The 57,671-nt window shown below is 28.9% G+C and carries 58 protein-coding genes and 1 tRNA gene (2 of these 59 cut by a window edge); 54 read left to right on the top strand and 5 right to left on the bottom strand.

What is annotated here, in order from left to right; genetic code table 11:
• The 18 genes from IC175_RS12635 to IC175_RS12720 form a co-directional block, all read left to right on the top strand.
• Positions 1 to 680: the 3' portion of a hypothetical protein gene (locus tag IC175_RS12635; protein WP_227834681.1), read on the top strand. 508 nt of this gene lie to the left of the window's left edge; only the last 680 of its 1,188 coding nucleotides appear in the window; its start codon lies off the left edge, out of view; its stop codon occupies positions 678 to 680.
• 63 nt (positions 681 to 743) lie between these two features.
• Positions 744 to 1,907: a M20 family metallopeptidase gene (locus IC175_RS12640; protein WP_227834680.1), complete on the top strand. Its 1,164-nt coding sequence runs from the start codon at positions 744 to 746 to the stop codon at positions 1,905 to 1,907.
• Between the two features lie 162 nt (positions 1,908 to 2,069).
• Positions 2,070 to 2,861, top strand: a complete 792-nt coding sequence (gene zupT, locus IC175_RS12645) for a zinc transporter ZupT (protein ID WP_413926946.1) — start codon at positions 2,070 to 2,072, stop codon at positions 2,859 to 2,861.
• A gap of 113 nt (positions 2,862 to 2,974) precedes the next feature.
• The gene (locus tag IC175_RS12650) at positions 2,975 to 3,517 is read left to right on the top strand and encodes a DUF2812 domain-containing protein (protein WP_227845688.1); all 543 of its coding nucleotides are present in this window, start codon (positions 2,975 to 2,977) and stop codon (positions 3,515 to 3,517) included.
• Between the two features lie 416 nt (positions 3,518 to 3,933).
• Positions 3,934 to 4,515, top strand: coding sequence for an RNA-guided endonuclease InsQ/TnpB family protein (locus tag IC175_RS12655; RefSeq protein ID WP_413927251.1), 582 nt, complete (start codon positions 3,934 to 3,936; stop codon positions 4,513 to 4,515).
• 183 nt (positions 4,516 to 4,698) lie between these two features.
• Complete coding sequence (locus tag IC175_RS12660) at positions 4,699 to 5,412, top strand: LytR/AlgR family response regulator transcription factor (RefSeq protein WP_227434048.1); 714 nt, start codon at positions 4,699 to 4,701, stop codon at positions 5,410 to 5,412.
• Positions 5,406 to 6,788, top strand: coding sequence for a sensor histidine kinase (locus tag IC175_RS12665; protein WP_227851591.1), 1,383 nt, complete (start codon positions 5,406 to 5,408; stop codon positions 6,786 to 6,788). Before IC175_RS12660 ends, IC175_RS12665 begins: the two co-directional genes overlap by 7 nt.
• A 254-nt stretch (positions 6,789 to 7,042) precedes the next feature.
• The gene (locus tag IC175_RS12670; protein WP_227851592.1) at positions 7,043 to 7,726 is read left to right on the top strand and encodes a hypothetical protein; all 684 of its coding nucleotides are present in this window, start codon (positions 7,043 to 7,045) and stop codon (positions 7,724 to 7,726) included.
• 189 nt (positions 7,727 to 7,915) lie between these two features.
• Complete coding sequence (locus IC175_RS12675; RefSeq protein ID WP_227434051.1) at positions 7,916 to 10,288, top strand: glycyl radical protein; 2,373 nt, start codon at positions 7,916 to 7,918, stop codon at positions 10,286 to 10,288.
• Positions 10,289 to 10,302: 14 nt separating this feature from the next.
• Positions 10,303 to 11,205, top strand: a complete 903-nt coding sequence (locus IC175_RS12680) for a glycyl-radical enzyme activating protein (RefSeq protein WP_227834677.1) — start codon at positions 10,303 to 10,305, stop codon at positions 11,203 to 11,205.
• Positions 11,206 to 11,225: 20 nt separating this feature from the next.
• Entirely contained in the window at positions 11,226 to 11,777 is a 552-nt protein-coding gene (locus tag IC175_RS12685) for a helix-turn-helix domain-containing protein (RefSeq protein ID WP_227434053.1), read from the top strand.
• 163 nt (positions 11,778 to 11,940) lie between these two features.
• On the top strand, positions 11,941 to 12,813 hold the full coding sequence (locus IC175_RS12690) for a metallophosphoesterase (protein WP_227434054.1): 873 nt from the start codon (positions 11,941 to 11,943) through the stop codon (positions 12,811 to 12,813).
• A 163-nt stretch (positions 12,814 to 12,976) separates the two neighbouring features.
• The gene (locus IC175_RS12695) at positions 12,977 to 13,957 is read left to right on the top strand and encodes an SPASM domain-containing protein (protein ID WP_227482177.1); all 981 of its coding nucleotides are present in this window, start codon (positions 12,977 to 12,979) and stop codon (positions 13,955 to 13,957) included.
• 505 nt (positions 13,958 to 14,462) lie between these two features.
• Entirely contained in the window at positions 14,463 to 14,684 is a 222-nt protein-coding gene (locus IC175_RS12700; RefSeq protein ID WP_227482178.1) for a hypothetical protein, read from the top strand.
• Between the two features lie 508 nt (positions 14,685 to 15,192).
• Positions 15,193 to 16,062: a nitroreductase family protein gene (locus IC175_RS12705; protein WP_227851593.1), complete on the top strand. Its 870-nt coding sequence runs from the start codon at positions 15,193 to 15,195 to the stop codon at positions 16,060 to 16,062.
• A gap of 340 nt (positions 16,063 to 16,402) precedes the next feature.
• On the top strand, positions 16,403 to 17,275 hold the full coding sequence (locus IC175_RS12710; protein ID WP_227836226.1) for an AraC family transcriptional regulator: 873 nt from the start codon (positions 16,403 to 16,405) through the stop codon (positions 17,273 to 17,275).
• Positions 17,276 to 17,422: 147 nt separating this feature from the next.
• Positions 17,423 to 17,620, top strand: coding sequence for a helix-turn-helix transcriptional regulator (locus IC175_RS12715; RefSeq protein WP_021383879.1), 198 nt, complete (start codon positions 17,423 to 17,425; stop codon positions 17,618 to 17,620).
• Between the two features lie 2 nt (positions 17,621 to 17,622).
• Positions 17,623 to 18,066 carry a hypothetical protein gene (locus IC175_RS12720; RefSeq protein ID WP_227831252.1) on the top strand — a complete coding sequence of 148 codons (444 nt, stop codon included), beginning with the start codon at positions 17,623 to 17,625 and terminating at the stop codon, positions 18,064 to 18,066.
• Between the two features lie 204 nt (positions 18,067 to 18,270).
• Here IC175_RS12720 and IC175_RS12725 read toward each other — a convergent pair whose 3' ends face one another.
• Positions 18,271 to 18,435 (bottom strand): cupin, encoded by a 165-nt coding sequence (locus IC175_RS12725; RefSeq protein ID WP_255630962.1) that lies wholly within the window; start codon positions 18,433 to 18,435, stop codon positions 18,271 to 18,273.
• Between the two features lie 315 nt (positions 18,436 to 18,750).
• Between IC175_RS12725 and IC175_RS12730 the strand changes: the two genes are divergently transcribed.
• Positions 18,751 to 18,897: a helix-turn-helix domain-containing protein gene (locus IC175_RS12730; protein WP_227851595.1), complete on the top strand. Its 147-nt coding sequence runs from the start codon at positions 18,751 to 18,753 to the stop codon at positions 18,895 to 18,897.
• Positions 18,881 to 19,639, top strand: coding sequence for a LysR family transcriptional regulator substrate-binding protein (locus IC175_RS12735; RefSeq protein ID WP_227851596.1), 759 nt, complete (start codon positions 18,881 to 18,883; stop codon positions 19,637 to 19,639). The genes IC175_RS12730 and IC175_RS12735 overlap by 17 nt, the downstream gene beginning before the upstream one ends.
• 205 nt (positions 19,640 to 19,844) lie before the next feature.
• Here the strand turns inward: IC175_RS12735 and IC175_RS12740 are convergent, their stop codons facing one another.
• The 3 genes from IC175_RS12740 to IC175_RS12750 form a co-directional block, all read right to left on the bottom strand.
• Positions 19,845 to 21,038, bottom strand: coding sequence for an alginate O-acetyltransferase AlgX-related protein (locus tag IC175_RS12740; protein ID WP_227851597.1), 1,194 nt, complete (start codon positions 21,036 to 21,038; stop codon positions 19,845 to 19,847).
• Positions 21,039 to 21,054: 16 nt separating this feature from the next.
• The gene (locus IC175_RS12745; protein ID WP_227834671.1) at positions 21,055 to 22,464 is read right to left on the bottom strand and encodes an MBOAT family O-acyltransferase; all 1,410 of its coding nucleotides are present in this window, start codon (positions 22,462 to 22,464) and stop codon (positions 21,055 to 21,057) included.
• A 941-nt stretch (positions 22,465 to 23,405) separates the two neighbouring features.
• Positions 23,406 to 23,485: transfer RNA gene (locus IC175_RS12750), tRNA-Leu, on the bottom strand.
• Positions 23,486 to 23,824: 339 nt separating this feature from the next.
• On the opposite strand from IC175_RS12750, the gene polA reads away from it, so the two are divergent.
• The 26 genes from polA (at position 23,825) to IC175_RS12880 (ending at position 49,426) form a co-directional block, all read left to right on the top strand.
• Positions 23,825 to 26,473, top strand: coding sequence for a DNA polymerase I (gene polA, locus IC175_RS12755; protein ID WP_227482181.1), 2,649 nt, complete (start codon positions 23,825 to 23,827; stop codon positions 26,471 to 26,473).
• An 8-nt stretch (positions 26,474 to 26,481) separates the two neighbouring features.
• Positions 26,482 to 27,084 carry a dephospho-CoA kinase gene (gene coaE, locus IC175_RS12760; RefSeq protein ID WP_227851598.1) on the top strand — a complete coding sequence of 201 codons (603 nt, stop codon included), beginning with the start codon at positions 26,482 to 26,484 and terminating at the stop codon, positions 27,082 to 27,084.
• Positions 27,077 to 27,631, top strand: a complete 555-nt coding sequence (locus IC175_RS12765) for a lytic transglycosylase domain-containing protein (RefSeq protein ID WP_227434063.1) — start codon at positions 27,077 to 27,079, stop codon at positions 27,629 to 27,631. Before coaE ends, IC175_RS12765 begins: the two co-directional genes overlap by 8 nt.
• Complete coding sequence (locus IC175_RS12770; RefSeq protein WP_227851599.1) at positions 27,631 to 29,349, top strand: ABC transporter substrate-binding protein; 1,719 nt, start codon at positions 27,631 to 27,633, stop codon at positions 29,347 to 29,349. Before IC175_RS12765 ends, IC175_RS12770 begins: the two co-directional genes overlap by 1 nt.
• A 78-nt stretch (positions 29,350 to 29,427) precedes the next feature.
• Positions 29,428 to 29,640, top strand: a complete 213-nt coding sequence (locus IC175_RS12775) for a heavy-metal-associated domain-containing protein (RefSeq protein WP_227434065.1) — start codon at positions 29,428 to 29,430, stop codon at positions 29,638 to 29,640.
• A 200-nt stretch (positions 29,641 to 29,840) separates the two neighbouring features.
• Positions 29,841 to 30,440, top strand: a complete 600-nt coding sequence (locus tag IC175_RS12780) for a hypothetical protein (RefSeq protein WP_227851600.1) — start codon at positions 29,841 to 29,843, stop codon at positions 30,438 to 30,440.
• Positions 30,441 to 30,672: 232 nt separating this feature from the next.
• Positions 30,673 to 31,044 (top strand): VOC family protein, encoded by a 372-nt coding sequence (locus tag IC175_RS12785; protein WP_227434067.1) that lies wholly within the window; start codon positions 30,673 to 30,675, stop codon positions 31,042 to 31,044.
• A 131-nt stretch (positions 31,045 to 31,175) separates the two neighbouring features.
• On the top strand, positions 31,176 to 32,459 hold the full coding sequence (locus IC175_RS12790) for a C40 family peptidase (RefSeq protein ID WP_227434068.1): 1,284 nt from the start codon (positions 31,176 to 31,178) through the stop codon (positions 32,457 to 32,459).
• Between the two features lie 106 nt (positions 32,460 to 32,565).
• Positions 32,566 to 33,510, top strand: a complete 945-nt coding sequence (locus IC175_RS12795) for a hypothetical protein (protein ID WP_227434069.1) — start codon at positions 32,566 to 32,568, stop codon at positions 33,508 to 33,510.
• Positions 33,511 to 33,725: 215 nt separating this feature from the next.
• On the top strand, positions 33,726 to 35,063 hold the full coding sequence (gene rsxC / locus IC175_RS12800) for an electron transport complex subunit RsxC (RefSeq protein ID WP_227434070.1): 1,338 nt from the start codon (positions 33,726 to 33,728) through the stop codon (positions 35,061 to 35,063).
• 22 nt (positions 35,064 to 35,085) lie between these two features.
• On the top strand, positions 35,086 to 36,063 hold the full coding sequence (locus IC175_RS12805; RefSeq protein WP_227434071.1) for an RnfABCDGE type electron transport complex subunit D: 978 nt from the start codon (positions 35,086 to 35,088) through the stop codon (positions 36,061 to 36,063).
• Entirely contained in the window at positions 36,063 to 36,632 is a 570-nt protein-coding gene (locus tag IC175_RS12810; RefSeq protein ID WP_227434072.1) for an RnfABCDGE type electron transport complex subunit G, read from the top strand. Before IC175_RS12805 ends, IC175_RS12810 begins: the two co-directional genes overlap by 1 nt.
• Before the next feature lie 12 nt (positions 36,633 to 36,644).
• A complete protein-coding gene (gene rsxE, locus IC175_RS12815) occupies positions 36,645 to 37,238 on the top strand; it encodes an electron transport complex subunit RsxE (protein ID WP_227434073.1) in 594 nt (197 codons plus the stop codon).
• Positions 37,239 to 37,252: 14 nt separating this feature from the next.
• Positions 37,253 to 37,828, top strand: coding sequence for an electron transport complex subunit RsxA (gene rsxA, locus IC175_RS12820; RefSeq protein ID WP_054269663.1), 576 nt, complete (start codon positions 37,253 to 37,255; stop codon positions 37,826 to 37,828).
• 15 nt (positions 37,829 to 37,843) lie between these two features.
• Positions 37,844 to 38,815: an RnfABCDGE type electron transport complex subunit B gene (locus IC175_RS12825; RefSeq protein WP_227434326.1), complete on the top strand. Its 972-nt coding sequence runs from the start codon at positions 37,844 to 37,846 to the stop codon at positions 38,813 to 38,815.
• A 219-nt stretch (positions 38,816 to 39,034) separates the two neighbouring features.
• Complete coding sequence (locus tag IC175_RS12830) at positions 39,035 to 39,619, top strand: Maf family protein (RefSeq protein WP_227851601.1); 585 nt, start codon at positions 39,035 to 39,037, stop codon at positions 39,617 to 39,619.
• 44 nt (positions 39,620 to 39,663) lie between these two features.
• Complete coding sequence (gene radC, locus IC175_RS12835; RefSeq protein ID WP_227434327.1) at positions 39,664 to 40,323, top strand: RadC family protein; 660 nt, start codon at positions 39,664 to 39,666, stop codon at positions 40,321 to 40,323.
• Positions 40,324 to 40,393: 70 nt separating this feature from the next.
• Positions 40,394 to 41,455 (top strand): rod shape-determining protein, encoded by a 1,062-nt coding sequence (locus tag IC175_RS12840; RefSeq protein WP_269469188.1) that lies wholly within the window; start codon positions 40,394 to 40,396, stop codon positions 41,453 to 41,455.
• 9 nt (positions 41,456 to 41,464) lie between these two features.
• Positions 41,465 to 42,358: a rod shape-determining protein MreC gene (mreC, locus tag IC175_RS12845; RefSeq protein WP_227434075.1), complete on the top strand. Its 894-nt coding sequence runs from the start codon at positions 41,465 to 41,467 to the stop codon at positions 42,356 to 42,358.
• A gap of 15 nt (positions 42,359 to 42,373) precedes the next feature.
• Positions 42,374 to 42,862 carry a rod shape-determining protein MreD gene (gene mreD, locus IC175_RS12850; protein ID WP_227434076.1) on the top strand — a complete coding sequence of 163 codons (489 nt, stop codon included), beginning with the start codon at positions 42,374 to 42,376 and terminating at the stop codon, positions 42,860 to 42,862.
• 11 nt (positions 42,863 to 42,873) lie between these two features.
• Positions 42,874 to 45,852, top strand: coding sequence for a penicillin-binding transpeptidase domain-containing protein (locus IC175_RS12855; protein WP_227434077.1), 2,979 nt, complete (start codon positions 42,874 to 42,876; stop codon positions 45,850 to 45,852).
• Between the two features lie 98 nt (positions 45,853 to 45,950).
• Positions 45,951 to 46,634, top strand: a complete 684-nt coding sequence (gene minC / locus IC175_RS12860) for a septum site-determining protein MinC (protein WP_227434078.1) — start codon at positions 45,951 to 45,953, stop codon at positions 46,632 to 46,634.
• A gap of 23 nt (positions 46,635 to 46,657) precedes the next feature.
• Positions 46,658 to 47,455, top strand: a complete 798-nt coding sequence (gene minD, locus IC175_RS12865) for a septum site-determining protein MinD (protein ID WP_227434079.1) — start codon at positions 46,658 to 46,660, stop codon at positions 47,453 to 47,455.
• A gap of 17 nt (positions 47,456 to 47,472) precedes the next feature.
• On the top strand, positions 47,473 to 47,757 hold the full coding sequence (gene minE, locus IC175_RS12870; RefSeq protein WP_054273171.1) for a cell division topological specificity factor MinE: 285 nt from the start codon (positions 47,473 to 47,475) through the stop codon (positions 47,755 to 47,757).
• A gap of 84 nt (positions 47,758 to 47,841) precedes the next feature.
• A complete protein-coding gene (gene rodA / locus IC175_RS12875; RefSeq protein ID WP_227434080.1) occupies positions 47,842 to 48,972 on the top strand; it encodes a rod shape-determining protein RodA in 1,131 nt (376 codons plus the stop codon).
• 40 nt (positions 48,973 to 49,012) lie between these two features.
• The gene (locus IC175_RS12880; protein WP_227434081.1) at positions 49,013 to 49,426 is read left to right on the top strand and encodes a methylglyoxal synthase; all 414 of its coding nucleotides are present in this window, start codon (positions 49,013 to 49,015) and stop codon (positions 49,424 to 49,426) included.
• Positions 49,427 to 49,571: 145 nt separating this feature from the next.
• On the opposite strand, the gene IC175_RS12885 is transcribed toward IC175_RS12880, so the two are convergent.
• On the bottom strand, positions 49,572 to 50,765 hold the full coding sequence (locus IC175_RS12885; protein WP_227434082.1) for an FprA family A-type flavoprotein: 1,194 nt from the start codon (positions 50,763 to 50,765) through the stop codon (positions 49,572 to 49,574).
• A gap of 307 nt (positions 50,766 to 51,072) precedes the next feature.
• Between IC175_RS12885 and IC175_RS12890 the strand changes: the two genes are divergently transcribed.
• From IC175_RS12890 to IC175_RS12925, 8 genes are all read left to right on the top strand, one after another.
• Positions 51,073 to 52,917 (top strand): TIGR03960 family B12-binding radical SAM protein, encoded by a 1,845-nt coding sequence (locus tag IC175_RS12890; RefSeq protein WP_227482186.1) that lies wholly within the window; start codon positions 51,073 to 51,075, stop codon positions 52,915 to 52,917.
• A 1-nt stretch (position 52,918) separates the two neighbouring features.
• Positions 52,919 to 53,617 (top strand): TIGR03936 family radical SAM-associated protein, encoded by a 699-nt coding sequence (locus IC175_RS12895; protein WP_227482187.1) that lies wholly within the window; start codon positions 52,919 to 52,921, stop codon positions 53,615 to 53,617.
• A 19-nt stretch (positions 53,618 to 53,636) separates the two neighbouring features.
• Positions 53,637 to 55,058: an Rne/Rng family ribonuclease gene (locus IC175_RS12900; protein ID WP_227482188.1), complete on the top strand. Its 1,422-nt coding sequence runs from the start codon at positions 53,637 to 53,639 to the stop codon at positions 55,056 to 55,058.
• 100 nt (positions 55,059 to 55,158) lie between these two features.
• Positions 55,159 to 55,470, top strand: coding sequence for a 50S ribosomal protein L21 (rplU, locus tag IC175_RS12905; RefSeq protein ID WP_003419082.1), 312 nt, complete (start codon positions 55,159 to 55,161; stop codon positions 55,468 to 55,470).
• 14 nt (positions 55,471 to 55,484) lie between these two features.
• On the top strand, positions 55,485 to 55,802 hold the full coding sequence (locus tag IC175_RS12910; RefSeq protein ID WP_227434086.1) for a ribosomal-processing cysteine protease Prp: 318 nt from the start codon (positions 55,485 to 55,487) through the stop codon (positions 55,800 to 55,802).
• A gap of 13 nt (positions 55,803 to 55,815) precedes the next feature.
• Positions 55,816 to 56,106 (top strand): 50S ribosomal protein L27, encoded by a 291-nt coding sequence (rpmA, locus tag IC175_RS12915; RefSeq protein ID WP_003419086.1) that lies wholly within the window; start codon positions 55,816 to 55,818, stop codon positions 56,104 to 56,106.
• A 110-nt stretch (positions 56,107 to 56,216) separates the two neighbouring features.
• On the top strand, positions 56,217 to 57,494 hold the full coding sequence (gene obgE, locus IC175_RS12920) for a GTPase ObgE (RefSeq protein WP_227434087.1): 1,278 nt from the start codon (positions 56,217 to 56,219) through the stop codon (positions 57,492 to 57,494).
• Between the two features lie 29 nt (positions 57,495 to 57,523).
• Positions 57,524 to 57,671 carry the 5' end (the start) of a YhbY family RNA-binding protein gene (locus IC175_RS12925; RefSeq protein ID WP_227434088.1) on the top strand. 221 nt of this gene lie beyond the right edge of the window, so the window shows 148 of its 369 coding nt (coding positions 1–148); its start codon is at positions 57,524 to 57,526; its stop codon lies beyond the right edge, outside the window.

Consider the following 57,671-nt stretch of genomic DNA (forward strand, 5'->3'; position numbering starts at 1 on the left):
AAGGAAAAAGACTTTTATCAGATTTTAGAAGTGGAAAAGTAACTGTAACTAAAGTTGAAGAAGAAACTGAAAAAGTACCTGAACAAAAGAGTAAGTTTAAGATAATTCCAGATTTACCTGAAAAGTACGACACAACATATATGATAATACTTAGATTAGGACTTGTAGCATGGTTAGCAGTACAATTTACAAATCTTACAAATGAAGTTGTATCAAGATATGTTATCTGTTTAATATTTGGTGTAATAGCATCAGAACTTGGAATAGTTGACAGAAAGCCACTTAATAAATCTGGTTCATTTGGATGGTTAATGACATCATTGATGGCTTTTATATTTGCAGGATTAGCAAAAGCTACACCAGCAATGCTTGCTGAAATGGCTGTTCCTCTTGTAGGAATTATAATATTTGGTGTAATAGGTATGGGAATATTCTCTATTATAGTAGGTAAATTTTTGGGTGAAAGTAAGGAAATGGCGTTTTCAGTTTCACTTACAGCACTTTATGGTTTCCCACCAAATTATATATTAACTGAAGAAGCAGTAAAGGCTCTAGCTGAAACTCCAGAAGAAAAAGAATTTCTGATGGATAAAATGCTTCCAAAGATGCTTGTTGGTGGATTTACTACAGTAACAATAGCTTCTGTAGTAATAGCAGGTATTTTTGTAAATCTTATATAAACTTTAATTAATAAATAAGGCATTTAAAAAATAAGAAGAATATGTTACACTTGGAGGTCTGGAATGAATATTAAAGAAATAACAAATGGATATAAAGATTATGTAATCAAACTTAGAAGGGAATTTCATGAAAATCCTGAAAAAAGTATGGAAGAATTTAGAACATCAAAGAGAATTAAAGAAGAGCTTGATAAAATAGGAGTACCATATGTATCATCTGGAGGGACAGGTGTAGTCGCAACTATAAAAGGAAATAATCCAGGAAAAACTGTAGCACTTAGAGGAGATATGGATGCACTTCAAGTTGTTGAGTGTACAGAAGTAGAATACAAATCAAAAAATGAGGGGCTTATGCATGCTTGTGCACATGATGGTCACACATCAATGCTTTTAGGAGCAGCTAAGGTTTTGAATGATATTAAAAATGATATTAATGGAACTGTGAAATTATTTTTTCAACCAGGAGAAGAAGTAGGTAAAGGTGCAAGAGCTATGATTAAAGATGGTGCTATGGAAGGTGTAGATGGTGTATTTGGAATTCATCTTTGGAGTGATGTAGAGTGTGGGACTGTGTCAGTTGAAGAAGGTCCAAGAATGGCTTCTGCTGATTTCTTCAAAATTACTGTAAAAGGTAAGGGTGGTCATGGTTCACTTCCTCATCAAGGTGTTGATGCGGTACTTGCAAGTTCTGCATTAGTTATGAACTTACAATCCATGGTTAGTAGAGAAGTCAGTCCTTTAGAGCCGCTAGTTGTAAGTGTTGGAATTTTAAATTCTGGAACAAGATTTAATGTAATAGCAAGTGAAGCTGTTCTAGAAGGTACAATAAGATTATTTAATCCAGAACTTAGAAAACAAATTCCTACGATTTTAGAACGTATAGCAAAATCTACAGCAGAAGCATATAGAGCAGAGGCTGAGTTAGAGTATGGATATTTAACACCAGCTGTTATAAATGACAGGGAATGTTCAAAGATAGCTACAGAAGCAGTAATTAAGCTATTTGGAAAAGAAAGTATAGCACTATTTGAAAAAGTAACAGGAGCAGAGGATTTTGCTGAGTTTATGAATATTGCACCTGGTGCATTGGCATTTGTAGGGGCTAGAAATGAAGCTAAAGGAGCTTGTTATCCTCATCATCATGGGTGTTTTAATATAGATGAGGATGCTTTAGAGATTGGAACTGCCTTATATGTTCAATATGCAGTAGACTTTTTAAATAAATAAATTTAATATACTATAAAGAAAAAGCAGAGATTAAGTTTATACTCTGCTTTTTTATTGTCTATAATTACTATAAATATTGACTATAAAAAAAAGATATGATACTATAAAAGAAAATGATAATCAATATCAATTAATAAGAAGGTGATTTAATTGAGTAATATAATGTTTGCGTTTTTAATAACTTTGTTTGCAGGTTTGTCTACTGGAATAGGAAGTTGTATAGCGTTTTTTGCTAAAAAGACCAATACTAAATTTCTTTCTGTAAGTTTAGGATTTTCTGCTGGTGTTATGATTTATGTATCTATGATAGAAATATTTCCTAAGGCACAAGAAGCTCTAACAAAGTCTATGGGAGAAAAATTAGGAAACTGGTCAACTGTAATAGCTTTTTTTGCAGGAATGGCTATCATTGCAATTATTGATAAGTTAATTCCTCAAGAAGAAAATCCTCATGAGATAAAGAAAATGGAAAATTTGGATGAAAAAAATATACAAAAAAATAAATCTCTCTTAAGAACTGGGATATTTACAGCAATGGCTATAGCAATTCATAATTTTCCAGAAGGGTTAGCTACATTTATATCGGCGCTTGATGATGCTACAATAGCGATACCAATAGCAATAGCAATAGCTATACACAATATACCAGAAGGAATATCTGTATCTGTACCAGTGTATTACGCTACAGGAGATAAAAAGAAAGCTTTCTATTATTCTTTTTTATCTGGAATGTCAGAACCTTTAGGGGCCATTATTGGGTATGTACTTCTTAGAAATTTTCTAAATGACACTACACTTGGAATTGTGTTTGCTCTTGTGGGAGGTATTATGGTATTTATATCACTTGATGAACTATTACCATCAGCTAGAGAATATGGTGAGCATCATCTATCAATTTACGGATTAATTGCAGGAATGGTTGTTATGGCTATTAGTTTATTGCTATTTAAATAGATTTTTAGATATCCAATTGTAACCTAAAATTAATATCAAAATGATATAATTATTAAAACAGATTATCATATGTCAAAAATATCATTTTGGAGGTGAATTTTATAGAAAAGAAAATGAAGTTTAAATTTGATTGGTATAGTTCACCTGATAGGATAGAAGAATGGTTAGAAGATATGGAAGAACAAGGATATAACTTATATAAGATAAGTAAATTTGGAGGAATATTTTATTTTTATAAAGGAACTCCAAGAAAAATAAAATATGCCATTGATTATTATTATGATGCTGAGGAAGATTATTTTAATAAACATAAGTATAGAGGGTGGAATCTTATATTTAGAAGCATTGGTAGTTTTATAGGTACATCTTCATGGTATGTATGGAGTAAAACATATGAAGATGTACCTCCTAAATTATATAGTGATTTGGATAAAAAAGATAAAGTAAAATCAATTTTATTCATGAATGTATTTTTATTTACTATTTTAGTAGTTATTTTTATATATTTATTGTTCACTGAAATAAGAAATTTATTTAATGGTTATGGAGTAGATATTTGTACTATCGCATTGCAAATTATGTTATTAATTTTGTATTTGGTACAATTATATAGAAGAATAATGTATTACTTAAGGATTAAAAAATTAACTAAATAAAGATGGAGAGTGTCTCAAAATGACTTTGAGACACTTTTTTTATCAATAAATGTTATTCTTTATATATATTTGTATCAGTTATAACCTTTTAGATTTTATTTAAATCTTGAGTATTGATAAGAATAATTTAAAAATGTTATTCTAAGGTATCGGATATTTAAAATCACATTTAAATATATCAATTAAAAAATTTCAATAGTGTGTAATAAGAAAGTGTATAAGGCGTTGTAATTAGAAAATAAAAATATATTTAAATATAATCAAATATAGTATAATACAATCACAGAAAAGTGTGATTGTATGAGTAAACACTATAAACATTTATACAAGGGTTTCAACTTCTAATCAAAAAGATGATTTAAAAATCAGGTTGAATTTCTCAGACAGTAATGCTAGTGCTAAAGGAATGATAATAGATGATTAGTTGTAGCATATATGGATTAAGAAAATACAAGAAAAAGATTAGAGAGGATGAGGAAGTTGAAAAGAAGTTAAAAAGAGAACAGATAAAACTTTCAAGGAAATATGAAAGTTTAAAAATAAGAAATAAAATAGAAGAAGGGAGAGCTACTAGTCAAAATATTCAAAAACAAGTAGTCAAAGTACAAAAACTTCATCAAAGATTAGCTAATATAAGAACTGATTATATAAATAAAACTATAAGCGAGATAGCGAAAAACAAGCCATCTTATATAGTAATTGAAGATTTAGCTGTTTCTAACTTTATGAAAAATAAGCATTTATCAAAAGCTATTGTGAGTCAAAAACTCTATGGATTTAGAACCAAACTAACATCTAAATGTAAGGATAATTGCATAGAACTTAGAGTTGCAGATAGATTTTATCCATCATCAAAGACTTGTAGTAAGTGTGGAGAGATTAAAAGAAACTTAAAACTCAAAGATAGAGTTTACAAATGTGAATGTGGATTATCTATAGATAGGGATTTAAATGCAAGTATTAATCTTAAAAATACTAAAAAATATAAGTTAGCTTAAAATCAAATTGATTCGCACACACGTGGTTCAAGAGTGCTTATATATGTACGGAGGGCTAACTTCGGAATTTAAGCCTTTGGAGAACTATACAAAATCGTAGTCGCTTAGGTAAGGCGAGGTTCAGTGAAGAAGGAAAAATCTCTATATGGATATATTTGACCATATTTTGAGTAGCAGGAACTTATGATTAGGATAGCAATTTGTGAAGATGAAAAAGAAACACAATGTTTAATAGAAGAATATCTTTATAATATATTAAAAATTATTAATGTAGAGTATGAAATACAAAAATATAGTTCTGGAGAAGATTTACTCAAAGTGAGTTTAAAAGATATAGATATACTGCTTCTTGATATACTAATGGAGCAAATGAATGGAATGGATACTGCAAGAAAGATTAGAGAAGTAGATAATAAAATGGAGATAATATTTATAACCTCTTTAATAGATTATGTGCAAGAAGGATATGAAGTAAGAGCTTATAGATATTTGTTAAAACCCATAGAATTAGAAGAATTAAAAAAACATATATTAACTTGTATTAAAGATATTGAAACAAATAAAAGTAATTACATTGTAATAAAGAACAAGTCTAATACATACAAGATTTATTTAAATGAAATAAAATATATAGAAATTCAAAAAAAAGATATGTTAATACACACAATAAATAAGGGTTTTGGAGTAAAGTATAGTCTAGGAAAAATAGAAAAAGATTTAAAACTAGATAAATTTGTAAGATGTCATAAAAGCTTTATAGTTAATCTAAGTTATGTAGAAAATATAAAGCCCAATATTGCTATTTTAGAAAGTGGAGAAGAAGTACCTATTAGTAGATATAGATATAAAGAGGTTAAGGAAAAATTTTTGAAATTTCTTGGTGATACAATATGTTAAATTTTATGTCTGATTTATTATTAATTGTATCTATATGTGTACGATTTATTATTCTGAAAAGGATATTAATTTATAAAGAAGATAATAAAAAAGACAAACAAATAGTATTTTATACTTTATTGGGATTAATTTATATTATAGTTAAAATAACTAGATTATTTAATATAGAAGAAAATTATATTAATAATATGTACTATTTGATTGATGTTGTAGTATTTATTGTATGGGCGATATATTATAATTATTTTTACAACATAGGATATATTAAATTTATAATTTTCTTTTTCCTATTTAATATTTATTATGATTGTTTTAAAGATGTTGTAGATAGAATTTTATTTTTTGTAGTTACAGGTAATTTTGTTTCATCTAAAGAGTGGCTTTTGGCATCTGATTCTGATAATATAAAGGTTTACATATACAGTAATCTACTTATTATATTTGTATATATGATACTTAGTTTTCTGTATAATCGATTTAAATTGCTTAGCCAAGATAAAAGGAATTATGTATATTTGTTATTTGCTCTAATGGCTAACACCATGAATATAATTGGAGTCTATATATCAAGAATATTAGAACGGTTTAGATGGTTACATTCAGAACCATATTATTTTGAGAATTTTGTAAATCCAAAGATAATAGGAGCTAGCACCATTGTTCTTATATTATTGTTTAGGCAAATAATAAAAGATAATAAATTAAAATCTCAGAATGAATTAATAAAAAATAAGTTAGATATGCAATATGCTCATTATTTAAGTATTCAAGAATCTCATATGAGGGTTAAGAAGCTTTATCATGACATAAACAATCATATTTGCTGTATAGATAATCTTAAAAATGATGGCAAAGAAATTAATGAATATATAAATAATTTAAAAGATGAAATTAGAGAGTTCAAATCTATTTATAATACAGGAAACATGATATTAGACATTATAATCAATGAGAAGAGTGAAATATCTGTCAAAAAGGGAATTAAATTTATTTGTGACATAAACTTTTCAAAAGTTGATTTTATAAAACCCATAGATGTGTCAAGTATATTTGCCAATATTTTAGATAATGCAATAGAAGCATGTGAGAAAATATCAGATGAAAATATTGATAGATATATTAGAATTAAAGGAACTATAACAAAATCATTTTTTGTACTTAAATGTGAGAATAGTAAAGCAAATAATATTATTTCTAATAAAAATATACTGTTAACAGATAAGATGGATAAATTTGTACATGGAATAGGAATTCAAAGTATTAAATCGTCTTTACAAGAGTATAATGGAGAATTATTATTTGAAAATCAGAAAGACAAATTTATACTAAATATATGCATACCATTGAATCAAGATGCTGACAGTTGGGTCGATTAAGTTACTAGTTGGGGCATCTATATTGATACTTAAAAATAAGGATGTTATCTTTTTAATAATAAAAGATAACATCCTTATTTTTAAGCATAAAGAAATTTATAATTTTACTAATCTTAATTATAAGAATTAGTTACAAAGAAAGGTGATATATATTGAAAAACTAACCATAAAAATAATAAAAATACAAGATATTGTAATACAGGATGTAATTAATAAAAACTTGAAAAGTAGAAATACAATGGAGGAAAATATATATGAAGGCGAAAAAATATATTTTAGCTATGATAGTAATTTTAAGTATAAGTTCAAGCTTAATGGTAGGATGCACAACAACTGTATCCAATGAAGATTTAAATAACTCAGAGCAAGCTAGTGAAAATTCATCAAACAACTCAATTGAAGCTAAAAAAAATGACTCTATTAAATTATTTGAGGATTACTCAAAAAAAGCTAGTACTGTAGAAGGATTGGAAGAAGTTAAAAAAGATTTATCTCAAAAATTTTCAAAGGCTATAACGGATAGTGGTTATAAGGTAGTTAATTCAAATTCAGATGGAAGTTTTGTAGTTTCTATAAATGGATTTGAAAAGCCACCTGAAAAAGATATTAGAAGTTTATTTTACTCTATGTCTGAAGATAACAAAAAAGGAAAATCAGTAGTAGATATTCTCTGTGCTAAAGAATATCCTGAGAATAAAAAGTTAGCTGAAAGTGATAAATATATTAAATTTATGTACAACATATTTAAGTCATTAACTAATACTGATTTAACTGAGAAAGATTTTTCAGATAAAGTTATAAAAATATTTAATGAAGGTGTAGGCTCTGTAGAACTTCCCTATATGAATGATATACATGTTGAAGTTAACAAAGTTAAAAAATCTACTAAAGTACTAAAATTGAGTTTAGAATATGAATTTGATATTTCAAGTCATTAATGTAATAAATAAATTATGACAGGTTAGAAATAAATTATAAAATAAAATTCATATTTATCTTTAGTAATGTTTTTTATTCAAAAATATATTATTTGTGGTTGCCATTTTATGTTAAAGGACAGTATAATATAATTAAAGTATGTTATAACATACAAAAGTTAATGTATATTATCCAAAGGGGGATTTTAAATGAGTCAAACTGATAGAATAGAAGCATTTAGACAAGAATACGTTAATTCTAAACCTATGATATGTTGTGAAAGGGCTAGAATTTTTACAGAATCACATAAAAAGACTGAGGGAGAAGCCATATGTATAAGAAGAGCGAAAGCCTTTTTAGATGCATGCAAAGAACTTCCTATAAAAATATTTGAGAATGAATTAATTGTAGGTACAGCTGGTAAATTTAGAAGAACAGGTATATTAACACCAGAATTTTCTTGGCAATGGGTAGATAAGGAAATGGATACTTTTGATGAAAGAACTCAAGACCCATATGTCATATCAAAAGAGCAAATAGAATTTATAAGAAAAGAGATATTTCCATATTGGAAGGGTAAATCTTTGGAAGAAGTTTTTTTAGCAAGAATTCCAGAAGATACAGCTAAGATATTGGTAGATACAGGAATAATAGATAATGATTCTAAGTGGAGACAGGCAGTAGGGGAAGTAACTCCAGATTATCAAGATATACTATTTGTAAAAGGATATAAGGGGATAAAGAAAGAAGCAGATAAGAAGATAAAAGAATTAGATATATCAATTTCAGAAAATATTGAAAAAATAGATTTCTATAAGTCTATTTCTATTGTTGCAGATGGTATCATGACATTGGCAAATAGATATTCAAAACTTGCAAAAGAAATGAGTGAATCAGAGAAAGATTCAAAAAGAAAGTTAGAACTTATAAAAATATCAGAAGTATGTGAGAATGTACCAGCAAATCCTCCAACTAGTTTTTATGAAGCGATACAATTTGTATGGTTTGTGCAATTAGGTGGTGTTTTATCTGAAAATCCATTAGCATTGAACTTAGGTAGATTTGACCAATATATGTATCCATATTATGAAAAAGATACTAAAAAAGGAAATATAACTAAATCAGAGGCTCAAGAGTTGATAGAGGCTCTATGGATTAAGCTATCAGAGTGGGTATGGACAATATCAGCAAATACAGCAAATTATTTTGCAGGATACAACCAATTTCAAAACCTTACTGTTGGTGGCAAAAAGAGAAATGGAACTGATGGAACGAATGATATTTCATATATGTGTTTAAAGGCAACAGAAAGTGTAAAAACTCATCAACCAGGTTTAAGTGTTAGAATAAGTCAGGGAGCACCAGATGATTTTGTTATGGCAGTTGCGAAATTAGTAAAACAAGGTACTGGTTTTCCTGCTATACACAGTGATAGTGCAGGGGCACAAATGTTACTTCAAGATGGATATGATGCAGAAGATGCAAGAGATTGGAGCAATTGTGGTTGTGTAGTTCCTCACTTTAGAAAGACAGGTCAATGGACTTCAGCAGTAAATATTAATTTTGCAGCAGCACTAGAATATGCTATGAATGAAGGGAAGAGTAGATTAACTGGAGAAAAAATGGGGTTAGATGTAAAAAATATCAATGAATTTGCATCTTTTGAAGAAGTTAAAGAAGAGTTTTTAAAGCAACTAGCATATCTTATCAAGAATTCTGTTATAGGAACTACTGTTGCTCAACAAATTCATAAAGAAATAGTACCAAGACCATTTTTATCTACCTGTGTAGATGGTTGTTTGGATAAAGGTATTGATTTAAGTAAAGGTGGGGCAAAATACAATATAGGACCTGTTTTAACAGGCATAGGTCTAGGTGTAGTTTCAAACTCATTGGCAGCTATAAAAAAATTAGTATTTGAAGATAAGGTGACTACATTAGAAGAGTTAACAAAAGCATTAAATAATGACTGGGAAGGCTATGAAGAATTAAGAAAACTTGCCTTAGATGTTCCTAAATATGGAAATGACAATGATTATGTAGATTCATTGGCTATTGAAGTTTCTGATTTTTATTACAGTGAAACTAGAAAATATAAGGATATTTTTGGTTCTAAATTTAATAGTGCATTTATGGGTATATCAAACTATGTTCCAACTGGAAAAATAGTAGGTGCAACTCCATGTGGAAGAAAAGCTACAAAACCTTTGACAGAAGGAGTTTCTCCATTTGTTGGAACTGATACAACAAGTCCATTGGCAGCTATGAAATCTGCATCAAAAATAAATCATGATGTTCACACTGGAGGAACACTTCTAAATTTGAGATTTAATCAAGATTTGGTTGAAACAGAAAGAGGGCTTAGAAATCTAACTTCTATGGTAAAATCATATTTTGCACTAGGTGGATTCCACGTACAATTTAATACAATATCAAATGATGTCTTATTAAAAGCTCAAGAAAATCCAGAAGAATATAAAGATTTATTAGTTAGAGTTGCTGGATATAGTACTCAATTTGTTAATTTATCAAGAGAGATGCAAGATGCTATAATAGCCAGAAACTCACACAGTAAATTTTAATTATGAGGTAGATTATGAGTAAAAAAGGTAAAGTTGTAAAGGTACAACATTTTTCAGTAAATGATGGTGATGGAATAAGGACTACTATATTTTTAGAAGGATGCAAATTAAAATGTAAGTGGTGTTCTAATCCAGATTCATGGAGCAATATATTAAAGCTAGGAGTCATGAAGGATAAGTGTATATCTTGTAATAGGTGTACAGATGTTTGTCCTCAAAATATAAGTTCATTATTTGACAGAAGTCAAATAAATGATAAGTGTGATTTGTGTGGAAAATGTGTTAAAACATGTCTTAATGATGCTATCTGTATAATGACTGAAGAAATGACTGTTGAAGAGATTGTAAAGGAAGTTGAAAAAGATTTTATATTTTTCTTTGAGTCTAACGGAGGAGTAACTTTTTCTGGAGGAGAACCCACACTTCAAATTGAATTTTTAAGAGAATTAGTTGATGCTTTTTATAATAAAGGTATAAACATAGCAATTGAGACTTGTGGATATTTTGAGTGGGATAAAGTGAAGGATGTCTTTGAAAAAATAGACCATATATTTGTAGATATAAAATCTATGGATGATAATGTTCACAGAGCATATACAGGAGTAAGTAACGAGATAATATTAGAAAATATATGTAGACTTTCAAAATTAAACAAATCTATGGTTATAAGAGTACCAATTATTTCTGGAGTGAATGATAGTGAAGAAAATATAAGAAACACTGCATTATTTGTAAAGCAAAATGTTTTAGGTGGAAAGATGGAATTACTTCCATATCATAAATTTGGACTTGATAAATATAAAGCATTAGGGCTTGAAGATTATATGTATGAATTTGATGAAATTTGCAATAGCCATATGTTAAAATTAAAAGAGATAGTAGAGCTTACAGGAGTAAAAATCATAGAATACAAATAGGCTATCAGGAGGATTTTAACATGGATAATAAATTTCCTAATGTAGGAGAAAACTTAAGGTTATTAAGACAAGATATGGGTATAAGTTTAGATAAAGCTTCAAAGATGACAGGAGTTAGTAAAGCAATGCTGGGGCAGATTGAAAGAGGTGAATCTAGCCCCACTGTATCTACCTTATGGAAAATTTCATCTGGATTCAAAATAAACTTTACGACACTGTTAAATGAAAATACAAACACTTATGAGGTTATAAAAAAAGAGGATGTAGAACCTATTATTGAACAACAAGGCAATATGAAGTTGTATCCTATATATCCTTTTAGCCCTCAAAGGAGGTTTGAACTTTTTATAATTGAGCTTGAAGCAAATTGTACTCATGTTTCATCTACACATAGTCATGTTCTGGAAGAGTATGTACTTGTAATAGAAGGTAAACTTGAACTTAATGTAGATGGAAAAACTTATATTTTAGAGTCTGGACATTCAATTAGATTTGATGGAACACTAGAACATTTATATAAAAATTTAAATAACGGAAGAACTGTATTTCATAATATAGAAGTTTATAGATAATTTTATAGTTATCTATTTTGGGAATAAATATTTATTACCAAAATGGATAACTTATTTTTATAATGTCGAAAAGATTTGTATGCATGTACTAACATTATTGTTTTAAAATAAACATAAAAGCATTATAATAATATTAATAAAATATAATAAAAAGGAAGAATATATGATTATGAAAGTTATATTGACAGTATTAGTATTAGCAATCTTATATATTCTGTATAAGTATGAGACTCAACATATAGAAACAACAGAATATACCATATTTAATGAAAAAATTCCAAAAGAATTTAATGATTTTAAAATAGTTCAAGTAAGTGATTTACATAATAAGGTATTTGATAAAAACAATAATAAAACATTGATAGATAAAATTGAATCCTTAAATCCAGATGTTATATTTATAACAGGAGACTTAGTTGATGGAGAAAATAAAAATTTTCAAATTGCATTAGATTTAATTGATAATTTAGTAAAAAAATATGAAGTGTACCATATAATTGGAAATCATGAACAAAAATCTTTAATAAAAAAATACAAACATCTATATAGGGATTATTTTAAGGAATTGTATTCAAAAAAAATAATAAATATGGAAAATGAATCTGTAAGAATATATAAAGGAGATAGTTATATTAATCTATATGGTTTAATCATACCATTGGAATGCTATCCATATTTTTTTGCTAATAATAAAAAGTTAGAATTGCGTGACAGTTTTGTACAAGATAAGTTAGGTAAAATAAACGAAAATGAGTATAATATACTTTTAGCTCATACACCATTTTTCTTTGAAAAATATGTAAAATGGGGAGCTGATTTAGTTCTGGCTGGTCATGTTCATGGTGGTATAATAAGAATACCTTTTATTGGAGGTGTACTATCTCCAAATAGAGAGTTTTTTCCTAAGTATGATTGGGGAAAATATGAAAAAGGTAGTAGCACTATGGTTTTAAATAAAGGCTTAGGAGGTTCAAAAGTTCTTATTAGACTTAATTGTAAACCAGAAGTAGTAAGAATTACATTAAAGTCTAATTAATAAGGTTTTTTGTGTATATAAACATCAATGACATATATATAAAATTGGTGTAAAACCCTATTAAATAGATACAATTATTAATTTTTAATAATTATTTAATTAATGTAAATAAATTGTTATTTTTAGCATGTAATATTTAAAATATAGGGGGTAGTTAAAAATCATGGGTGATATAATTAGATTTTATGAATCTGTAAAAAACAAATATCCGAAATTAAAAGATGGAACTAGAGTTCATATGTGGCCAAAAGAAAATATCATAATTGGACCTATTTATGATGAGGCAAATGGATATGAAAAAAGTATAGGAAGTGTGGATAGTTTAAGTTGGAAGCAAGTTGTTGTACTAGCAGAATGTGATGGGAAAAATACTACTAAAGATATATTAGATATATTATCCAACAGATATAGAAATATCCCTGACATGAGAGATAAGGTTATGGAATTTTTTATGTTTTATGATAATGAATATTTAACCTTTGAAGATGAGGAACAAACATTATCAAGTGTTTTTGAGATAACAGGAAATAAAGTATATCTTACACCTTTATACTTTACAATAGAGATAGATGGTAATGACAATAGGGTTCAATATTTTTCTGAAGTTATAAGTTTATTAAAGTGTATGTATGAAAAAGGGTGTAGGTTTATAGAAGTTATTGGTGAAGGTATTCTAAAAAACAAAGATATGAAAGAAGTATTTCAATATATGTTAGACCATTTTGATTTAATTATAGTAACTAAAGATAGTTTTACTATTGAAAGAAGTTTGATAAGAGAATTAGATGATTATCGTCATAAAGTAATATGGAATGTATATTCAGAGAATGATAACATACATGTTAAATTAAAAGAAGATATAAAAATAACTAGTTTGATAAAAAGAGGGCATACAGTAGTAAGGGGAGCTAGAGGAAGAGCAATAAAAATAGAAGATATGAGGTTTAAAGATATAAGAGAAAGATTTTCAAAATATGGTGCAGAATGGAGCCATGTATATATTTCTTCTGATGGCAGTGTAAAATCTTATTCCATTCAAAAAGAAAAAAGAGTCTATTTAGGCAATATATTTGACAATTCAGTTGAAGAAATTTTATTAGAAATGCAAAATAAGATTGATAATCAAGAGATTGTATATCAATAATTATCAAAATTAAGTTTTAGGAATAATTTATGATTGATTGTTTAGTTTTGTGTTAATAATCGTTAATGAGGTGATGTAACTTGTTAAGATTATTGAACAAATTTTTTTATGATGTTTTACTTAAATGTTGGATTTTTATGATGTTATGGATTTTTAGAGAACTTTTTACAGATACAAAATTAGTCAAAAAATTTAAACTTCATAAAATATTTATGTAAAAATCATATAAAATTCATATAACAGATGTATTATATAGAGTATAGAAAGACTAGCTTAAAAACCATAATATAATACCCTATTGTAATGATAACCCTCCCTCACATCCTCAAATAGAGTTATCATTACAAGAATTAATCCATAAATTTAAAATTTATGGTTTTTTTTTATTTAATTTGTTTTATTATCTAGGAATATGATTTATTATAGAATATATAATAAGTAATATAAAATACATTTGATTAAGTTTTTGACATGTTTTTAACTATACTAATAAGGAGGAGTATTTATGAATGTAAATAATCGCAAGTGCCCAGAGTGTGGTGAACATAGTAAAAAATTTGAAGTAATAGAAGAGTGTGAGGAGTGTGTGACATTTGAATGTTACACTTGTGGAACTATATCTATATTAAAGTATTGCGACAACTGTAAAGAATTTGTATTTGTAAATATTCCAAATAATGTAGAGACCTATGAGTATTGTTGCAGTAGATGTAATAATAAGATTTAATATAATTAAAATATATAATTTCATATGTTGTTTATACAAATATCATATAAAATTCATATATGTAATGTATTATAGAAATATAGAAAGAACTAGCTTAAAACATAATATAATTACCCTAAATTTATAATGGCAACTCTCCCTCACATCCTCAAATATAGTTGTCATTATAAAATACTTTGGCTGTTTCAAAAATGTAAAATCATTTTAGAAGCAGTCTATTTTTTTATAAAAAATAAAGAAGGCAACGGGAAGCCTTCTTTCGTGTAAAAAAAGTTTAATTTTTTGTTAAGATTTGTTTGTTTGTTTATTTTATATTATCTTTATAATATGTTTTTATTTGAAGGTTGGCAATGGATTTTGCACAACTGGTCATTATGAATGTAAAAGTGGAATATTATTAATAAATAATAATTACAAAATTGTAATTATTATTTATTAAGCAAATGCGTAAAATATCACATTAATGGGTATATAATTAATAATATACTAGTTTGGGGAGGATAAAATTATGAATTATAAAACAATCATATTAAATAGAAAGTCTGTTAGAGAATATAAAAAGACAGATATTAAAAAAGAGTATCTTAGTGAGATTAAGAAATACTCAGAATCTTGTAAGAAACTAGTTCCAGAGATAGACGTTGATATAAGAGTAATGAATAGAAGTGAAGTTTTTGACAATTTAGATAAAATAGCAGGATATAAAGGAAACATGATAGATGCTCCAAGTTATATTATAATATTATCTGAAGTAAAAGATAATTACATCGAAAATTCAGGATACATAGGAGAAAATATAATTTTTAAGGTAACAGACCTTGGAATAGGTTCTTGTTGGGTTACTTTTGAGGATAGTAAAAAGGTATTAGATAAACTTGGAATTTACTCAGACAAAGAGATAACAGGAATTATTGCCATTGGATATGGAGAAAATGCAAGCAATACTAAAGTACTAAATGCTACAAAGACTGGTGATAATTATTCAAAATCTGATATGCAAGTTGTTTCAGACAATAGTTCTTCTCGTTTAGGTGTAGAAGAAGTAGTTTATATGGATGAGTGGGGAAATAATGCAAATACAAATATATTAGAAGAGAGAGCGCTTCTTGATGCATTCCATTATGCAAGATTAGCTCCATCTACATTAAATAGACAACCATGGAGATTTATAGTTGATGGAGGAGTTGTAGTTTTAGCAGTTAGAAAAGATGGTCATACTAATTTGTATGAAGAAAAAATAGATGTTGGTATAGTTATGCTTTATTTTGCAACAATAATAAGTGCAACTATGTTTGAGTTAAAATGGAATTTAGGTACTCCAGACAAAGATTATAAAATACCAGAAGACTATAAAATAGTTGGATATTGTAATATATAAAACAGTTTAATATTTAATTTAGTTTTACTTAAATTAATTTCTATAAAGAGTTTAATGCATTATATGGAATAATGTCATTGAACTCTTTTGTTGTATAGTTGTATAATCTAATTTCAGCATTATTAGTTGATAAATTTTATGTAAAAGAGGATTATTAATGTAAATTATTGGACTTGATATAAAGCCAATATAAAATTGATAGCTAAATGAGTAAATGTTATACTTTAAACTGAATCTGTATCTATTGTTGAAATAGTATTTTAAATCTTACAATTTTGTGCATAGATTGAGAGGTATATTATTTTATTAAACTGTATAATTTGCTTGGAGGGAATGTTAAATGGAATGGATAAATAAATTAAATCAAGCTATTACTTATATTGAAGACAATCTTGAAAGTGGAGTGGATTATGCAGAAGCAGCAAAAATTGCATGTTGTTCAACCTTCCATTTTCAAAGAATGTTCTCATATATTGCAGAAGTACCTTTGTCTGAATATATTAGACGTAGACGTATGACTAAGGCAGCATTTGAACTACAAAATAGTAATATTAAAATTTTAGAGCTGTCTGAGAAATATGGTTATGATTCACCTACATCTTTTAATAGGGCTTTTCAAAACATACATAGTATTTCTCCGTCTGCTGCTAGAGCAAAAGGTGTTGTTTTAAAAGCATATCCCAAGATGACATTAACTATTTATGTAAAAGGGAACTTAGAAATGCAGTATCGTATTGTAGAAAAGAAAGGATTCCGTATTGTTGGTATAAAAGAAAGTATGAATATGATTGTAGAAGAGTGTTTTGATAAAGTTCCTAAATTGTGGGATAAATCCATAAAAAATGGAACAATTGATAAGATTTCAGAGTTAATAAATAACGAACCTCATGGGTTGCTTGGAGTTAGTGTATGTACAGATAGTAAAGGCTTAGATTATTACATTGCTGTCTCAACGGATAATCCTATAGTAGAAAATACTTATGAATACTTTATACCATCAGGTACATGGGCAGTATTTGAATGTATTTCCCCAATGCCAAATGCTTTGGCAATACAAGAATTACAAAAAAGAATTATTACTGAATGGTTACCAAGCTCTGGATATGTATATGCTAATGTACCAGATATTGAACTTTATCCTAATGGTGATATTAATGCTCCTGATTATACAACAGAAGTTTGGATTCCGATTAAGAAACAATCCCAAAATTAACGAACAATATAAACCTTTAAAATTACAGACTGGAAATGGTCTGTTATTTTTTTTGATAAATGGAAAGCATACTTTACATAAGATAGATATCGTTGTATAATTATGGAAAGTAGACTTTACATAAATGAGGTATTAAAGGAGAGCAAAGTGAAAAATAGATTAGAAGAAATAAGAAAAAAGAGAGGTATAAAACAAGAAGAACTTGCATCTGCTTTGCAAGTATCAAGGCAAACTATAGGTTCATTAGAAAATGGTAGATATAATCCTTCTATCATATTAGCTTTTAAGATAGCAAGATATTTTGATATGAATATTGAAGAAATATTTATTTATGAGGAGGAGTAAAAATGAAAAAGGACAGATTATATGTTGGAATTGGATATTTTATTTGTGGAATTTTACTTGTTTTATTGGCTACACTTACAGAGTTTTCATTTGAGGCTTTGATTTGGGGATTATCTGGAGCTACTTTGGGTCCTGGGGTATGTATGATTTTTCAATATATATATTGGAGTAAACCAGAAAGAGCTGTAGAATATAAAGAAAAGATAGAGAATCAAAGGATAGAGATGAATGATGAAAGAAGAATTATGTTACGTGACAAATCTGGACGTATTACTAATCAAATCATGTCTTATGTTTTCGTAATTCTTATACTTATTGTTTCTATATTGAGTGTGTTCTCTGTAATGCTGACAAGTAGGTGGGTTTTAATTGTTCTTGGATTACTTATTTTATTTCAATTTATTTGTGGTGCTGTTGTATATAATAAATTAGATAAAAAGTTGTAATGAATTATAACACTGAATATAAAATTATATAAAAGCAAATTAGTTTATAAATTGACAGTATAAGCTTAAACTATATGTATAAATTCTTAAAAGCCACAAGTATTATATATTGTGGCTTTTTTATATGGAATTCTATATGTTTTGAAGAGAAGTACTATAGTATTATCATTACTTATGAATGATTTTTATAGATTACAAAATAGGCTAGTCTTCATATAAATTACCACTATTTTTTTTATTAAGAGTTCCTTCTAATTCAATCATTAGAAATTTTGTAAGTTTTTTAACTACTGGTCTATGTATTGTATTTTGAGGTACAATGATAAATTCTCCTTCTTTAACTTCTGTTAATCCTTCTGGAGTTTCCAAATTAAATCCTCTCTCTATTACATAAAACAATTCATCTGATTTTTCATGAACATGAAAATCTAAGCTTCTATTTGCTACTTATACAACACTTAGTATATTATTGTTTATTTTTCCTAATTTTTTGTATACGTACAGTTGTTCAATATTATTTACTTCTTCAATTATATTAGTTTTTGATAACATTAGAATCTCCTTTAGATTTTATTTTTGTTTGACTTTTAGTATATCTGTATGTTAACATCAATCTAATTATTTGTGAAATAGATTGATTTGATTATATCAATCTGATATTTAGATGAAATGAGGTACATAGATATGGAATTAAAGCATTTAAATACATTTTTAACACTTAGTAAAATTAAAAATTTTACTAGAACTGCTGAACATTTGAACTATGCACAATCAAATATTACAGCTCATATACAACAATTAGAAAAGGAATTGGATGTACAATCTCTTTGAACGTATAGGAAAAAGTGTAGAATTGACTAGAGAAGGTGAGAAGTTGGTTCCATATGCTGAAAAAATGCTTTTATTATCATCTGATATAAAAAAGATGTATAAAGAGAAAGATAATTATGGGCGTATTGTTATTGGAGCATCAGAATCTATTTGTATTTTTAAGTTACCTGAGATTATCAAAGTATATAAAGAGAAATATCCAGATGTTGACCTTTTTATAAAAACTCTAGATTCTTCTGATTTTGTTCCTTTACTTGCTGATAATACGATTGACATAGCATTTATACTTGATTTACCTATAAATGATAAATCTACTATTTCTGTATTAAAAAATGAGGAGCCAATCTGTATCTTATCAGTTCCAGAAACTAAGTTAGCCTTAAAAGAAAAGGTGTATATTCAGGATTTTAAAAATGTTCCATTTATTTTGACAGTAAAGAGTTGTTGTTATAGAAGTTTATTTGAGAAAGAGCTATCTGAATCATCTATAGTACCCAAAATAGTTCTTGAAACTGGAAGTATTCAGGTAATTAAACAAACAGTACTTAGTGGGCTTGGATTGTGCCTTCTTCCAGAGCTTGCAGTAGAAAAGGAATTAAAAAAACATGAATTGGTTAAGATTCCTTATACTACAGACTATAATTTTTTTTCACAATTAATTTATCATAAGGATAAGTGGCTGTCTAAGAATTTTTGTGATTTTATCTCTATTGTAAAAAAGACGTATGGGATTATTTTTTAATTGTTTATGCTATGCTAATATAAGATATATATTGATATTTTTAAAAAGATAACATAGTGTAGAGAGGTTGTTTATAAGTTTATATGGTAGGTATATGCATTGTTAGATAAATAGTCTCTTTTCCGGTTTTGGTATAAAAAAGGGATGATTCAAATTTTTATTTTGAAATAATCCCTTAAAATTAATTTTAGTTAATATTTTTATATTATACTATTCCTTTATCTATCATCGCATCTATCATTGAATCAAACCCAGAGCTATTATACATAAACATTACAACATCGGCATTGCTTTCCTCAATCATATCTTTGTATGTTTTATCTATTGAATTTATATTTCTAGGGTCTACTATCTCTACTTCATTAAACATATCAGCAAATAAAAGTGTTGTAGGAGCCTGGTATGAATCTCTAAATATTAGTATTTTTTTATCTAATAATGCTTTAGGATTTTTTACAGTTAATATATTAGTTTGAGCTCCTCTAATGTATGCCCCACCATAATCCCACTTTTTATCACTTCTTTTAGTTGCATAGACCTGTCTTTCTTCTTTTTCTTTTCCATTTATATCAAAGCTATAATCTTGGTTATCTTTTGTCATATAAACTACATATTCATTTTCTTTAATTAGCATATCTATATTTTGATTATAACTTCCTACAAACTTTTTATTAGTAACTATAGACTTTTTGTAGCTATTAAAATGATTTCTTAAATCTTGCTTAGAAAGACCCAAGTCCATATTTGATGCCATCATTTTAAAGCCTTCAAATGCTCCATATCCAGTCCAATGATGGTCAGTTTTAAAATATAAATTTTCTCTTTCTTTATTTGAATAGTTGCTTAAAAAATACTCATCCATATCTATGTATTTAATTGAATCTTGATTTAATCTACTTTTAAAATTCTTTAAATTTATATCTATATTACTTATATTATCAACATACTTAGGATATAAATGTTTTAGCATATTAGATTTATGTGGCATCATTGTAAAATACACATCTTTTCCCATATCTTTACTTAGAACAGATAAGTAATTAATAGACTTTTCGTATCTATTTAATTGGTTTTGGTTTAAAACTTTTGGAAACATACCTAATATCCAGTTATCTTTTCCTAAGTAATAGTTACCTACTTTAGTTTTATTTAAACTAGCTTGAGATTTTGTATTTATTGATATCATTTCATCTCTAAATGCAAAATGGTCATTAAAGTACTCTTCAAATTTATCTATGTAGTTACCTTTTTTAAAATTTTCTATAGTTGGGAATTTTGCAAGATTTCTATTTTCAGTTATACTTAATTTTTTCTTTGGAAGTGAGAAGTTTAGTATAAAAAATCCAAATACTATAATTAAAAATGAAATGGCAACAATCTTTGGTTTATTTTTATTCATGTCAATACCTCCAAAATTAGAATCTAAAGTATAAGAATGGATTATAAGTTGAGCTACTTAACATTACCATTACAATAAACATGCAAACAACTATGAAAGCCGCATTAGTAACTTGACACATTGTGCTATTTAGTGTATTTTTTTTCTTCTTAACTACTAATGACTTTATAACTTCTACAATAGGAGTTGATAGAATGATTGCTCCAACAATTATATACCAATATTCAATTATAAATACATTGAATGCATTACTGACAAGTGGATAATTGCCAGAACCAAACATAATACCTATAAACTTAATAGCTTTTGGTAAATCTTCTGCTCTAAAAAATACCCATCCAATCATGACTATAAAAAGTAAATACATGTGTCTTATGATTCTTGGCATTTTATATAACAACCTTTCTAAAAATACTTTTTCTATTGATATTAATATTCCAAAATATAGACCCCATATAATAAAAGTCCAATTAGCTCCATGCCACATGCCAGTTAAAAACCATACTATAAATAGATTTCTATATAGTTTTAATCTAGAAACTCTATTTCCACCTAATGGGAAATATACATAGTCTTTGAACCAAGTACTTAAAGATATATGCCACCTTCTCCAAAACTCAGATACTGTTTGAGAGATATATGGATAGTTGAAATTTTCTAAAAAATTAAATCCAAATATCTTACCTAAACCAATAGCCATATCACTATAACCACTAAAGTCATAGAATATTTGAAGTGTATAGCAAACTACACCTAGCCACACATCAAGTCTTGATAAATCTCCAGATGACTTATTAAATACATCATCTGCAATTATACCTAATTGATTTGCTAAAATTACCTTTTTTCCAAGACCAATAACGAATCTGTTTACGCCTTGAGTAAATTTATACCAATTATGTTCTCTATGTTCAATGGCATCTGCCACAGTCTGATATCTAACAATAGGACCTGCTACAAGCTGAGGGAATAAACTTATGTATAATGCTAGGTTAGTTAATTTTCTTTGAACTTTAGCATCATTTCTATATACATCTATTACATAGCTCATTATCTGAAATGTGAAAAATGAGATACCTAAAGGTAATTTAATTTCAGGTATAGTTATATTTGTGTTTAATAAAAAATTAATATTATCTACAAAGAAATTGCTATACTTGAATATCCCAAGAATGGATATATTGTAAATCACAGAAAGCACAACCCATATTTTCTTATCTTTACTGTAAGAAACTTTAATACCCAATATATAGTTTACTATTATTGATAGCATCATCAAAAAAATATATTTTGGTTCTCCCCATGCATAGAAGGCAATACTTGCTAGAAGTAACACAACATTTTTATACTTAGAATTTGCCAAGTAATAGCAAATGAGTGTGACTGGAAAGAATAAAAATAAAAATATTAAACTACTGAATATCATATTAGACTCCTTATCTTTTTATTATTTAATAAATGAATAATAAATAAAACAACTAAAATTAATAATATATATATTAAGAGTGAGGTCTTGATTTATTTCTGATTTTAAGCCCATACTATTTAACTACCACTGCTTGCTGAGCACTTCTTGAGAGTACCAATACCAACAATAAGTTGATGTAGCAAGAATTATACTCAGAGCAATTGTTAAAGATCTAGCTTTATAACTTTTTATGTATTTTAGTGTTATTTTTAAATTATCTTTTATATTTACAACTTCCTTTCTTAACTAAATAAATTATATATTTATCTAAAATATATAGCAAAGTAAGTATTTTCAAGTTTTAAGTACTTAATTGTACAAATTTAGCTGTGTTTTTACAAGTTTTATTAATATATATGTAAATTTTGACTTTTTATATAATTTTTTTAAAATGATGTAATGTTATAATGGATTAATAAAGCTATTATGATAAAATAATAAAGAAAAATCACGGACACATTGTTTAACTATATGTGTTTGCCTTTGGTTGTAGCTCTATACAGTCCATTAAGATAGATGTTGTTTATATCTATAATTGTAAAAAGAACTCTTTATTAAGTATTGGAGTCAGAATACTTTCAGATATGCTTTTATTACAAGTTTGTTTTAAATGACAAATACTTTAAAATAATATCGAATCGTTATACTGAATAATGATGATTGATTATAAATATTTTTAGAGAGGGAAAAGTTTTAGAGATTGGGAAAAAATCAATATGATAAGAAGTATGGATTTATTAAGTAAATACATAAAAAATCCTGCTTTGTTTAGATATGTTTTAGGAGTTCAAGAAGTCATGCCTATGGTATTTATACTTATACAAGGCTAGAAACAAAGATGAAAAAATATTACAATAAAAAAAACTCTTTAGTATATACTAAAGAGTTTTTTTTATTAGTGCCGCTGATGGGACTCGAACCCATATGGTTTCCCGTACGATTTTGAGTCGTATGCGTCTGCCAGTTCCGCCACAGCGGCTTATATTTTAAATCCGAACTACTTGTATATCCTACCAGATTTTCCAAGAATATGCAAGAGGAATATTGAATACAAAGCACTCATCAAACTGTCAAAATATCATAGATACTAGCTTTTCCTCATGAAAACTTATGAATCAACACAGTTGATTTTGAGTTAATTGCATCTACCAATTCCACCACTCGGTCATGTCATGTTTATTATTATAGCAAAAAAATATATTGTTTGCAACATATTTAATTTTAATATACTATTATTATTATGGGAATATTAAATAATAGCATATTGGTATATAATATATATGTTACAAAAATAGAGAATCTTTAGGAGTGATATAATTTGGAAAAAAAATTAATTATAATAGATGGAAATTCAATAATAAATAGAGCATTTTACGCTTTGCCAGAAATGAATAATAAAGAAGGCTTAAAAACTAATGCTATATATGGCTTTACGACAATGTTGTTTAAAATAATAGATATATATAAACCAACACATATAAGTGTAGCTTTTGATAGAAAAGCACCTACATTTAGACACTTAGAGTATAAAGATTATAAAGCAGGAAGAAAGGGAATGCCAGATGAATTAGCAGAGCAATTACAGCCACTAAAAGACCTTTTAGATAAATTTAAAATAAATAGATTAGAAATAGATGGTTATGAAGCAGATGATATTATAGGAACTGTTTCTAAAAAAGCAGAGGATAATGGATATAAAGTATACATAGTAACTGGAGACAAAGATGCCATTCAACTTGCTTCAGATAAGACGACTACTCTTATAACAAAAAAAGGTGTAGGAGAAGTTGAAGAATATGACTTTAACTCTGTAATTGAAAAATATGAAATGACTCCAACTCAGTTTATTGACTTAAAAGGACTTATGGGAGATAAATCAGACAACATACCAGGAGTACCTGGAATAGGGGAAAAAACAGGAATAAAACTTATAAAAGAGTTTTCTAGTATAGAGAATTTAATAGAAAATACAGATAAACTTAAAGGAAGCGTAAAAAAGAAGATAGAAGAAAATAAAGAAATAGCTATTCAAAGCAAAAGACTTGCAACAATTATAAGGGATGTACCAATTGAAGTAAATTTGGATAGTATGATTTTTGGCGATTATGATAAAGATGAACTTTTAGATAAGTTTAGATATTTTGGATTTACAAGCCTTTTATCAAGATTAGTTGACTTGGTTGACTCAGATGATACCGAACAAGTAGAAGAAAAAATAGAAATATTAAAATTAAAAGATATAGATAAATTTATAGATGAAGTAAATAAAAAAGGACAAGTTATTTTAAAAACTGTTAGAGGACAAGGTAATATACTTGAAAAAAATATAATATATATCTTTATAAGTGTAGATGGAGAAAAAATATATTATATAGATTCAGATGAAGTAACAAAATTAGATGGTATACTTTCAAATAAAGAAATCAAGAAGTTTGGATATAATTTAAAGGATGATTATATATCTTTAAAGCCATATAATATAAACTTGGAAAATATAAATTTTGATATAACAATAGCGGAGTATTTAATAGATTCTACCTCATCTACATCATATGACTGTAGTGCTATAGCTATGAAATACTTATCAAAAAAAGTTAAATCAAAAGAAGAATTACTAGGTAAAGGTGTTAAATCTAAGAACTACGAAGATTTAGAATTTGAAGATTTGGCAGAGTATATGGGGCAAATAATCTGCACAGTTAAAGAAACAATTCCTATGATGGAAAGAAGTTTAATCGATATGAGTATGGATGGTCTTTTTTACCATGTAGAGATGCCCTTGGTGGAAGTTTTAGGACATATGGAGTATGAAGGTATAAAAGTAGATAAGAGTATACTAGATGACCTAAGTATTGAGTTTAAAGAAATAATTTCTACACTAGAAAAGGAAATTTATGAATTATCAGGAGAGCCATTTAATATAAATTCACCAAAACAATTAGGTGTTATATTGTTTGAAAAATTAGAACTTCCAATAATCAAAAAAACCAAGACTGGATACTCAACTAATGCAGATGTTTTAGAAAAATTAAGGGATAAACATCCAATAATAGACAAAATAACTGAGTATAGACAAATAGTAAAGCTGAATTCTACTTATGTTGAAGGTCTTCTAAACATAATAAATCCAGAAAGTAATAGAATTCATTCATCATTTAATCAAACTATAACAACTACTGGAAGGATTTCATCTACAGAACCAAATCTTCAAAATATACCTATAAAAATGGAAATGGGTAGAAAAATAAGAAAGGTGTTTATTGCAGATGAAAATTGTAAGCTAGTTGATGCCGATTACTCACAAGTAGAACTTAGAGTTCTTGCACATATGAGTCAAGATGAAAATATGATAGAAGCATTTAAACATAATGAAGATATTCATACTAAAACAGCTTCACAAGTTTTCAATGTTTCTATGGAAGATGTAACTAGTGAATTAAGAGGTGCGGCTAAGGCAGTAAACTTTGGTATTATATATGGTAAAAGTGATTTTGGATTGGCTGATGATTTAAATATACCTGTGCCAAAAGCAAAAGAGTATATAGAAAGTTATTTTGCTAAGTATCATAAGATAAAAGAGTTTATGGACACTACAGTAGAAAAGGCCAGTGAAGATGGTTATGCTGTGACTATCTTAAACAGAAGGAGATATATACCAGAAATAAAATCTAGCAATTTTATGGAGAGAAATAGAGGAAAGAGATTTGCAATGAATGCACCAATACAAGGAAGTGCAGCAGATATAATAAAGATTGCTATGATAAATGTTCACAAAAAGTTAGAAGAAAATGATTTGAAATCAAAGCTTATACTACAAGTTCATGATGAATTGATAGTTGAAGCAATTGACGATGAAATAGATATAGTTAAAAAGATTGTAAAAGATGAAATGGAAAATGCTGTAAATATGGATGTTCACTTAGATGTAGATTTAAATGTTGGTAGTTCTTGGTATGAGACAAAGTAGGTGATTTTATGTTGATATTAGGACTTACAGGAGGGATAGGCTGTGGAAAAAGCAGCCTATCGAATATATTTAGAAAATTTAACATTACTATAGTGGATGCAGATATTATATCTAGACAAATCTTTGAGGATGAGTTGTTATTAGAAAAAGTATTTGAACATTTTGGTCGAAATATAAAAAAGGATGATGGAACTTTAGATAGAAAAGCTCTTGGGAAAATAGTTTTTAATGATGAAGAAAAACTTAATGAGTTAAATAATCTGACACATCCAATAATAAGAGAAAAAATAATAAGTGATATAGAAGAAGCTAGAAAAAAAGACGAAAAGATAGTAATATTAGATGCAGCAATATTAGTAGAAAGTGGATTTTTGGAAATAGTAGATAAGCTATTAGTGGTTACTTGTAAACAAGAAGTACAAATTAGCCGAATACAAAAGAGAGATAATTGTAGTAAACAAGAAGCACTTAGCAGAATAAATTCACAAATGAGTCAGGAAGAAAAATCCAAATATGGTGATTATATAATAGATAATTCGGGAACAATAACTGAATTAGAGAATAAAGTATACAAATTTATTGAATACATGAAGGAGAATTGGCGTGAATAATAAGAAAGTATTGGTTCTATCTATTTTTATAATCTTATTTGGGGCACTATTAATGGAAAGCAAAATAATACATAAGTTTTTGTATCCTAAAAAATACTCAGAGTATGTAGAAAAATATTCTAAAGAATTTAATTTAGATGAAAATATAGTTTACAGTGTCATAAAAGCAGAAAGTAAGTTTAATAGCTCTGCTGTTTCAAAAAAAGAGGCCAAAGGGTTAATGCAAATATTAGACATAACTAGAGATTGGGGAGCGGAAGAACTGAATCTAGAAAATATTGATATTTTTGACCCAGAAACCAACATAAGAATTGGTTGTTGGTATTTAAATAAATTATATAAAGAATTTGGTTCATTGGATTTAGTAATAGCTGCATATAATGGTGGCTCAGGTAATGTAAAGAAATGGTTAGAAAATAATGAATATAGTAAAGATGGAAAGAATCTACATGATATACCCTTTGAACAAACTTCAAAGTATGTAGAAAAAGTAAAAAATAATTATAAAAATTATAATAAGATATATGGCGAGAAGGGGAAAAACTAATGAAGAAAATAAAAGTCTTAACAGTAATTTTAGCTATAACTCTTATGATAGTTGGTTGTAGTAATACTAAAACAAAAGAAAGTAGCAGTGAATCAGGTATTAAAAGTCAGAGCTCTATAGATGCCAAGTATATAAACTTAACGATGGTGACTCCTAAGACTATAAACCCTATAACAAATACTGATAAGTCTGTTAGCTACATAATGAACTTAATCTATGATGGCTTGTTTACAATAGATGAAAACTATAATGTAACTCCTCAATTAGTGAAGGAGTACAATATAGCTCAAGATGGAATGAGTATAGATATAAAATTAAACGATGCAAAATGGCATGATGGAAAAGAAGTTACTTCAAATGATGTAAATTATACAATTGGTTTAATTCAAAAAAGTGCAGAAAGTCCATATAATGAATTTACAAAAAATATAGCTTCTGTAAATATTAAATCAGATAAAGATTTTACAATAAAATTTAAAGCTAAATATGCTTTTTCTATTGATAGTTTAATATTTCCAATAGTATCTCAAAATCATTTAGATTCAAAAGATGTAAATGACAAAAATAATAATATGATAGGAAATGGGAAATATAAAATAGAATCATATACAGAAAGAGAAGGAATGATTTTATCTGTGAATAAGGATTACTATGAAGAAGTTCCTAAAGCTATGAAAAATGTAAAAGTAGGAATGGTTCCTAACGAAGATGCTAGAACATCTATGGTTATGGCTCTTGATAGTGATATAACAAATGTTACGCTGAATGATTTGAGCAAATTTCAAGAAAAAGAGTTTAATATAACAAAATATCAAGGTAGAGATTATGAATGTGTATTATTTAATTACAATAATTCTTTTTTTAAGGATGTCAATTTTAGAAAAGCAATTGCACATTCTATAAATAAAAGTAGAATTATTAGTGAAGGTTATATGGATGATGCAACTCCTGTTAATTTTCCACTTAACTCAAAATCAAAATATTATAGCAGTGATGTGAAAGATTTAGAGTACAATAAAGATAAAGCGATTGAGTATCTTAATAAAGTAGAATATGCAAATATAAATGCAGTGAATCCAAAAAATGATAAGGTAGATAAAAAACAAAAAAAATCAACTAAAAAAAATACAAAGAAACTTACTGCAGAAGAACAAAAAAAGGCTGAACAAGAAGAAGCTGAGAGAGTAAAAAAAGAAGCTGAAGATAAAAAAAATAAAGAAAAAGAGGAAGTAAAGAAAAGACTTTCTGAAATGAATTTAAAAATAATAGTAAATAAAGATAATAGTGAGAGGTTAAAAACATCACATATAATAAGTGAAAACCTAAAAGCTATAGGAATAAACAATACGATAAATCAGTTATCCGACAAAGAAATGGAAAGTGCCCTTAATTCTAAAAACTACGATTTGGCATTGGTAGGATGGAAATTATCTATTGTACCAGATGTAAGTAGTATAATAGCAAGCAGCGGATATACTGATGATAAGTTAAATGGATACATGTCTGCACTGACAAGTTCTGCATCTGAAATTGAAACAAAGAAAGCTTATAAAGATGTACAAAAATATGTTGAGGATAATGCAACATTTATAAGTTTAGCTATTAGAAACAACTATATTGTAAGCAATAGTAGACTAAAAGGAAAGATTACTCCAAATGAATTTGATGTATATGAGGGAATCTCTAACTTAGATATAAGCTCAAATGAATCGAAATAAATTAAATGACTAATTTATATTTAAAAAATTTAAACTGTGTGATAAAATACCCTTATAGGGTATAAGGAGGTAATTGATATGAAAAAGAAACTATTAGTAGAAGGTATGAGTTGTGGACACTGTGTAAATCACCTTAAAACTGCATTAACAGAAGATATAGATGGTGTTGAAGTTTTAGATGTAGATTTGGAAAATAAATGTGCATCTGTAGATATGAAAGATGATGTATCAGTTGATAAGTTAAAAGAAGTAATAGCAGAGTTAGGTTTTGAATTAAAAGGAATTGAATAAAAAATAATAAAATAAAAAAAGACCTCTATTGGGGGAGTAATAGAGGTCTAAAAATGGGGGAGATTGAGTATGTTTGATTTTACATTACTATTATCTCCCCTTTTAAATTAATATATACATAAAAAGTAAAAAATTTCGAGAAAGATTCACATTTCGTAAACTTTTTGAATATACTATAAATAGCTAAGGGAGGGAGTATCATGGAGTCTAGGGGATATAAAGAAGATTTAAAAAAAATGATACTTGATATGGCCCACAAAGAACTTGAGAGTTATGTATCACAAAAAGGAGCAAAAAAATACTTTGAAGGTAATTTGGATAAAGTTATTAATAATAATATAAAAAAATTCAATCAAAGTATTGGTCTTAATAGAGTATATTTAAAAATGTTAAAAAAGTGTGCATATCAAGAAAGTGTAACTTCGATATCAAGAACTATCAAAAAAGAAACATTATTTAAATCAAAAAAAGAGCTATTTGCTTTTTCAGAGTACTTAAAGCTTAATGTTAATAAGCGACTTTCATATAATCAGATTTTAAGAAAAATATCAAGGTATATATACTATAATAGAAATTCATATGCTCAAAAATATGTTACTTTCAAAAGAGGAGATGAAGAATATCTTTTAGAACCTGAGAAAATAAAAGATGAACTGATATCAAGCTATAGGTCAAAAACTAGGGAAGATATGAAATCAATAGCAAAACTTTTAGGTATAGAAATAGAGGATGATTATAGTGCTGAAGATATTAGAAAAAAAGTAATAAACTATATTATAAAAGAAAAAATTAAAAATTAAATATAAAAATTAAAAAAATAAGTTCTATTATTTTACACAATCAAGATAACTTGAGTACAATTTTTTCATGTGTTTAATAGAACTTATTCTTTTTTTGACATATTCTTTTAAATAATTTAATGCTACTTAAGTATTACGTAGTATTATTCAAATTTTTAACTTAATTTGATTTAAATAAAGTTATAATAATGATATAATATAAAAAAAGTAAAAATTGGAGAGTGATTTCAAAATGAAGTTTAGTTTTTGCCATAACAATTTTAATGTTACTAACTTAGAAAAAAGTTTGAATTTTTATGATAAAGCTTTAGGTCTAAAAGAAGTAAAGCGTAAAGAAGCAGAAGATGGAAGTTTTATACTAGTTTATTTAGGAGATGGGATTACTAGCCATACATTAGAGTTAACTTGGCTTAGAGATTGGGATAGACCATATAATTTAGGGGATAATGAGTTCCATTTGGCTTTAGAAGTTGAAGAGTTTGATGAGGCAAAAAAACTTCATAAAGACTTAGATTGTATATGTTTTGAAAATGAAAGTATGGGAATTTATTTTATAGCGGACCCAGATAATTATTGGATTGAAATACTTCCTAAGAATCATTAATTTTAATAATATAATTATAATTTCTTTACAATTAATAATAGAATAAGTTATCATTAAAATATAGTTGTTAAAAATGGATAATAGTGGTACAAATTTATGATTATAAAAATATGTTGGGGGGAGTGATAGTAGTGAAGAAAGCTATAACGGCTTTAGGGATTGGAGCAGTAGCAGTATCTGTTAGTTCCATACATGCAAGTGCTCTTGAAAAGGGAGTTGTGACAGCTAGTGCTTTAAATATAAGAAGCGGGCCAAGTGCTGATTGTGACAAAGTAGCAAAGTTATATAAGGGAAAAACTGTAGAAATTTTAGAAAAATCTAATGGTTGGTATAAAGTAAGAGTGTCAAGTTCTGTTGTTGGCTGGGGAAGTTCAAAATACATATCAACGAGTGGTTCATCTGGAAGTACTTCGAATCAAAATAATTCAACATCAAGTGGAACATCTATTAGTGGGAATGGAAAAGTAAATGTCAGTTCTAGATTAAATATAAGAAGTGGTGCAGGTACAAACTACTCATTAGTTGGTAAAGCAAATAATGGAGATGTAGTAAAGTTATTAGAACAAAGTAATGGATGGTATAAAATAAAGCTATCAAATGGAGTTACTGGATGGGCTAGTAGTCAGTATATCTCAAAAACATCAGAAGATGTTGGAACAAATGATTCTAATTCAAGTAATACTACTAATAATAACAACACTGATAAAAATCAATCTAGTGAAGTATCACTTGAAGGCAAGAAGGGAAAAGTAACATCTACTGTAAGTTTAAATGTAAGAAGTGGTCCTGGGACAAGCTATTCTGTAATCGGAAAATTAAATGGTGGAGATGTTGTTGAGTTAAAAGCTAAAAGTAATGGATGGTATAAAGTAAAATTATCAAATGGGACAACTGGATGGGTAAGTTCTAGTTATATTTCTGAGACTACTGAAGGATTAAAAGAAAACTCTAATTCATCATCTAATAATAATTCCCAATCTAATAGTAATTCAAATTCTTCATCTATTGGAAATTCAGATAAATCGACTGTAAATGGTTCAAAAGTAGTAGATTTTGCATATACACTTATTGGAATACCATATCAATGGGGAGCATCTGGTCCAGATAAGTTTGATTGTTCTGGATTTACACAGTATGTTTTTAAACACTCAGTTGGACTTTCTATACCAAGAGTTTCTAGAGAGCAAGCTCAATTTGGAAGTGCAGTTTCTATGGGTAACTATGCACCAGGAGATTTAGTTTACTTTGATACTGACGGAGATGGAGCAACGAACCATGTAGGTATATATGTAGGCAATAGTAAGTTTATACATTGTAGTGGAACTCAAACTAATCCTAATAAGGTTAAAGTAGACAATTTGACTACTTCATATTGGTCTAAAGCATTGCTTGGAGCAAGAAGATTTGCTTCGTAGATATAATTTTTATTAAAAAATTAAAATAAATAAGTTTTCTATTCATAAATTGAGACTCTTAAAAATATACTTTATTAATAATATAATTTTGGGAGGGGACAAACTAATGAATAGAAGAAAGACGATATACAGAGGATTTAATAATAATAGACATAAGATAGATGTGCGTAAGTATATAATAACTATTGCTTGTTTATGTTTGATTGGCTATTATTCTTATACAAAAATAAAAGATAGCAAGATGTTAGAGTATATATCAGCTAAAATACCATTTCTAAATAGTTCATCAGATATAACTTATAAAGATATATCTGATGAACTAAATGCCATAAAAAATGGAAAAAAATCTAAATCACAAACCAATTCAAATAATAATCAAAATAATAATTCAGAAAAAGCAGTAAATAATACCAAGGAACCAGAAGAAGTAAAATTAGCTACTATTGAAGGATGGGATATATATACCATCCAAGTTGCTGCAATAGATAATGATGACGATTTGAAAAAAATACAAACATCGTTAGTTAGTAGTGATATACCTTTTTCAGTTATGGAGAAGGATGGAGTAAAAAAAATACAAACATACTCTTCTTTTGATGAAAATGAAGTTAGAAAGCATATGAGTTCTATAAGAAAAGTATTTCCAGATGCGTTTTTATCTCATTTAGATGCACCTATGCTATCTTTAGAATATACAAGTAATTATGCTTATATAGATAGTATATCCAAAGAATTAAATAAATTAATAACAAACTTTAAAGAAGAATCAAGTTTTTGGTCGAATGATGAAAATAATGTAGATATGGAAAAATATAATACTATTTTGACAAATAGAAAGGCAATATCACAAAATATATCAAAAGAAGCTGAAAAGATTGATTATTCTGAAATGAGTTTATTTAAAGATAATTTGATTGACTATGTAAAGAACATAAACGAAAAAATTGATACTGCCTCAAAAGCAGCAAATGAAGAAAAATATAGTGTAAGTAAAAGTCTACTTTTATCATCTATGCAAGAGTATTCTTTGTTCATAAATTCCATAAAATAAAATACAGAAAATTTAGACTTTAGAAAGCTATAGGAAAAGGATTGTTTAATAAGACAATCCTTTTCCTCATTTTAACTTAATAAAGAGGCGTTGATTTATAAAATAAATTATAAAAATAGGGATATTTTTTTAACAATTGTTAAGATTTTTTAATATATATAGTATACTTATAGAAGGCAGAAAAAATGTTTTTTTATAGATAAGGGGGTAAAACAATGAAACTCTTAACTTTTAAGGGAGGAATACATCCTCCATATAGAAAAGAGTACTCTAACACAAAGGCACTTGAAAAAGCTCAAGCTCCAAAGATAGTTTACATTCCTCTTCAACAACATATAGGGGCACCAGCTAAACCTATTGTTGAAGTTGGCGATGAAGTAAAGTTTGGGCAAAAAATAGGTGAACAGCAAGGTTTCGTTTCATGTAACGTTCATTCTTCAGTATCAGGTAAAGTTATTGCTATTGAACAACATGAAGTACCAGGTGGTTCAGCTCAATGTGTAGTTATCGAAAATGACTTTAAGGAAGAATTACATGAAAGTGTTCAACCAAAAGGTCAGTTAGAGGATTTGAGCAAAGAAGATATAGTAGGTATCATAAAAGAGGCAGGAATAGTAGGTATGGGTGGAGCTACATTCCCTAACCATGTAAAAGTATCTCCTCCACCAGACAGTAAAGCAGAAGTAGTTATATTAAATGGGGCAGAATGTGAACCATATTTAACTGCAGACCACAGATTAATGGTGGAAAATCCAGAAGATGTTGTATTTGGTTTAAGAGCATTAATGAAAGTATTAGATGTTAAAAAAGGATTTATAGGAATTGAAACAAATAAACCAGATGCTATAGAAGCCATTCAAAATGTAGCTAAAGATTATAGTGAAATCGAAGTTGTTGGCCTTCAAGTGAAATATCCACAAGGAGCAGAAAAACAACTTATTTATGCGTGTACAGGTAAGGAAGTTCCATCAGGCGGATTGCCAATAGCAGCAGGTGCAGTTGTTGACAACGTTGCCACAGCAGCTCAAATAGCTAAATCTATTAAAACAGGTATGCCTTTGGTAGAAAGAATTACTACAATAACAGGTAGCTGTATCAAAGAACCTAAAAACCTAATAACAAAAGTTGGGACATTAGTCTCAGAAATAATAGACCAATGTGGTGGTTTTAAAGAAGATAAAAAAGTTGGTAAAGTGATAATGGGTGGACCTATGATGGGGATAGCTCAATATACTACTGAAATAGCAACTAATAAAGGTTCTTCAGGGATTTTATGTTTAGATGAAGAAGAATCACGTACACCAGATGTTCAAAATTGTTTAAGATGTGGAAGATGTACAGATGTATGTCCATCATTCTTACAACCACTTTTCATAAGTGCATATTCTTTGAAGGAAGATTATGACACAGCTGAATATCATAGAGCTATGGATTGTATAGAATGTGGGTCTTGTTCATTTATTTGTCCAGCAAGAAGACCATTACTTCAATCTATAAGATCAGCAAAAAGAGAAATAGGAGCAAAGAGAAGAAAGCAAGCTGCTCAGAAATAAAGAAAGTTAAGGGGGAAAAACGATGGAAAATAAGTTGATAGTATCATCTTCTCCTCATGTGAGAAGTAATGAAGATACTTCATATATAATGAAACAAGTTATTATAGCACTCCTTCCAGCAGCAGTAGCAGGAGTATACTTCTTTAGACTTAATGCATTGAGTGCTATGTTTTTTTGTATACTTGGTACAGTAGGTACTGAATTTTTATATCAAAAACTTATGAAGCATAAAAGTACTATAGGAGATTTTTCAGCTGTTGTAACAGGATTATTATTAGCATTTAACGTACCAGCATCACTTCCTTGGTGGATGTGTCTAGTAGGAGGAATATTTGCAATATTAGTAGTTAAAATGGTATTTGGTGGAATTGGATGTAACTTTGTCAATCCAGCACTTGCTGCAAGAGCATTTTTATTAGCATCATTTCCAGTAGCAATGACTGCTTGGACTCAACCAGGTGTTAACTGGATAGGTAAAAATTTAGATGCAGTTACTACTGCAACACCATTAAGCTTTTTGAAAAATGGAGCAGCAGGCTTGGCTGACCTTTCTAGTAATGGAATCAGCCTTGCTGATATGATGATTGGTAATATTGGTGGATGTATAGGTGAAACATCAGCAATATTATTATTATTAGGTGGAGTATACCTAATGTATAAAGGCATAATAAATTATGTTATCCCAGTATTTTACATAGCAACTGTATTTATATTAACATTCCTTTTAGGTGGATTTAATATAAATTTTGCAATATATCAACTGTTTGCTGGAGGACTTATGTTAGGTGGTTTCTTCATGCTTACGGATTATACAACTTCGCCTATGACTAAAAAAGGTCAAATCATATACGCTGTATTAGCAGGTCTTATAACAACTGTTATAAGAATGTATGGTGGATATCCAGAAGGTGTATCTTACTCAATACTACTAGTAAACTGTCTTGCACCACTTATAGATAAGTTTGTTAGAAACAGAGTGTTTGGGGAGGTGGCTAAATAATGAATAGTATGGTAAGACTAGGTGGAACTTTACTTGCTATAAGTGCAATAGCCTCATTAGCACTTGGAGCTACAAATCAAGTTACAGCTCCAGTAATAGAACAAAGAAATATACAAGCAAACAATGAACTTAGAAAAGCAGTACTTCCAGAAGCAAAAGAATTTAAAGAAATGAAGGAAAGTACTTATAAAGACCTTGGAGATGGTCTTATAGCTGAAGTATATGAAGGGCTAGATGGTTCTGAGGTAGTAGGATATACTTTAAAAGCTAAACCAAGTGGCTATGGTGGAGAAATTGAAGTTATGGTAGGTATATCAGCTGATGGCCAAGTTACAGGTGTTGATATTGGTAATATGTCAGAGACAGCAGGACTTGGAGCAAAAGCTAAAGATGATGCATTTAAAGGTCAATACAAAGGAAAAACTGCTGAACCTCTTGAAGTAGCAAAAGGAAGCACAACAGCAGAAAATCAAATATTAGCAATATCAGGTGCAACTATTACATCTACAGCAGTTACTACAGGAGTAAATGCTGCAATAGATGTCTTCAATAGTGCTCTTAATAAATAAGGAGGGTTAATTATGAATTTAGCTAAAGTATTTAAAAATGGGCTAATAGATGAGAACCCAACATTTGTGCAAGTTATAGGTATGTGTCCAACACTAGCCGTTACAACTTCAGCAATAAATGGAATCGGTATGGGTCTTTCAACAGCAGCAGTTTTAATATGTGCAAATTTAGTTATATCATTACTAAGAAAAATCACACCAGATAAGATAAGAATACCTATATTTGTAGTCATTATAGCTACATTTGTTACAATAGTAGGAATGGTTTTAAAAGCATATGTTCCTGCTCTTGATAAGGCTCTTGGTATATATATACCATTAATAGTTGTTAACTGTTTAATACTAGCTCGTGCAGAAAGTTTTGCTTTTAAAACTGGTCCACTAGCTTCAATTGTTGATGGTGTAGGTCAAGGTCTTGGATTTACTGTTGCTCTTACAGTAATAGGTGCAGTAAGAGAATTACTTGGAAATGGTAGTTTATTTGGAATGACACTATTTGGAGCATCTTTCCAACCAGTATTAATATTTATATTACCACCAGGTGCATTCTTAACATTAGGATTCTTATTTGCAGGATTTAATAAATTAAGAAGTAAAAAAGCGTAGTGGAGGTGTAATAAATGAATTTAATACTTTTATTTTTAAGTATCGTTCTTGTTAATAACGTTATAACATCTCAGTTCTTGGGAATATGTCCTTTCTTAGGAGTTTCTAAGAAAGTTGATACAGCAGTAGGGATGGGAGTTGCAGTTACATTCGTTCTAACTCTAGCTTCAATTATAACTTATTTTATACAAATTTTATTAGTAAAGACTGGAACTGAATTTTTACAAACAATAGCTTTTATATTGGTTATAGCTTCTATAGTTCAGTTCGTTGAAATGGTAATTCAAAAGATGAGTCCATCTTTATATCAAGCATTAGGAGTTTATCTACCTCTTATAACTACAAACTGTGCAGTTCTTGGTATAGCTCTAGTTAATGTTCAAAAAAGTTATAATTTAGTAGAAACAATAATAAACGGATTTGGAGCAGGAGCTGGATTTACTTTAGCAATAGTAATATTCGCAGGTATAAGAGAAAGACTAGAATTAGCTGATATACCAGAAGCGTTTAAAGGTTTCCCTATAACACTTATATCAGCAAGTTTAATGTCAATAGCTTTCTTAGGATTTACAGGACTTATAAAGCTATAAAAAAGAGGGGTGAAAATAGTGATACTTACAGCTGTATTAGTTTTAGGAGTTATGGGCTTAATCTTCGGGATAGTATTAGATTTTGCATCTAAAAAGTTTGCTGTAGAAGTAGACGAAAGAGTGGAAGCTATACTAGGAGTACTTCCAGGTGCTAACTGTGGTGGTTGTGGATTCCCAGGATGTGGAGGTCTTGCAAGTGCGATAGTTGAAGGAAAAGCACCAGTTAATGGTTGCCCTGTAGGTGGAGCAGATGTTGGTGCAAAAGTTGGAGAAATAATGGGCGTAAGTGCTGAAGCAGGTGAAAAACAAGTAGCAAAAGTTATTTGCAAAGGAACTTGCTCAAGTGCAAAAGATAAATATGAGTATGAAGGAATATCTGATTGTAGAGCAGCAAATGTTTTAAATTCAGGAGCTAAAATGTGTAAGTTTGGATGTTTAGGTCTTGGAACATGTAAGACTGTTTGTAAATTTGATGCTATTTCTATAGTTGATGGAGTAGCAGTAATAGATGAAGAAAAATGTGTTAACTGTGGAAAATGTAAAGAAGCATGCCCTAAGGGTATAATAATTACAAAACCAGAAAGCCAATCAATAGTTGTAGAATGTAATAGCAAAGAATTTGGTAAAGCTGTTAAAGAAAAATGTACTGCTGGATGTATTGGTTGTGGAATGTGTGTAAAAGCTTGTAAATTTGATGCAATAATATTTGAAAACAAAATAGCTAAAATAGACCCTAGTAAGTGTGTAGGTTGTATGCAATGTGTAGAAAAATGCCCTACAAAAGTAATATCAGGTGATATAGCTAAAAGAAAGAAAGTTACTATTGACCAAGAACTTTGTGTGGGATGTACAGTGTGCAAAAAACAATGTAAGTTTGATGCAATAGAAGGTGAATTAAAAGAAAAACATAAGGTAGATGCAGACAAATGTGTAGGATGCCATTTATGTATGGAAAAATGTCCAAAGAAAGCTATTAAAATTTTGTAATATGGACAAAATAAAGATATGGAATAATTTCCATATCTCTAATGAGTACATAAAACAGAGGTATGGAATAATTTCCATACCTCTATTTTATGTATATTTATTTTATTGGTAATAAATATAACAATAGTGTAACAAAAAAGGTTCGACATTTCTGTTGAATTTTTTACAATATAGTGATAGACTAAATAGGTACAAATTACGTACAAATGAGGTGAATAAATGAATATAATCTTGGCATCAGCCTCTCCAAGAAAGAAAGAAATTCTAGAGAATACAAATGTAAGATTTGATATAATTAAAAGTGAAATTGATGAGATTATATTGGAAGGTGAAGCACCAAAACATTTAGTTATGAGATTAGCTTTTGAAAAAAGTATGTTTGTAGCATCTAAACATAAGAAAGATGTTGTTATTGGAGCTGATACTGTTGTTGTTTTAGATAATGCTATTTTAGGAAAGCCTAAAGATGAGTCTTGTGCAAGAGACATGCTAAGTAGACTATCTGGAAGAGAGCATCAAGTCATAACAGGTATTAGCTTAATAAACTTGTGCAAAGATAAAAAAATAATTGACTATGTAATCAGCAATGTAAAATTTAAAACGTTATCAGAAAAAGATATTGAGGATTATCTGAAAACTAAAGAGTCATTTGACAAAGCAGGAGCTTATGGAATACAAGGATATGGAGCTTTGCTAGTTGAAGAGATTAGAGGCGATTATTTTAATATAGTTGGACTTCCAATTTCAAAGTTAGGTGACTTGTTAAAGGAACATTTTAATATAAATCTTTTTTATGGAGTGTGATTTATCTGAAAAAGTCATTTAATTCAACCATTAAGGTAAAAGAAATGGCACTAGAGGAAAGACCCAGAGAAAAGATGCTTGCTGAAGGAGTAGAAAGCTTATCAAATGCTGAATTGTTGGCTATACTTTTAAGAACTGGTAACAAACATAAAAATGCAATCGAGTTAGCCAACTATATAATAAATAAAGATATTCAGGGTATTAGACATTTAGAGGAAATGACAATAGAGGAGCTGTGTAATATAGATGGAATTGGATTGTCAAAATCAGCCCAAATTAAAGCAGCTTTAGAACTAGGCTTTAGAGTAGCTAGTTTTAAACCTATGAAGTATAAAATAAAAAATCCTTGGGATATACATAAATATTATATGAATAGTCTGAGGTATTTGAAAAAAGAGGTTTTTAAGGCAGTTCTTTTAAATACAAAAAATGAGATAATATCTGATGTAGATATATCTGTAGGGACTTTAAACTCATCATTAGTCCATCCTAGAGAAGTTTTTAAAGAAGCTATAAAGAGAAGTGCAAGTAAAATAATAGTGATGCATAATCACCCCTCAGGAAGTGTAGAACCATCAAAGGAAGATAAAAATATTACATCAAGACTTATTAAATGTGGAGAAATAATTGGGATTGAAATAATTGACCATATAATAATTGGAGATGGATTATACTTTAGCTTTAAAGAAAATATGATAATTTGACTTTATATGTGATAAAATAGTAGGAGAATGTTTTAAACATGATTCTTAATTAGTAGGAAGGAGTAAAATCATGGCTAAGGAAAAAAAGAAAGAAAAAAGAGGTTTTTTTAGTTTTAACAAGATGACAAAGGATATGGGAATAGATTTAGGGACTGCAAATACATTAGTTTACATAAAAGGACAAGGTATTGTTGTTAGAGAACCCTCAGTTGTTGCAATAAGAGATGACAGTAAAGAAGTTTTAGCAGTAGGTGAAGAAGCTAAAAAAATGATAGGTAGAACACCAGGAAATATAGTAGCTATAAGACCAATGAAAGATGGAGTAATAGCTGACTTTGATATAACTCAATCAATGATTAGTTACTTTATACAAAAAGCAGCTGATAAAAAAGGTGTTGTAAGTCCAAGAATAGCTATATGTGTTCCTTTTGGAGTTACAGAAGTTGAAAAGAGAGCTATAGAAGAGGCTGCAAGACAAGCTGGTGCTAAAGATGCATTTCTTATAGAGGAACCAATGGCAGCGGCTATAGGAGCTGGATTAAAGGTTGAAGAGCCAGAAGGTAATATGGTAGTTGATATCGGTGGAGGTACTTCAGAAATAGCTGTAATATCTCTAGGAGGAATTGTTACTGCTAAATCTATAAGAATTGGTGGAGACGAATTTGACGAGTCTATAGTTGCCTATGTAAAAAAAGAATATAATCTTATGATAGGTGAAAGAACTGCTGAAAATGTTAAAATTAGCATAGGTTCTACATTTAAAGATGATGAAGAAATAAATATGCAAATAAGAGGTAGAGATTTAATATCAGGGTTACCTAAAACAATAGAAATATGTTCTACAGAAGTTAGAGAAGCATTAAAAGAGCCTGTGAGTTCAATAGTAGATGCTATAAAATCTACATTAGAAAAGACTCCACCAGAATTAGCATCAGACATAATGGAAAACGGAATAATGCTAACAGGAGGAGGAGCTTTACTTAGAGGTCTTGATAAACTTATTACACAAGAAACAGGAATGTCTGTTCAAATAGCAGAAGCTCCTCTTGATTGTGTTGCACTTGGAACAGGAAAATCTGTTGAAGACCAAGAAATTTTTGAAAAAGTATTAATGATGAATGCTAAAAATTAGAAGTTGGTGATGGCCTTGAGATTTGACAAGAATAAAAATGAGAAAAAAAGGATTAATGTTAAAGTGATAGCAACGGGCGTAGTTGCTATCACTTTAATTGGAATTGTGGGTATATCAATTGGTAAGTTTTCAAGTGGAAGCCCAGTAAACTTAGGTGTAGCATCAGATGCTATTACAAGTGTAGGAAAAGGAATAAATGATGGATTTTCATTTATAAAAAATGGTTTTAAAGATATCTTAAATTATAGAGATAACTCTGAAAAGGTAAAAAAATTAGAATCAGAAAATGAAAAGCTTAAAAAAGATGTTATAGCTTTAAATACCAAATTAGACAAGACAGAATCATTAGAAGAATTAAAGAAGACACTTAGCTTTGTAGAAGAAAAATATAAAGCAACAAGTATTTCTACAAGTGTTGTAGGTAAAAATGATGGAAACTGGTATGAGAGTTTTATAATAGGTGCGGGAAAAAATTCAGGTGTAAAAAAAGAAAGTATAGTTATGAATGGCAGTGGTCTAGTTGGTATAGTTTATGAAGTTTCCAACGATTATAGTAAGGCAATTTCACTATTAGATTCTAAATCATCTGTAAGTTTTAAATTAGCAAAAAATGCTAGTGCTAAAGGAGCAATTACTCAAAATACTACTTTAGACAATAAGGATAGTTATAATAGTAAAGGTTATTTACAAGGTTATATGTTTGACTCATCATATAATGTAATTCAAGGAGATATAATAACAACATCTGGTCTTGGATTTTTCCCAGAAGGCATACCAATTGGTGAGGTTGAAAAGGTAATTGATGATAAAGATAAATCACTAAAATATGTAGTTGTAAAACCTTATGTTGATTTTAAGAATATAGATGACGTTGTAGTCATAGAACCAAGAAATATAGGATAAAGGGGATAAAAAACAATGAAAAAAGTTTTACTTTGTCTATTGGGTATTGTGGTTATGACTATAGAAAATAGTATAACAAATTATATAAATATTTTTGGAATAAGCTTTAACTTAGTTCTTATATATGTAACTATAATTTCTCTTTATTTGGATGAATTAGAAGGTGGGATTATAGCAGCTATAATAGGGCTTATTAAGGACATAACCATTGGTGGAATTCTTGGTGTAAATGCATTAGTTTTGTTTGTTATTGCATATGCGATTGGACACATGAGGGATCAACTATATAAAGGTAGCTATATTATTACTTTCGTTTTGGTTTTAATAGGAAGTTTAATTGATTCAATTGTCAATATAGGTACATCTAGTATAATCTATCAAAGCTATAGCATATCAACACTTTTAGTAAAGGGTCTACTAGTAGCACCAATAGTGAATAGTTTAATTGGTTTAATAATATATCGCTTGTCTAAAAGAGCAGTTTTAAAACTTAAAGAAGATTAGTTGGTGATTTCATGGAAGAAAATAAACAAGTTGATAGATTTAAAATAATGAAAATAGTCATAAGCGTGATATTTTTAGCTATTTTAGTAAAAATAGTCTACATGACTACATTTAAATATGAATACTACAATGAGTTAGCTGAAAATAAAACATATAAAAAATTGGCAATAGAGGCTCCAAGAGGAGAAATAAAAGATAGATATGGAAGATTGCTAGCAGGAAATAAAAATTTATTTACTGTTCAAGTTTCAGGTAACGATATTAATAAAAAAGATGCTAATAAGCGTTCAAGAGCAAATGAAATATCATTGAAGCTTATAAATTTACTTGAGAAAAATGGTGAAGAATATGTAGATGAATTTCCTATATATGTAGAAAATGGAAAGTACTATTATACATATGACAGAGAGATTAGAGAATATAAATCAGAAAATGGAATACCAAGTGACTATAATGCTAAAGAGAGTTTTTATTACTTGGTAGATAAACTTATATCAGCAGGAATCTTGTCTCAAGAAGATAAAAGGTTAGATGCAACAAAATTACAAGCAAAACTAAATGAAAATGGATACTATCCTCCTATTTTAGTTAGTAAATGGATGTTTACAGCAGAGAGAGATAAGAGAGATTGGTTGGCCAGTTATAAAATAAAAGAGACTAATTTAAGTGCTGAAAAAGCGTTTGAAAAAGTAAGAAATAGCGATGCATTTAAGATTGATAAAAGTTTAAGTAATGAAGATGCAAGAAAAATAATGGTTGTAAGAGATTTAATAAAATCAAAAGGATATTCTCAATATAATCCAGTAACAATTGCAAAAGATGTAGGAGAAACTACCATTGCACAGATTGAGGAAAGTGCTATGGACCTTGTTGGTGTTTCAGTAGCAGTTGAACCAGTGAGATATTATCCTAATGGAACTTTAGCTTCACATATGTTAGGATATGTAGGAAAAATGCCATCAACTCAAATAGAATCATATCTACAAAAAGGATATAAAACAGGAGATATGGTAGGTCTTGCAGGAGTAGAAAAAAGTAATGAAAGCAAGCTAAGAGGAACTGATGGTTATAAAATGGTTAAAGTTGATGCATTGGGTAGAATCAGTAAAGAAATTGAATCAAAAAAACCTAAATCAGGAGATACTGTATACCTTACATTAGATAAAGATTTACAAGAAGTTTCAGATAATGCATTAAAACAGATAATAGAAGTTGCTTCAAAAGGAGGTACTTTTAAAAGTAAGTTTGGGGATAAGCCAATTAGTGCATATGCAGGAAAGGCACAATCAGCAGCTCTTATAGCTATTGATGTTAAAAATGGAGAGGTTTTAGCTTCATCAAGTTATCCTGACTATGACCCAAATAAATTTGCAAAGGGTATTTCCACAGAAGACTATAAAGCACTACAACCAAAGAATCCAAATGACTTACTAGCAGGAAGTCCACTATTAAACTTAGTTACACAAGGGGAATTCCAGCCAGGTTCTTCATTTAAGATGGTAACCTCAATGGCAGCTTTAGAAAATGGTCTAAATCCAAATTTCACTATAAATGACCCTGGAGTTATTATGCTAGGGAAAAAATCATTTGGCGACTATGTGTGGAATCATGGTAGAGGAAATCATGGTATGACAAATTTATATAAAGCTATACAAGAGTCTTGTAACATATATATGGCAACTATTGGTACAGGTAAGACATGGCCAGATGGAAAAAGTATTGGTATAGATATGAATGCAAATAAGATACTTGAGTATGCAAAACTATTTGGATTAGATGAAAATACTGGGCTTGAAGACGAAGTAGAAGAAAGAGCAGGTAAGGTGCCTAGCACAGAGGATAAATTAAAATCAACACAAGCATTGTTAAAATCAGCTTTAGATAGAGAAATGGCCAATGACTTTGTTGATATAACTAGAGATAAAAATCCTAAAGAATACGAAAAAAGAATCGATGAAATTGTAAGTTGGGCAGCTGAAAAGAAAACTCCTGGTAGAGTAGAAACGATGAATAGATTGAAAAAATTGGATGTTAAAGAAAATAGAGTGGAAGATGTAGCGGATATGGCGGTATTTAGTTACTTTAACTTTGCAAAATGGAGTACTGCTGATACATTCAACTTAGCTATAGGGCAAGGTGAAAATGCCTATACGCCAGCTCAAATATCAAGATACGTAGCTGCTATAGCAAATGGAGGTAATTTAGTAGAATTATCTGTAGTTGATAGAGCTGTTTCAAGTGATTATTCATCAGTAAAAATTAATGACCAAAAGAAAGTGGAAAAAATACCTTTCAAAAATCCAGACAATCTAAAGGAACTAACAAAAGGTATGAAATTGGTTGCTAGACAAGGTACAGCAAAAAGTGCTTTTGCTGATTTCCCAATAGATGTAGCAGCAAAGACTGGTACAGCTGAGAAAAGTGGTAAAATACCTACAGATAATGAATATGAATATTTAAAGAGTCATATGTCATCTTATAATGTTAATCTAAATGATGCAATTAAAATGGCTGATAAGATGAAGGCAGAAAAAGAAAAAGAACTTTCATTAGCTAAAGAAAAAGAAATAAAGAAAAAACTAGAAAATAAAGATTTAAAAGACGAAGAAAGAAAGAAATTAGAAGAAGAATTAGAAGATGGAGTAAAAGTTAAATTAGAGGATACTGATAAAGTGAATTCTTCATATTTAAGAAAAGCTATAAAAGAATTAAATCCAAAAATAACAGATGACCAAATAGATAAGTTTAAAGCAGATTATGGTTCTTTTACATGGACTGTTGCATTTGCACCAGCAGATGACCCAGAAATAGCTGTTGTATGTGTAATTCCTCAAGGTGATTCAAGTGTATTCTCACTTTTACCAACTAGAGAAGTTATTGGAACATATATGGGATTAGAGCCAACTAACGGCAAAAAAGACAACAAGACGGATGATGTTAATAATTCTTCTGACGAAAATATAAATTTCGAGTCACAAATCAATAGATAAGTTAAATCCATTTATAAACTTTAGCTTTATGTAGAAAAAATAAAAGGGTTTAAAGCGCATTTGAAGAATATAAATGATATATCACTCTGGAGGTTGTTATGTCTTTAAGAGAAATTTGTAGTCAAGAACTAGTAGAGTTCAAGGGTAATAAAAGAGGGATAATAGTAAATATAAAAAGAGAAGCTCCATTTGAAGAAATACAAGAAAATATAATAAACAAATTGGAAGCGTATGTTGGTTTTTTTAATGGTGCTAAAATTAGTAAAATTAACAGTGATTATTTAACTGACATGGAGATTCTAGAATTAAAAGAAGGAATTACTTCTAGATTTGATGTGGAATTTGTTGAAGATCAAAAAATTGAAGAAAATAATAATTTTCAAACAAAATATGTCAATACCCTAAGATCTGGCGAAAATATTGAATTTGAAGGTGATGTAGTCATATTAAATGATATGAGACCTGGTTCAAAGGTCATTTCAAAATCAAATACAGTTGTTATGGGAGATATAAATGCTGGCGCTAAGGTTGTAGCAGGAGGAAATGTTTTTGTAATGGGGAAAATAGAAGGTTTTGTGCATGCAGGTTCAGAGGGCAATGAGTTTGCCTATGTTGTTGCTGGAAATCTTAATCCAAAAATATTGCAAATAGCAGATAATATTGCAGAAGCTCCAGATGATGAAGAAAATTATGAAATTGAATCAGAAATTAGCCCAGAAATAGCCTTTGTGAGTAATGGAAGAATTGTAATCGAAAGCTATTTGTCAAAGTTGGACAAATAGAAAGAAAAATAGGGGGTAGTATTATGAGCGAAGTTATAGTTATAACATCCGGTAAAGGTGGAGTTGGAAAAACTACTACCGCAGCAAACTTAGGAACTGCGCTAAGCCTAGAAAATAAAAAAACTGTAGTTGTAGATGCAGATATTGGACTTAGAAATTTAGATGTAGTAATGGGTCTTGAAAATCGAATAGTTTATGACATAGTAGACGTTGTTGAAGGAACTTGTAGGCTTAAGCAAGCTCTAATAAAAGACAAAAGATTTGATAATCTATATTTATTACCAGCAGCACAAACTAGAGATAAAAATGCTGTATCAGTTGAGCAAATGGTTGACCTATGTGAAAAATTGAAAGAATCTTTCGAGTATGTAATAATAGACTGCCCAGCAGGTATTGAACAAGGATTTAAAAATGCAATAGCAGGTGCAGATAGAGCTATTGTGGTTACAAATCCAGAGATATCAGCAGTAAGAGATGCAGATAGAATAATAGGTCTATTAGAAGCAAATGAAATAAAAGAAATAAGATTAGTTATAAATAGAATTAGAAATGATATGGTTAAGCGTGGAGACATGATGGACAAACAAGATATAATAGAGATACTAGCAATAGATTTATTAGGTCTTGTTCCTGATGATGAAAGTATAATTATATCAACAAATAAAGGTGAACCAGCAATACTTGATTCAAAATCTCTTGCTGGTCAAGCATACAAAAATATCGCAAAAAGGATACTAAATGAAGAAGTTCCTCTACTTGAACTTGAAGTTGAAGATGGATTCTTTGGTAGACTAAAAAAAATGTTTAGCATGGCTAAGTAGCAAAGGAGGATACATCTGTGTTAGATTTATTTAGAGTTTTTTCTAACGAAGCTAAAACTAGTAAATCTGTTGCTAAAGAGAGGTTAAAACTAGTTTTAGTTCATGATAGAGTAGATTGTTCACCACAACTTTTAGAGATGATAAAAACAGATATTTTAAAAGTAATAGCCAACTATGCAGAAATAGAAGAAGATGGCCTTGAAATCAAAATGTCTAAATGCAGAGGTGAACATGATGACAAACCTGTATCTGCATTAGTTGCTAATATACCATTAAAGAATATTAAAGATAGATGTATGTAATTAGTGCTTAAAAGGGGGATATCCTTATTGGTATATGCCCCTTTTATTTAATTATATGTTTAAAGATAGAAAGACGGTGATTCTTTGAAAAAAATCAATATTAATTATAAGTCGACAATTAAGTTGATAAAACAGTTAGACTGGAAACTTATAGTTACAGTATTAGCTATCTTTATTTTTGGGCTTGTTATACTTAGTAGTGCAACACATGCTAATTCTACAGGTTCATATAATCAATTAGTTAAGCAAGGACTAGCTTTTGTGCTTGGAATAGGAATGATTATAGTAATACTATTTTTTGATTATAATCTTCTAGGAAGGTACTATAAGGCTCTTTATATAATAAGCCTTGTTTTATTAGCTGTAGTTTTATTACCTGGAATTGGTACTGAAAAAGGCGGTGCGAGGTCTTGGATTAACTTAGGTCCACTTGATTTGCAGACTTCTGAAATAGTAAAATTAACATTTATACTTAGTTATGCAAAGATACTTGAGACAAAGAAGGATAAATTAAATACATTAAAAGAGGTTATACCTGTTGTAGTTTATTCTCTCCCATTCATTGGATTACTACTTGCTCAACCAGACTTAGGAACAGGAATTGTATTTTGTTGTATGGTATTTGCAATGCTGTTTACAGCAGGTCTTAGTTCTAAGCTAATAAAAAGAGGAATAATAATACTCTTGGTATCAATGCCATTGATGTATTTAATGATGGCAGACCATCAAAAAGTAAGAATAGAAGCCTTCCTAAATCCAGAAGATGTAACCTTAAAAGGAAACTATCAGGTTATGCAATCTTTGATAGCAATAGGCTCTGGTGGTATGACTGGAAAAGGTCTGTATAATGGAAGTCAAAACCAAGAAGATTTCTTACCAGTACAAGATAGTGACTTTATATTTGCTGTTGTGGGTGAAGAACTTGGTGTAATAGGAATGACAGTGCTTATAATCTTATTTGCAATATTTTTATTACGGATTTTAGCAATTGCAAGAGATGCTAAGGATTTTTATGGGACCCTCATTGTAGTTGGTGTTATGGGTATGTTTGCTTACCAGATAATTCAAAATATTGCTATGACTGTTGCGTTAATTCCAGTAACAGGAGTAACATTACCTTTTGTAAGTTATGGAGGAAGTTCACTATTAACATCTTTAGCCAATCTAGGATTAGTACTAAATGTGTGTATGAGAAGAAAGAAAATAAATTTCTAAGTGTAAGAGTTCTAAACATAAATTGAGGAGATTGAGTATAATGAATATAGCATTAGTAGCACATGACCAAATGAAAAATACCATAGTAGGATTTTGTATAGGTTATGAATCAATTTTAAAAAAATATGGACTATATGCAACTGGAACTACAGGAAAAAGAATAATGGATGAAACTGAATTAAAGATTACTAGATTGGCATCTGGACCTTTAGGTGGAGACCAGCAAATAGGTTCTTTAATCGTAACACAAGAAATAGATTTAGTTATCTTTTTAAGAGACCCACTTACATCTCAACCTCATGAGACAGATATACAAGCTTTGATAAGACTTTGTGATGTGTACCATGTTCCAATAGCTACAAATCTAGCTTCTGCAGAAATATTTATAAAAGCTCTTGATAGGGGAGAACTATCATGGAGAGAAGTTAGGAAGAGCAAAAGTCAACGTGTTTAATAAAAGTAAATAATATATAAAATTAAGAGGTAGCTAAAATAGCTACCTCATTTTAATTTGTTCTATAAGATAAAAACTCTAATGTGAGTTTTTTTATATAATTTAAATGATGGACTATAGATATATGTCATTTAAATAAAAATAACTATTTAACTAATTTTGCAAATTCTGCACCAAACTCCATACATTCTTTTAATGTTTCCTCACTAGGGAAGAATTTTTTCTTAAGAGATTCTACAGGCATTTTGAATGTCATAGCTTTAAGTAAAGTTTCAGCCATAGTTATACCTTCACCACTCCAACCAAATGAACCAAATACTCCTGCTATCTTACCTTGGTTAGCCATTGGGTCTATAACAGAGAATAAATCCCACATAGGTTTAACCATTGTTTTATTTATAGTTGGAGAACCTAATAGTATTACTTTTGATACTACTAATGTATCATGCATTTCTGTTAATGTCATATTTTCTAAATCATATAATTCAGCTTTTGCACCTTCTTTATCAAGTCCCTCTTTTATCTTTTTAGCCATTTCTAAAGTATTGCTATAAGCTGATAAGTAGAATATAGAAACTTGATTTTGATTAGTTGTATTAATAGCTTCTGTAGACCACTCAACATATCTCTTTACAGCAGCCATTGGGTCTTTAGTAAGCATTGGACCATGAGAAGTTAATATAGTATCAAATTCTAAGTTTAGCCCTACAACCTTGTCTACAGCACTCAACACGTGCTTAGCAAATGGCTTAACTATGCAATCATAGTAATGTTTAGCTGATTTTAGATAATCTTCACTGTTTACTACTTCTGAATCAACACTTGCAAAATGACAACCAAATGCGTCACAAGTTAAAAGAGTCTTGTCCTCTTCAATGTAAGTAAACATTGTATCAACCCAATGTAAGAATGGAGCAGTTATAAATTTAAGATTTCTCTTACCGATATTTAAAACTTCACCATCTTTTATTACATGACAATTAAAAGGTCTATTTATTTGACCATCTAAGTATAATTTAGCAGCTTTAGTACAATAAACTTCTATATTAGGATTTAAATCTAATAAGTATTTTAAACTACCAGCATGGTCTGGCTCTGTGTGATGGACTACAACATAGTCAATTTTAGCTATATCAGTAACTTCTGATAAATTACTTAAAAATTCATCCTTAAAATTTGCTTTTACTGTATCAAATAAAACCGTTTTTTCGTCCTTTATTAAGTAAGAATTATAAGTTGTCCCAAACTCTGTTTCCATTATTATGTCGAATACTTTTAAACCTTCATCTACTACGCCAGTAAAGTAGATATCTTTTTTTACTTCGAAAACTTTACTCATTTTTAACCCTCCTAAAAATTATCATTATATAAATAACATACCCCATTTTGAGGTCAGTGAAACAAAAGATGTCATTATAAGTCATCAAAAACATAGTTTTATGTTTATAATATATCATATTTGGTAAAAAATCTGTATTTTAATAAAAATTTAATAGAAAATATTTTTAGATATACTATTTTGTGAATAATATAGATTTTAAATTCAATATTTTAGTTATATTTTTGATAGAAAATATTTTATCGTGTATAATATTACTTATAAATAAGAATAAAAATAAAGAACTTGTTTGGAGGAATTTTAATAAATGAATAAAGTAGACTTGAAAAAAATCTTAAAAAAAGTAGAAAAGCCTGCTAGATATCTTGGGAATGAAATAAATTCAATTCATAAAGATACTAGCAATAGTGAATTGATAAGATATGCACATTGTTTTCCAGACCTGTATGAAGTTGGGATGAGTCACTTAGGAAGTCATATATTATACGATGTAATAAACAAAGATGAAGATGTATTTTGTGAGAGAGTATATTCTCCTGCTGTTGACATGGAAAATATAATGAGAGAAAAAAATATACCATTATTTGCATTAGAGTCAAGAGAGCCTATAACAAACTTTGATTTTGTTACTTTTACACTTCAATATGAACTTTCATACACTAATATCTTAAATATATTAGATTTAGCCAATATACCAATATTAAAAGAAGAAAGAAAATTGGAAGACCCATTTATAATGGTTGGAGGTCCTTGTGCTTATAATTCGGAACCTTTAGCAGATTTTGTAGATATAGTAATATTAGGTGAAGGTGAAGAAGTTAACTTAGAAGTAGTAAATGAGTATAAAGAGTGGAAGAAAAATAAAACAACTAGAGGTGATTTTTTATACAGAATATCAAGTATAGAAGGAGTATACATACCAAGTTTTTATGATGTTAAATACAATGAAGATGGTACAGTTCAAAGTGTAACTCCTAATAGAGAAGGGGTTACTAAGAGTCCTACTAAGAGGATAATAAAAAATGTTGAAACTGTAGATTATCCAGAAAAATTAATAGTACCTTATATAGATACTGTTCATGATAGAATAGTGTTAGAATTGTTTAGAGGCTGTACAAGAGGATGCAGATTTTGTCAAGCTGGTATGATATACAGACCAATAAGAGAAAAGAGTGTTGAAAGACTTAAAGAGATACTTGACAAATTAGTTAAGAATACTGGATATGATGAAATATCATTATCATCACTTAGTACAAGTGACTATAGTAAGTTGTCTGAGCTTACTGATTATTTAGTAGATGAATATGCATCTAATAATATAGGAATTTCACTTCCATCGCTTAGACTAGACAATTTCTCAATGGAGATTGCTGATAAAATACAACAAGTAAGAAAATCTGGACTTACTTTTGCCCCAGAGGCAGGAACTCAGAGACTTAGAGACGTTATAAATAAAGGTGTTACAGAAGAAGACTTAGAAAATGCAACAGAAAGAGCTTTCGAAATGGGATGGAATAGTGTTAAACTATACTTTATGATTGGTTTGCCAACTGAAACTTATGATGATTTGGATGGAATAGCCAAATTAGCTTATAAAGTTATTGATATTTATAGAAAAGTAAATGGAGGTAAGCTAAAAAGAAGTTTTAGTGTTACAGTAAGTACATCCACATTTGTACCAAAACCATTTACACCGTTCCAATGGCATGGTCAAGATACAACAGAGGAAGTAGTTGATAAGCAAAGACATTTAGTCAATAAATTGAGAAATAACAATATAAAATATAACTATCATGATTCAAAGACTAGCTTGATGGAAGCTGTAGTAGCTAGAGGAGATAGAAAGATAGGAAAAGTTATATATGATGCATTTAAATTAGGTGCAAAATTTGATGGCTGGGCAGAACACTTCAGTTTAGATATATGGAAGGAAGCTATGGAAAAAAACAATCTTTCTATAGACTTCTATGCACATAGAAATAGAGGATATGAAGAGGTATTCCCTTGGGACCATATAGATGTAGGTGTAAGTAAAAAATTCTTGATTAGAGAAGATGAAAATGCTAAAAAAGAAAAAATCACTTCTGATTGCAGACATAATTGTAATGGTTGTGGAATAAATATACATGATATAGGAAGGGGGCTTTGTTAATATGAGTAAAATAATTAGAGTCAAATTTAAAAAAGAAGGTGATATGATATATATATCACATCTTGACCTTCAAAGATTATTACAAAGAGCATTTAGGAGAGCTGAAATAAATTTATCACATTCTCAAGGGTTTAACCCTCATCCTAAGATGAGTTATGGTAATGCTTTAGCATTAGGGACAGAAAGCCAAGGCGAGTATGTGGATATTGAGATAGAAGATGATTTATTGGTAGATGAGTTTTTAGATAAAGTGTCAGTTCAGCTTCCAGAGGGGATAGAATTTATTAAAGCAAAGGAAATTGATAGACAGACACCTTCTCTTTCTTCCGTAATAGATTATGGAGAGTATCTGTTTAATATAGATTTAAAAAGGTCTTTGACTAAAGAGTTTGTAAAAAGAAAAGTAATTGACTTTATGAATAATAAAGAGATAATCATAACAAAAAAGAATAAAAAAGGAAAATTGGTTGAAGTTGATATAAGGCCCATGATAAGAACTTTTGATGTTTTAAATTTAGAAGATGAGCATATTACTCTTACTGCTACTATAGCTACAGGTTCAAAAACTAATTTAAATACTAATATACTTATTCCTAAAATGTTAGAGATGTTTGAACTGGATATTGACCCATTAGAAGTTGATATATTGAGAAGAGATTTATATGTATTAGAAGATGGGGAATTAGTGACTCCTATGTAAGTTCGTGAGAGGTGAAGTTGTGAAGAAGATAGTTATTGAGTCCTTAATAGGGTCTCAGAAAACAGCAGTGCTTGAAGATGGAAAGTTAGTAGAACTTTTTGTTGAAGATAACTTAAATAAAAAAACTGTATCCAATATATATCGTGGAATTGTAAAAAAAGTTATACCAGGAATAGAAGCATGTTTTGTAGATATTGGATTTAAGAAACTTGCTTATTTACAGTTAAAAAAAGAAAGTACCATAAAATCTGGGCAAGAGATTTTGGTTCAAGTAAATAAAGAAGAAATTGGTACTAAGGGTGCAAAATTAAATACTGAAATTAGTATATCTGGAAGGTATATTGTCTATATACCTTCCAACGACAGAACTACTATATCAAATAAGATTACTGATGAAAGAGAAAGATTTAGATTAAAAAAAATCACAAAAGCAGTGAATAAAGAAAACTTGGGATTAATAATAAGAACTGAAGCTCAAGGCTGTACTCATGATGAAATAAAAAAAGATATAGAAGAGTTAAAATTAAAGTATGATAATATTTTAAAAGAATATAAACTTGGTATGGGACCAAAGCTATTATATAAGTCCTTAGATTTTGCAACTAAATATGTAAAAGATAATGTAAATGATGAGATTGAGTCTATAATTATCAATAATTATGATAAATATCATGAATTAAAACCTATTTTGAAGCTTATAAATAATGATTATATTGATAAATTATACCTTGAAGAAAATAAAGATGTATTTGATTTATATAGAATAGAATCTCAAATAGAAAAATTATTAAATGAAAAAGTATGGTTAAAGAGTGGTGGTTATTTAATAATAGAAAAAACAGAAGCTCTTACTGTTATAGATGTAAATACAGGTAAGTTTGTTGGAACTGGTAAACTTGATGAGACTGTTTATAAAACAAATATTGAAGCTGCAAAGGAAATTGTGAGACAGCTTAGAATTAGAGATATAGCTGGAATAATAATAATTGATTTTATTGATATGTATAAAAAGAAATATCAAAATGAGGTATTACACATACTAGAGGAAGAGTTTAGTAAAGATAAGAGAAAAGCTGAAGTGTTAGGAATGACAAAACTTGGCTTAGTAGAAGTTGCAAGACGAAGAGAAAAAGAGTCTATTGATAAGTATTATTTAATGGCTTGCCCATGCTGTGATGGAACGAAAACTATAAAATCTATACATCATATAGTGGATAGTGTCGAAAAAGAAATTATGAGAATAAGTGAGCATACAGTTTATAAAAACGTAATAATAGAATTCAATGATTTTGTTTTTAAACAAATAAAAGAAGATTATATGGATATAATTGATAAAATTGGTGAAAAATATAATATGAAAATTTCTTTAAACGCAAACTGCGCATTAAAACACAACAAAACAAATGTTATTTTTGATAAAATAGTTGACAATAAAATGTAAATATTTTATAATTAATAATTGTAATGCCGCACAGTAAAGGTCTAAATCTTCTAATGAAGTACCTTGTACTGGCGAGTTTGAGACCGAGGAGGTGTATTTAATGTACGCTATAGTAAAGACTGGTGGAAAGCAATATAAAGTTTCTGAAGGTGATGTATTATTCGTTGAAAAGTTAGAAGCTAACGCAGGTGATGTTGTTACTTTAAACGAAGTATTAGCTTGCTCTAAAGATGGAGAATTAAAATTAGGTTCTCCAGTAGTAGAAGGAGCATCTGTTCAAGCAAAAGTTGTTGAACAAGGTAAAGCTAAGAAAGTTATAGTTTTCAAGTATAAAGCAAAAAAAGATTACAGAAGAAAACAAGGACATCGTCAATCATATACTAAGATAGTTGTAGAGAAAATCAACGCTTAATTATTGGACTAGTTATGATAAAGGTTAAATATTATTATAATGATGATTTCTTGTTGCAAGGTTTTTGTTTAAAGGGACATGCTGATTTTGCTGAAATAGGCTATGATATAGTCTGTTCTGCAGTTACGTCTAATGCTATTGCAGTTATAAACTCTTTAGACAAGTTACAAAAGATTGAATTTGAAAAGGTAGTAGGAGAAGAAGGGCATATAGAATGTATAGTTAAAGATGCATATCTAAAAGATGCACAGTTATTACTAAATCACTTTCAATTAGCGGTTGAAGAAATTAAACGGGAATACCCAAAAAATATAAAAATTTTAAAAAAGTAGGGGGTGACTCCATATGTTAAACATGAATTTACAATTATTAGCATCTAAAAAAGGGGTAGGTTCTTCTAAAAATGGTAGAGATTCTATATCTAAAAGATTAGGTGTTAAGAGATTCGATGGGCAATTAGTAACTGCTGGAAGTATAATAGTTAGACAAAGAGGAACTAAAATACATCCAGGAACTAATGTTGGAAAAGGTAGCGATGATACTTTATTTGCATTAGTTGATGGTACTGTTAAATTCGAAAGAAAAGACAAGAAGAGAAAAAAAGTTAGTATATATCCAGTAGCAATAGCTGAGTAATATACATAAAAGGAGTGTTGATGCACTCCTTTTTCTTATAATACTGATGAATTTATAATAGTATTTTTGGTAAAGCTAATTAAAAGTTTTTAATTAAGTAGGTGAAGAATTTGTTTATAGATAAAGCGAGAATATTTGTAAAAGCTGGAAATGGTGGAAATGGTTCGGTAGCATTTAGAAAAGAAAAATATGTTCCAGCTGGTGGGCCAGATGGTGGAGATGGTGGTCGTGGAGCGAGCATCATATTTGAAGTTGATTTAGGTCTTAGAACATTAATGGACTTTAAATACCAGAAAAAATATCAAGCTCAACACGGTGGCGACGGTAGCAAAGGTAAAAGGGCTGGTAAAAATGGAGAAAGCTTAATATTAAAAGTACCAGCAGGTACAGTGATAAGAGATGAAGCTACAGGTCTTGTACTAGCAGATTTAAAGAAAGAAGGAGATACAGCAGTAGTTGCAAAAGGTGGTATAGGTGGTAAAGGTAATCAACACTTTGCAAATGCAGTAAGACAAGCTCCAGCTTTTGCAAAGTCTGGTACAGATGGAGAAGAAAGATGGATAACTCTTGAACTTAAAATGATAGCAGATGTAGGTCTTTTAGGATTTCCAAATGTAGGTAAGTCAACATTTTTATCAGTTGTAACCAAAGCTAAGCCCAAAATTGCAAACTATCATTTTACAACATTGACACCAAATTTAGGTGTTGTTCAAACTAAGTTTGGAGATAGTTTTGTACTTGCTGATATACCTGGAATTATAGAGGGTGCTTCTGAAGGTATAGGATTAGGTCATGAATTCTTAAGACATGTTGAGAGAACTAAGGTATTGATACATATTGTAGATATATCTGGACTGGAAGGTAGAGACCCAATTGAGGATTTTGACAAAATAAATGATGAACTTAAATTATATAATGAGAAGCTTTCAACAAGACCTCAGGTTGTAGTTGCAAATAAATTTGATATATTGGAAGATGAAAGCCAATTTGAAAAATTTAAGGACGAATTAGAAGGTAGAGGATATACAGTATTTAAGATGTCTGCAGCAACTCGTCAAGGAATAGATGATGTAATTGCCTACGTTTCTAAAATGTTAAAAGAAGTAGAAGATGTGGAATTAGTTTCAGAAGAAGAAATGTATAGACCAGAACTTGATATTGGAACAGAAGAAGGATTGAACATAGATGTTGAAGATGGTGTATATGTAGTTACAGGTAAGGCACTTAGAAGAATAATGTATTCTGTAAATTTTGATGATATGGAATCACTTCAATATTTCCAAAAAGCTATGGAAAGTCAAGGTGTATTTGATAGGCTTAGAGAGATGGGAATTGAAGATGGGGATGTAGTTAGAATTTACGAATTGGAATTTGAATTTTACAATTAATTTTGATATAGAATTATAGAGGTGATAATATGTTAAAAGGAAAGCAAAGAGCATATTTAAGATCTTTAGCAAATACTTTAAAGCCTACTACACAAATTGGTAAGGAAGGCGTTACAGAAAGCTTTTTAGAGCAATTAGAGGATATGCTAAGAGTTAGAGAACTAGTAAAGGTTACTA

The organism is Clostridioides sp. ES-S-0123-01 (assembly GCF_020658415.1).
Lineage (GTDB): Bacteria > Bacillota > Clostridia > Peptostreptococcales > Peptostreptococcaceae > Clostridioides.

Excerpts from the sequence above, each read along its gene's own strand:
- IC175_RS12805 (WP_227434071.1), top strand. The coding sequence starts at position 35,086 with ATGGAAAATAAGTTGATAGTATCATCTTCTCCTCATGTGAGAAGTAAT.
- IC175_RS12735 (WP_227851596.1), top strand. The coding sequence starts at position 18,881 with ATGTACAATCTCTTTGAACGTATAGGAAAAAGTGTAGAATTGACTAGA.
- zupT (WP_413926946.1), top strand. The coding sequence starts at position 2,070 with ATGTTTGCGTTTTTAATAACTTTGTTTGCAGGTTTGTCTACTGGAATA.
- IC175_RS12730 (WP_227851595.1), top strand. The coding sequence starts at position 18,751 with ATGGAATTAAAGCATTTAAATACATTTTTAACACTTAGTAAAATTAAA.
- IC175_RS12650 (WP_227845688.1), top strand. The coding sequence starts at position 2,975 with ATGAAGTTTAAATTTGATTGGTATAGTTCACCTGATAGGATAGAAGAA.
- IC175_RS12655 (WP_413927251.1), top strand. The coding sequence starts at position 3,934 with ATGATTAGTTGTAGCATATATGGATTAAGAAAATACAAGAAAAAGATT.
- IC175_RS12720 (WP_227831252.1), top strand. The coding sequence starts at position 17,623 with ATGAAAAAGGACAGATTATATGTTGGAATTGGATATTTTATTTGTGGA.
- rplU (WP_003419082.1), top strand. The coding sequence starts at position 55,159 with ATGTACGCTATAGTAAAGACTGGTGGAAAGCAATATAAAGTTTCTGAA.
- IC175_RS12885 (WP_227434082.1), bottom strand. The coding sequence starts at position 50,765 with ATGAGTAAAGTTTTCGAAGTAAAAAAAGATATCTACTTTACTGGCGTA.
- IC175_RS12880 (WP_227434081.1), top strand. The coding sequence starts at position 49,013 with ATGAATATAGCATTAGTAGCACATGACCAAATGAAAAATACCATAGTA.
- IC175_RS12680 (WP_227834677.1), top strand. The coding sequence starts at position 10,303 with ATGAGTAAAAAAGGTAAAGTTGTAAAGGTACAACATTTTTCAGTAAAT.
- IC175_RS12810 (WP_227434072.1), top strand. The coding sequence starts at position 36,063 with ATGAATAGTATGGTAAGACTAGGTGGAACTTTACTTGCTATAAGTGCA.
- IC175_RS12890 (WP_227482186.1), top strand. The coding sequence starts at position 51,073 with ATGAATAAAGTAGACTTGAAAAAAATCTTAAAAAAAGTAGAAAAGCCT.
- IC175_RS12685 (WP_227434053.1), top strand. The coding sequence starts at position 11,226 with ATGGATAATAAATTTCCTAATGTAGGAGAAAACTTAAGGTTATTAAGA.
- IC175_RS12700 (WP_227482178.1), top strand. The coding sequence starts at position 14,463 with ATGAATGTAAATAATCGCAAGTGCCCAGAGTGTGGTGAACATAGTAAA.
- IC175_RS12830 (WP_227851601.1), top strand. The coding sequence starts at position 39,035 with ATGAATATAATCTTGGCATCAGCCTCTCCAAGAAAGAAAGAAATTCTA.
- rsxA (WP_054269663.1), top strand. The coding sequence starts at position 37,253 with ATGAATTTAATACTTTTATTTTTAAGTATCGTTCTTGTTAATAACGTT.
- mreD (WP_227434076.1), top strand. The coding sequence starts at position 42,374 with ATGAAAAAAGTTTTACTTTGTCTATTGGGTATTGTGGTTATGACTATA.
- IC175_RS12670 (WP_227851592.1), top strand. The coding sequence starts at position 7,043 with ATGAAGGCGAAAAAATATATTTTAGCTATGATAGTAATTTTAAGTATA.
- rpmA (WP_003419086.1), top strand. The coding sequence starts at position 55,816 with ATGTTAAACATGAATTTACAATTATTAGCATCTAAAAAAGGGGTAGGT.
- IC175_RS12710 (WP_227836226.1), top strand. The coding sequence starts at position 16,403 with ATGGAATGGATAAATAAATTAAATCAAGCTATTACTTATATTGAAGAC.
- IC175_RS12910 (WP_227434086.1), top strand. The coding sequence starts at position 55,485 with ATGATAAAGGTTAAATATTATTATAATGATGATTTCTTGTTGCAAGGT.
- IC175_RS12855 (WP_227434077.1), top strand. The coding sequence starts at position 42,874 with ATGGAAGAAAATAAACAAGTTGATAGATTTAAAATAATGAAAATAGTC.
- IC175_RS12745 (WP_227834671.1), bottom strand. The coding sequence starts at position 22,464 with ATGATATTCAGTAGTTTAATATTTTTATTTTTATTCTTTCCAGTCACA.
- IC175_RS12640 (WP_227834680.1), top strand. The coding sequence starts at position 744 with ATGAATATTAAAGAAATAACAAATGGATATAAAGATTATGTAATCAAA.
- IC175_RS12780 (WP_227851600.1), top strand. The coding sequence starts at position 29,841 with ATGGAGTCTAGGGGATATAAAGAAGATTTAAAAAAAATGATACTTGAT.
- rsxE (WP_227434073.1), top strand. The coding sequence starts at position 36,645 with ATGAATTTAGCTAAAGTATTTAAAAATGGGCTAATAGATGAGAACCCA.
- IC175_RS12785 (WP_227434067.1), top strand. The coding sequence starts at position 30,673 with ATGAAGTTTAGTTTTTGCCATAACAATTTTAATGTTACTAACTTAGAA.
- radC (WP_227434327.1), top strand. The coding sequence starts at position 39,664 with ATGGCACTAGAGGAAAGACCCAGAGAAAAGATGCTTGCTGAAGGAGTA.
- IC175_RS12690 (WP_227434054.1), top strand. The coding sequence starts at position 11,941 with ATGATTATGAAAGTTATATTGACAGTATTAGTATTAGCAATCTTATAT.
- IC175_RS12795 (WP_227434069.1), top strand. The coding sequence starts at position 32,566 with ATGAATAGAAGAAAGACGATATACAGAGGATTTAATAATAATAGACAT.
- rsxC (WP_227434070.1), top strand. The coding sequence starts at position 33,726 with ATGAAACTCTTAACTTTTAAGGGAGGAATACATCCTCCATATAGAAAA.
- IC175_RS12660 (WP_227434048.1), top strand. The coding sequence starts at position 4,699 with ATGATTAGGATAGCAATTTGTGAAGATGAAAAAGAAACACAATGTTTA.
- IC175_RS12840 (WP_269469188.1), top strand. The coding sequence starts at position 40,394 with ATGGCTAAGGAAAAAAAGAAAGAAAAAAGAGGTTTTTTTAGTTTTAAC.
- IC175_RS12895 (WP_227482187.1), top strand. The coding sequence starts at position 52,919 with ATGAGTAAAATAATTAGAGTCAAATTTAAAAAAGAAGGTGATATGATA.
- IC175_RS12775 (WP_227434065.1), top strand. The coding sequence starts at position 29,428 with ATGAAAAAGAAACTATTAGTAGAAGGTATGAGTTGTGGACACTGTGTA.
- IC175_RS12665 (WP_227851591.1), top strand. The coding sequence starts at position 5,406 with ATGTTAAATTTTATGTCTGATTTATTATTAATTGTATCTATATGTGTA.
- IC175_RS12675 (WP_227434051.1), top strand. The coding sequence starts at position 7,916 with ATGAGTCAAACTGATAGAATAGAAGCATTTAGACAAGAATACGTTAAT.
- coaE (WP_227851598.1), top strand. The coding sequence starts at position 26,482 with ATGTTGATATTAGGACTTACAGGAGGGATAGGCTGTGGAAAAAGCAGC.
- IC175_RS12705 (WP_227851593.1), top strand. The coding sequence starts at position 15,193 with ATGAATTATAAAACAATCATATTAAATAGAAAGTCTGTTAGAGAATAT.
- minD (WP_227434079.1), top strand. The coding sequence starts at position 46,658 with ATGAGCGAAGTTATAGTTATAACATCCGGTAAAGGTGGAGTTGGAAAA.
- IC175_RS12770 (WP_227851599.1), top strand. The coding sequence starts at position 27,631 with ATGAAGAAAATAAAAGTCTTAACAGTAATTTTAGCTATAACTCTTATG.
- IC175_RS12695 (WP_227482177.1), top strand. The coding sequence starts at position 12,977 with ATGGGTGATATAATTAGATTTTATGAATCTGTAAAAAACAAATATCCG.
- minC (WP_227434078.1), top strand. The coding sequence starts at position 45,951 with ATGTCTTTAAGAGAAATTTGTAGTCAAGAACTAGTAGAGTTCAAGGGT.
- mreC (WP_227434075.1), top strand. The coding sequence starts at position 41,465 with ATGGCCTTGAGATTTGACAAGAATAAAAATGAGAAAAAAAGGATTAAT.
- IC175_RS12740 (WP_227851597.1), bottom strand. The coding sequence starts at position 21,038 with ATGAATAAAAATAAACCAAAGATTGTTGCCATTTCATTTTTAATTATA.